This is a genomic window from Streptomyces sp. AM25, assembly GCF_058146165.1.
Genome location: NZ_JBKIWN010000133.1, coordinates 334549 through 390072, shown reverse-complemented (window position 1 = coordinate 390072; position 55524 = coordinate 334549). Strand labels below are relative to the sequence as shown.

The 55524-nt window shown below is 71.4% G+C and carries 54 protein-coding genes and 1 tRNA gene (2 of these 55 cut by a window edge); 30 read left to right on the top strand and 25 right to left on the bottom strand.

Going from position 1 to position 55524, the window contains the following annotated elements:
• Positions 1 to 485: the 3' end of a sensor histidine kinase gene (locus ACLHRZ_RS39135; protein WP_490423350.1), read on the top strand. Its footprint begins 910 nt before the window's first position; the window shows 485 of its 1395 coding nt (coding positions 911-1395); its start codon lies beyond the left edge, outside the window; its stop codon occupies positions 483 to 485.
• A 17-nt stretch (positions 486 to 502) separates the two neighbouring features.
• Here the strand turns inward: ACLHRZ_RS39135 and ACLHRZ_RS39130 are convergent, their stop codons facing one another.
• The 4 genes from ACLHRZ_RS39130 to ACLHRZ_RS39115 form a co-directional block, all read right to left on the bottom strand.
• The gene (locus ACLHRZ_RS39130) at positions 503 to 1711 is read right to left on the bottom strand and encodes an LmeA family phospholipid-binding protein (protein ID WP_490423349.1); all 1209 of its coding nucleotides are present in this window, start codon (positions 1709 to 1711) and stop codon (positions 503 to 505) included.
• A 327-nt stretch (positions 1712 to 2038) separates the two neighbouring features.
• A complete protein-coding gene (locus ACLHRZ_RS39125; RefSeq protein ID WP_490423348.1) occupies positions 2039 to 2521 on the bottom strand; it encodes a hypothetical protein in 483 nt (160 codons plus the stop codon).
• Between the two features lie 121 nt (positions 2522 to 2642).
• Positions 2643 to 2792, bottom strand: coding sequence for a hypothetical protein (locus ACLHRZ_RS39120; protein WP_490423347.1), 150 nt, complete (start codon positions 2790 to 2792; stop codon positions 2643 to 2645).
• Between the two features lie 112 nt (positions 2793 to 2904).
• On the bottom strand, positions 2905 to 4719 hold the full coding sequence (locus ACLHRZ_RS39115) for a bifunctional metallophosphatase/5'-nucleotidase (RefSeq protein ID WP_490423346.1): 1815 nt from the start codon (positions 4717 to 4719) through the stop codon (positions 2905 to 2907).
• An 82-nt stretch (positions 4720 to 4801) separates the two neighbouring features.
• Here ACLHRZ_RS39115 and mshD point away from each other — a divergent pair, with 82 nt between their 5' ends.
• The 7 genes from mshD (at position 4802) to ACLHRZ_RS39080 (ending at position 12286) form a co-directional block, all read left to right on the top strand.
• Positions 4802 to 5725, top strand: coding sequence for a mycothiol synthase (gene mshD / locus ACLHRZ_RS39110; protein WP_490423345.1), 924 nt, complete (start codon positions 4802 to 4804; stop codon positions 5723 to 5725).
• A gap of 87 nt (positions 5726 to 5812) precedes the next feature.
• A complete protein-coding gene (locus ACLHRZ_RS39105) occupies positions 5813 to 6232 on the top strand; it encodes a GntR family transcriptional regulator (protein WP_490423344.1) in 420 nt (139 codons plus the stop codon).
• Positions 6229 to 7179, top strand: coding sequence for an ABC transporter ATP-binding protein (locus ACLHRZ_RS39100; RefSeq protein WP_490423343.1), 951 nt, complete (start codon positions 6229 to 6231; stop codon positions 7177 to 7179). The genes ACLHRZ_RS39105 and ACLHRZ_RS39100 overlap by 4 nt, the downstream gene beginning before the upstream one ends.
• Entirely contained in the window at positions 7176 to 8180 is a 1005-nt protein-coding gene (locus ACLHRZ_RS39095) for an ABC-2 membrane transporter-related protein (protein WP_490423342.1), read from the top strand. Before ACLHRZ_RS39100 ends, ACLHRZ_RS39095 begins: the two co-directional genes overlap by 4 nt.
• Before the next feature lie 287 nt (positions 8181 to 8467).
• Positions 8468 to 10819, top strand: a complete 2352-nt coding sequence (locus ACLHRZ_RS39090; protein ID WP_490423341.1) for an RNA degradosome polyphosphate kinase — start codon at positions 8468 to 8470, stop codon at positions 10817 to 10819.
• Positions 10820 to 10838: 19 nt separating this feature from the next.
• Positions 10839 to 11873, top strand: a complete 1035-nt coding sequence (locus tag ACLHRZ_RS39085) for a CHAD domain-containing protein (protein WP_490423340.1) — start codon at positions 10839 to 10841, stop codon at positions 11871 to 11873.
• Positions 11870 to 12286 carry an NUDIX hydrolase gene (locus ACLHRZ_RS39080; RefSeq protein ID WP_490423339.1) on the top strand — a complete coding sequence of 139 codons (417 nt, stop codon included), beginning with the start codon at positions 11870 to 11872 and terminating at the stop codon, positions 12284 to 12286. Before ACLHRZ_RS39085 ends, ACLHRZ_RS39080 begins: the two co-directional genes overlap by 4 nt.
• Here ACLHRZ_RS39080 and ACLHRZ_RS39075 read toward each other — a convergent pair.
• Complete coding sequence (locus ACLHRZ_RS39075) at positions 12283 to 13092, bottom strand: class I SAM-dependent methyltransferase (protein WP_490423338.1); 810 nt, start codon at positions 13090 to 13092, stop codon at positions 12283 to 12285. The genes ACLHRZ_RS39080 and ACLHRZ_RS39075 overlap by 4 nt on opposite strands.
• An 11-nt stretch (positions 13093 to 13103) precedes the next feature.
• Positions 13104 to 13826: a FadR/GntR family transcriptional regulator gene (locus ACLHRZ_RS39070; protein ID WP_490423337.1), complete on the bottom strand. Its 723-nt coding sequence runs from the start codon at positions 13824 to 13826 to the stop codon at positions 13104 to 13106.
• Between the two features lie 60 nt (positions 13827 to 13886).
• Here ACLHRZ_RS39070 and ACLHRZ_RS39065 point away from each other — a divergent pair, with 60 nt between their 5' ends.
• The 3 genes from ACLHRZ_RS39065 (at position 13887) to ACLHRZ_RS39055 (ending at position 17111) form a co-directional block, all read left to right on the top strand.
• Complete coding sequence (locus ACLHRZ_RS39065) at positions 13887 to 15137, top strand: MFS transporter (RefSeq protein WP_490423336.1); 1251 nt, start codon at positions 13887 to 13889, stop codon at positions 15135 to 15137.
• Between the two features lie 122 nt (positions 15138 to 15259).
• Positions 15260 to 16630 carry a D-inositol-3-phosphate glycosyltransferase gene (gene mshA / locus ACLHRZ_RS39060; RefSeq protein ID WP_490423335.1) on the top strand — a complete coding sequence of 457 codons (1371 nt, stop codon included), beginning with the start codon at positions 15260 to 15262 and terminating at the stop codon, positions 16628 to 16630.
• Positions 16623 to 17111, top strand: a complete 489-nt coding sequence (locus ACLHRZ_RS39055) for a type III secretion system chaperone family protein (RefSeq protein ID WP_490423334.1) — start codon at positions 16623 to 16625, stop codon at positions 17109 to 17111. The genes mshA and ACLHRZ_RS39055 overlap by 8 nt, the downstream gene beginning before the upstream one ends.
• Here ACLHRZ_RS39055 and ACLHRZ_RS39050 read toward each other — a convergent pair whose 3' ends face one another.
• On the bottom strand, positions 17112 to 18362 hold the full coding sequence (locus ACLHRZ_RS39050) for an MDR family MFS transporter (RefSeq protein ID WP_490423333.1): 1251 nt from the start codon (positions 18360 to 18362) through the stop codon (positions 17112 to 17114).
• A gap of 154 nt (positions 18363 to 18516) precedes the next feature.
• Here ACLHRZ_RS39050 and ACLHRZ_RS39045 point away from each other — a divergent pair, with 154 nt between their 5' ends.
• On the top strand, positions 18517 to 19278 hold the full coding sequence (locus ACLHRZ_RS39045; RefSeq protein WP_490423332.1) for a phosphoglyceromutase: 762 nt from the start codon (positions 18517 to 18519) through the stop codon (positions 19276 to 19278).
• A gap of 315 nt (positions 19279 to 19593) precedes the next feature.
• Here the strand turns inward: ACLHRZ_RS39045 and phoU are convergent, their stop codons facing one another.
• Positions 19594 to 20274 (bottom strand): phosphate signaling complex protein PhoU, encoded by a 681-nt coding sequence (gene phoU, locus ACLHRZ_RS39040; RefSeq protein ID WP_490423331.1) that lies wholly within the window; start codon positions 20272 to 20274, stop codon positions 19594 to 19596.
• A gap of 197 nt (positions 20275 to 20471) precedes the next feature.
• Here phoU and phoR point away from each other — a divergent pair, with 197 nt between their 5' ends.
• Positions 20472 to 21761 (top strand): two-component system sensor histidine kinase PhoR, encoded by a 1290-nt coding sequence (gene phoR / locus ACLHRZ_RS39035; RefSeq protein ID WP_490423330.1) that lies wholly within the window; start codon positions 20472 to 20474, stop codon positions 21759 to 21761.
• 61 nt (positions 21762 to 21822) lie between these two features.
• Positions 21823 to 22503 (top strand): two-component system response regulator PhoP, encoded by a 681-nt coding sequence (gene phoP / locus ACLHRZ_RS39030; RefSeq protein ID WP_390781772.1) that lies wholly within the window; start codon positions 21823 to 21825, stop codon positions 22501 to 22503.
• An 88-nt stretch (positions 22504 to 22591) separates the two neighbouring features.
• On the opposite strand, the gene ACLHRZ_RS39025 is transcribed toward phoP, so the two are convergent.
• On the bottom strand, positions 22592 to 23260 hold the full coding sequence (locus tag ACLHRZ_RS39025; protein WP_490423329.1) for a copper chaperone PCu(A)C domain-containing protein: 669 nt from the start codon (positions 23258 to 23260) through the stop codon (positions 22592 to 22594).
• A 600-nt stretch (positions 23261 to 23860) separates the two neighbouring features.
• Here ACLHRZ_RS39025 and ACLHRZ_RS39020 point away from each other — a divergent pair.
• From ACLHRZ_RS39020 to ACLHRZ_RS39005, 4 genes are all read left to right on the top strand, one after another.
• The gene (locus tag ACLHRZ_RS39020; RefSeq protein WP_003953493.1) at positions 23861 to 24343 is read left to right on the top strand and encodes a CarD family transcriptional regulator; all 483 of its coding nucleotides are present in this window, start codon (positions 23861 to 23863) and stop codon (positions 24341 to 24343) included.
• A gap of 265 nt (positions 24344 to 24608) precedes the next feature.
• Entirely contained in the window at positions 24609 to 25361 is a 753-nt protein-coding gene (gene ispD, locus ACLHRZ_RS39015) for a 2-C-methyl-D-erythritol 4-phosphate cytidylyltransferase (protein WP_490423328.1), read from the top strand.
• A complete protein-coding gene (gene ispF, locus ACLHRZ_RS39010; protein ID WP_490423327.1) occupies positions 25351 to 25848 on the top strand; it encodes a 2-C-methyl-D-erythritol 2,4-cyclodiphosphate synthase in 498 nt (165 codons plus the stop codon). The genes ispD and ispF overlap by 11 nt, the downstream gene beginning before the upstream one ends.
• A gap of 76 nt (positions 25849 to 25924) precedes the next feature.
• Positions 25925 to 26323 (top strand): PPOX class F420-dependent oxidoreductase, encoded by a 399-nt coding sequence (locus ACLHRZ_RS39005; protein ID WP_490423326.1) that lies wholly within the window; start codon positions 25925 to 25927, stop codon positions 26321 to 26323.
• A gap of 38 nt (positions 26324 to 26361) precedes the next feature.
• Here ACLHRZ_RS39005 and ACLHRZ_RS39000 read toward each other — a convergent pair whose 3' ends face one another.
• Both ACLHRZ_RS39000 and ACLHRZ_RS38995 read right to left on the bottom strand, forming a co-directional pair.
• A complete protein-coding gene (locus ACLHRZ_RS39000) occupies positions 26362 to 27624 on the bottom strand; it encodes an acyltransferase family protein (protein WP_490423325.1) in 1263 nt (420 codons plus the stop codon).
• Between the two features lie 55 nt (positions 27625 to 27679).
• The gene (locus ACLHRZ_RS38995) at positions 27680 to 28828 is read right to left on the bottom strand and encodes an acyltransferase family protein (RefSeq protein WP_490423324.1); all 1149 of its coding nucleotides are present in this window, start codon (positions 28826 to 28828) and stop codon (positions 27680 to 27682) included.
• 152 nt (positions 28829 to 28980) lie between these two features.
• Between ACLHRZ_RS38995 and cysS the strand changes: the two genes are divergently transcribed.
• The 3 genes from cysS to ACLHRZ_RS38980 all read left to right on the top strand — a co-directional run bounded on the left by cysS (position 28981) and on the right by ACLHRZ_RS38980 (position 33154).
• The gene (gene cysS, locus ACLHRZ_RS38990) at positions 28981 to 30378 is read left to right on the top strand and encodes a cysteine--tRNA ligase (protein WP_490423323.1); all 1398 of its coding nucleotides are present in this window, start codon (positions 28981 to 28983) and stop codon (positions 30376 to 30378) included.
• A gap of 73 nt (positions 30379 to 30451) precedes the next feature.
• Positions 30452 to 31402 carry a 23S rRNA (guanosine(2251)-2'-O)-methyltransferase RlmB gene (gene rlmB / locus ACLHRZ_RS38985; RefSeq protein WP_490423322.1) on the top strand — a complete coding sequence of 317 codons (951 nt, stop codon included), beginning with the start codon at positions 30452 to 30454 and terminating at the stop codon, positions 31400 to 31402.
• A gap of 129 nt (positions 31403 to 31531) precedes the next feature.
• Positions 31532 to 33154, top strand: a complete 1623-nt coding sequence (locus tag ACLHRZ_RS38980; protein ID WP_490423321.1) for a DoxX family protein — start codon at positions 31532 to 31534, stop codon at positions 33152 to 33154.
• A 190-nt stretch (positions 33155 to 33344) separates the two neighbouring features.
• Here ACLHRZ_RS38980 and ACLHRZ_RS38975 read toward each other — a convergent pair whose 3' ends face one another.
• From ACLHRZ_RS38975 to ACLHRZ_RS38965, 3 genes are all read right to left on the bottom strand, one after another.
• The gene (locus tag ACLHRZ_RS38975) at positions 33345 to 34070 is read right to left on the bottom strand and encodes a nucleotidyltransferase family protein (RefSeq protein WP_490423320.1); all 726 of its coding nucleotides are present in this window, start codon (positions 34068 to 34070) and stop codon (positions 33345 to 33347) included.
• 70 nt (positions 34071 to 34140) lie between these two features.
• Entirely contained in the window at positions 34141 to 34557 is a 417-nt protein-coding gene (locus ACLHRZ_RS38970) for a hypothetical protein (protein ID WP_490423319.1), read from the bottom strand.
• A gap of 185 nt (positions 34558 to 34742) precedes the next feature.
• On the bottom strand, positions 34743 to 35879 hold the full coding sequence (locus ACLHRZ_RS38965; protein ID WP_490423318.1) for an ABC transporter ATP-binding protein: 1137 nt from the start codon (positions 35877 to 35879) through the stop codon (positions 34743 to 34745).
• Between the two features lie 161 nt (positions 35880 to 36040).
• Between ACLHRZ_RS38965 and ACLHRZ_RS38960 the strand changes: the two genes are divergently transcribed.
• Positions 36041 to 36113: transfer RNA gene (locus ACLHRZ_RS38960), tRNA-Thr, on the top strand.
• A 66-nt stretch (positions 36114 to 36179) separates the two neighbouring features.
• Here ACLHRZ_RS38960 and ACLHRZ_RS38955 read toward each other — a convergent pair.
• Positions 36180 to 38327 carry an MMPL family transporter gene (locus tag ACLHRZ_RS38955; protein WP_490423317.1) on the bottom strand — a complete coding sequence of 716 codons (2148 nt, stop codon included), beginning with the start codon at positions 38325 to 38327 and terminating at the stop codon, positions 36180 to 36182.
• Between the two features lie 250 nt (positions 38328 to 38577).
• On the opposite strand from ACLHRZ_RS38955, the gene ACLHRZ_RS38950 reads away from it, so the two are divergent.
• Positions 38578 to 39684 (top strand): aminopeptidase P family protein, encoded by a 1107-nt coding sequence (locus tag ACLHRZ_RS38950; RefSeq protein WP_490423316.1) that lies wholly within the window; start codon positions 38578 to 38580, stop codon positions 39682 to 39684.
• A 323-nt stretch (positions 39685 to 40007) separates the two neighbouring features.
• Here ACLHRZ_RS38950 and ACLHRZ_RS38945 read toward each other — a convergent pair whose 3' ends face one another.
• Entirely contained in the window at positions 40008 to 41501 is a 1494-nt protein-coding gene (locus ACLHRZ_RS38945; protein ID WP_490423315.1) for an MFS transporter, read from the bottom strand.
• A 162-nt stretch (positions 41502 to 41663) separates the two neighbouring features.
• On the opposite strand from ACLHRZ_RS38945, the gene ACLHRZ_RS38940 reads away from it, so the two are divergent.
• Positions 41664 to 42341, top strand: coding sequence for a pentapeptide repeat-containing protein (locus ACLHRZ_RS38940; protein ID WP_490423314.1), 678 nt, complete (start codon positions 41664 to 41666; stop codon positions 42339 to 42341).
• 9 nt (positions 42342 to 42350) lie between these two features.
• On the opposite strand, the gene ACLHRZ_RS38935 is transcribed toward ACLHRZ_RS38940, so the two are convergent.
• The 3 genes from ACLHRZ_RS38935 to ACLHRZ_RS38925 all read right to left on the bottom strand — a co-directional run bounded on the left by ACLHRZ_RS38935 (position 42351) and on the right by ACLHRZ_RS38925 (position 45243).
• Positions 42351 to 42845 (bottom strand): hypothetical protein, encoded by a 495-nt coding sequence (locus ACLHRZ_RS38935; RefSeq protein WP_490423313.1) that lies wholly within the window; start codon positions 42843 to 42845, stop codon positions 42351 to 42353.
• Positions 42846 to 42985: 140 nt separating this feature from the next.
• The gene (locus tag ACLHRZ_RS38930; protein WP_490423312.1) at positions 42986 to 44605 is read right to left on the bottom strand and encodes a M4 family metallopeptidase; all 1620 of its coding nucleotides are present in this window, start codon (positions 44603 to 44605) and stop codon (positions 42986 to 42988) included.
• Between the two features lie 296 nt (positions 44606 to 44901).
• Entirely contained in the window at positions 44902 to 45243 is a 342-nt protein-coding gene (locus ACLHRZ_RS38925; protein ID WP_490423311.1) for a hypothetical protein, read from the bottom strand.
• A gap of 184 nt (positions 45244 to 45427) precedes the next feature.
• Here ACLHRZ_RS38925 and ACLHRZ_RS38920 point away from each other — a divergent pair, with 184 nt between their 5' ends.
• Positions 45428 to 45994, top strand: a complete 567-nt coding sequence (locus tag ACLHRZ_RS38920) for a GNAT family N-acetyltransferase (RefSeq protein WP_490423310.1) — start codon at positions 45428 to 45430, stop codon at positions 45992 to 45994.
• A 26-nt stretch (positions 45995 to 46020) separates the two neighbouring features.
• On the opposite strand, the gene ACLHRZ_RS38915 is transcribed toward ACLHRZ_RS38920, so the two are convergent.
• The 3 genes from ACLHRZ_RS38915 to ACLHRZ_RS38905 all read right to left on the bottom strand — a co-directional run bounded on the left by ACLHRZ_RS38915 (position 46021) and on the right by ACLHRZ_RS38905 (position 47456).
• Positions 46021 to 46239, bottom strand: a complete 219-nt coding sequence (locus ACLHRZ_RS38915; protein ID WP_490423309.1) for a hypothetical protein — start codon at positions 46237 to 46239, stop codon at positions 46021 to 46023.
• A gap of 414 nt (positions 46240 to 46653) precedes the next feature.
• Complete coding sequence (locus ACLHRZ_RS38910) at positions 46654 to 47274, bottom strand: methyltransferase domain-containing protein (RefSeq protein ID WP_490423308.1); 621 nt, start codon at positions 47272 to 47274, stop codon at positions 46654 to 46656.
• Complete coding sequence (locus tag ACLHRZ_RS38905; protein ID WP_490423307.1) at positions 47271 to 47456, bottom strand: hypothetical protein; 186 nt, start codon at positions 47454 to 47456, stop codon at positions 47271 to 47273. Before ACLHRZ_RS38905 ends, ACLHRZ_RS38910 begins: the two co-directional genes overlap by 4 nt.
• Positions 47457 to 47571: 115 nt before the next feature.
• On the opposite strand from ACLHRZ_RS38905, the gene ACLHRZ_RS38900 reads away from it, so the two are divergent.
• Entirely contained in the window at positions 47572 to 48405 is an 834-nt protein-coding gene (locus ACLHRZ_RS38900) for a helix-turn-helix domain-containing protein (protein ID WP_490423306.1), read from the top strand.
• Positions 48395 to 48595: a DUF397 domain-containing protein gene (locus ACLHRZ_RS38895; RefSeq protein WP_490423305.1), complete on the top strand. Its 201-nt coding sequence runs from the start codon at positions 48395 to 48397 to the stop codon at positions 48593 to 48595. Before ACLHRZ_RS38900 ends, ACLHRZ_RS38895 begins: the two co-directional genes overlap by 11 nt.
• Before the next feature lie 78 nt (positions 48596 to 48673).
• Here ACLHRZ_RS38895 and ACLHRZ_RS38890 read toward each other — a convergent pair whose 3' ends face one another.
• Positions 48674 to 49453 carry an ArsR/SmtB family transcription factor gene (locus ACLHRZ_RS38890; RefSeq protein ID WP_490423304.1) on the bottom strand — a complete coding sequence of 260 codons (780 nt, stop codon included), beginning with the start codon at positions 49451 to 49453 and terminating at the stop codon, positions 48674 to 48676.
• A gap of 534 nt (positions 49454 to 49987) precedes the next feature.
• Here ACLHRZ_RS38890 and ACLHRZ_RS38885 point away from each other — a divergent pair.
• From ACLHRZ_RS38885 to ACLHRZ_RS38875, 3 genes are all read left to right on the top strand, one after another.
• On the top strand, positions 49988 to 51391 hold the full coding sequence (locus ACLHRZ_RS38885; RefSeq protein WP_490423303.1) for a radical SAM protein: 1404 nt from the start codon (positions 49988 to 49990) through the stop codon (positions 51389 to 51391).
• A complete protein-coding gene (locus tag ACLHRZ_RS38880) occupies positions 51385 to 52716 on the top strand; it encodes an MFS transporter (RefSeq protein ID WP_490423302.1) in 1332 nt (443 codons plus the stop codon). Before ACLHRZ_RS38885 ends, ACLHRZ_RS38880 begins: the two co-directional genes overlap by 7 nt.
• Positions 52717 to 52798: 82 nt before the next feature.
• On the top strand, positions 52799 to 54463 hold the full coding sequence (locus ACLHRZ_RS38875; protein ID WP_490423301.1) for a protein kinase domain-containing protein: 1665 nt from the start codon (positions 52799 to 52801) through the stop codon (positions 54461 to 54463).
• 28 nt (positions 54464 to 54491) lie between these two features.
• Here ACLHRZ_RS38875 and ACLHRZ_RS38870 read toward each other — a convergent pair whose 3' ends face one another.
• Both ACLHRZ_RS38870 and ACLHRZ_RS38865 read right to left on the bottom strand, forming a co-directional pair.
• Positions 54492 to 54728 (bottom strand): hypothetical protein, encoded by a 237-nt coding sequence (locus ACLHRZ_RS38870; protein ID WP_490423300.1) that lies wholly within the window; start codon positions 54726 to 54728, stop codon positions 54492 to 54494.
• Between the two features lie 188 nt (positions 54729 to 54916).
• Positions 54917 to 55524: the 3' portion of a family 2 encapsulin nanocompartment cargo protein terpene cyclase gene (locus ACLHRZ_RS38865; RefSeq protein ID WP_490423299.1), read on the bottom strand. 592 nt of this gene lie beyond the right edge of the window; 608 of the gene's 1200 nt are visible here — the last part of the coding sequence; the start codon falls outside the window, past its right edge; its stop codon occupies positions 54917 to 54919.

Sequence of the window (55524 nt, the reverse complement as noted above, 5' to 3'; positions counted from 1 at the left end):
TCTCCCGCCCCGACGCGGCCCCGGGCAGCGGCCCGTTGCAGGTGGTCGCCCTCCACGAGGCCGCGGAACGGGCCCTGGGCCGGGCGCGGCTGCGCGGCTCCGGCCTGACGATCGCGGCGGACCTGCAGCCCTGGTACGTCCGCGCCGAGCCGGCCGCCCTGGACCGGGCGCTGGTGAACCTGCTCGACAACGCGGTGAAGTTCAGCCCGCCGGGCGGCGTGGTCGAGGTGCGTCTGACGAACGGCGAACTGACCGTGCGCGACCACGGCCCCGGCATCCCCGAGGACGAACTCCCGCACGTCTTCGACCGCTTCTGGCGCTCGCCGTCGGCCCGCAGTCTGCCGGGCAGCGGCCTGGGCCTGTCGATCGTGGCCCGCACGGTGCAGCAGGCCGGGGGTACGGTGACCCTGCGTTCGGCGGAGGGCGGCGGCACGGTGGCGTCGCTCCGGCTGCCCGGCGCACCGACGGGGCCGCCGGCGCTGTAGCAGGTGCCTCACCGCCCTCACTTGCCCACGGGCAGCCCGCTCCCGGACACGTCGGCGCGAACCCCGTCACGCTGCACGGTCAACTTGTCCAGATGCAGATGGAGTTCCTCCGCCTCCTTGGGGAGCTGGAAGGAGAAGGACAGCCGGTCGCTCAGCTCGGGCGGCCGCAGCTTCGTGACGCCTTCGAGCACCTTCGGGTCGATGCCCACCTTCCCCAGCAGCCAGGGGTGGTCGGCCACGACGTCGATGAGGTTGACCTGCATCAGCCGGTCGACGAACCGGGGCGCCCCGGTGACCTCGTGCAGCCGGGACTCGTCGTCCAGCACCGCGGCCGCGTCGTCCGGCGACAGACCGAGCCGCTGGGCGATCGACGGCACCGAGAACAGCGCCTTGACGCGCGCCGCGTCGCGGCTGATGAGTTCGGCCGTCTCCCGGTGCAGCAGCAGGCTCTTGTCCCCGCCACCGGGGCGGTAGACGGCGATGCCCGGCAGGTCGAGGCTCATGCCGTCGATGTCCGTGGACACGCCCTGGTCGCCGACGCGGCGCAGGTGCGCCTGGGCCCGCAGCACCAGTTCCTGTCCGGCGACCTTCAGCGAGCCGCGGGCGGCGATGACGTTGCCGCCGCCGTCGCTGAACTTGACCTGTGACGCGGCAAGTTCGCGGTTCATGTCGTCGAACGACAGCAGGACGCTCCCCTCCATCTGCCCGATCACCGCTCCGCGCACGTTGTCCGGCAGGTCGCCGGTCAGCCGGACGTCCTCTGCGGCGGCGTGCACGCGGGCGATCGACACCCGGTCGGCGGCGAGGTGCGGCACGGTCACGTCGACCCGGGTCAGCCGCTTGTCCAGCACCTGGGTCAGGAAGGGGAACCCGTGGATGTCGACCTCGGGTGCGGCCTCCAGGTGCAGAGCCTGCTGGAGGGCCCGTTCCGCCTTCTTCTCCGCGTACATCGCGGCACACCGGTCGGCCAGCACGAGGATCACGGCCAGCGCACCGGCGGCGATCAGCAGCTTGAGCAGGCGGTGCTTGCGGCGCGGCCGCCGGCGCCGCCTGCGCGGCCGCCTGGCGCGGCGGTGGTCGGGGGGCGACCAGGGCTCGTCGTCGTCGCGTTCGCCGAGGTGTATCGGTACGGGTTCCGGTATCGCTACCGGTATCGGTTCCGTGATCGGCTCGGGGTCGGCGAGCGAGGCGAGTTCGTCATAGGGGTTGGAGGGATTGGGAGGCATGCGTGTGGGGGTTCGCATCATCACATCCCACCATGCGTGCGACCCTCGGACGCAAGGGCTACCGTCGGTACGTTAACAAACGCCTTACCGCTTCCGGCCGTTGGGGAAACGGTCCATATCCGGGCGATGCCTCGAACGCGAGTCTTGGTATCCGTTGTGGCAGGGTTTCCGCCTTCTCGCGGAATGTGGCCGTAACGTGTACCTCATGGCAGGAGCTCGGGGGTTTCGGGGGAATCGCGACGACCACGCGACGGCTGTGTACGTTCCGCCGACGCAAATCTTCACGACACGCGGTCGAGGCTGAGGATTCGCGTCGGCGGAAGCCCGCTACATGAGGGTGGTCGCCGAGGCGACGACCCTCGCCTTCCGCGGGTGCTCCGGGTCGCCGTAGCGGATCTCCACGCGCGGGTGGGAGTGCAGGAACTCGCTGTCGATCACCCGTACCTGCCCGGGCCGCCGGGCCGTGCGTTCCGCGATGTCCCCGTTCAGGAAGAACCCGAACTCGCCGATCGCGGGGGCGTACACGAAGAACTCCCCGCCCGCGTAAGGCTTCGCGGCCACCCGGTCCGTCAGGACCAGCGACCAGTAGCCCACGCAGAGCCCGGCCGGGCACATGAACCGGAACTCGGCCTTCAGGCCGTCCAGTTCCATCCCCCGGAAGGGGTTGTCGTCCGCGACCGTCGTCGCGTTCGCGTTCGCGTTCGCGGTCGGCTGCGGCGCGACGGCCGCGTACGCCGAGGCCGCGGGCACGCTCAGGGCCGCCACGGCCACGGTCGCGGCGAGGGCGCGTAACGCAAAGCGGGATGCCACGTCTCGTCTCCAGTCCTGTGAGTGATCGGATCGATACGGGACGTGATCATTCCGGGTCGTTGCGTGCTCGGCAATGGGCGGGCCGGGAATCCGGCCAGCTTTGCATACGGCTGGAAATCGGTCAGAGGAAGGGGAGGAACAGGGTACTGATGTGCGGGAGCTGGACGCCGAGGGCGTTCACGTCGATGTCCGCGGCCTGGGCCGGGGTTGCCCCCAGCACCAGCAGAGCTGTCACCGCGACCGTCACCAGTACCCGCTGCACCTGCTGCATCACGAACTCCTCCAATACCAAAGGGCGGTAGATCTGCATCCGGATCTACCGCCCCTCGGAACTCCTCACTCCAGCCGCGCGCTCACGCGCCGCAACGCGCGCCTGCGCGCCGTCACTTGATGACCGTGATGCGCTCCGCCTTCGGCGGCGCCAGCGGCGCGGTCTTCGACGAGTGAGCCGTCAGGTAGGCGACGAACGCGTCCAGATCCGACGGGCCGACCAGCTTGTTGGTGCCGTCCTTGAACACCGGGAAGCCGTCCCCGCCGCCCATCAGGAACTCGTTCGCGGCGACGCGGTACGTCTTCGCCGGGTCGATCGGCGCACCGTTCAGCTTCACGGAGGACGTGACGATGCGGTCGGCGCCCTTCTTCGTCAGGTCGAGCGTGTACGTCAGGCCGTTGCTCACCTGGAGGACCTTCGGTTCGGCCTCGTTGGGGCCGGTGACCTGCTGCTGCAGCACCTTGATGACCTGTGCGCCGGTCAGGTCCTTCACCTGCATCATGTTGGTGAACGGCTGGACGGTGAACGCCTCGCCGTAGGTGACGACCCCGTCGCCCTCGTTGCCGGAGGCCTTGTAGGCGAGGTCGGAGCGGATGCCGCCGGGGTTCATGAAGGCGATCTGGGCGCCGCCCTTGGCGGCGGGGGACAGAGCCTCCAGCTGTGCGTCGGTGATCACGTCACCGAGCGGCTCCTCACCGTCGCCCGCGGCCCCCCGGCCGTTGATGTCGGCGGAGATGTAGCCGACCGGCTTGTCGGCCACCGGAGCGGCCAGCTTGTTCCACCGGTCGATCAGCTTCGTCATGTCCTTGGCCTTCGGCTGCTGCCGGCTGACCACGTGGTTGACGGCGTGCGGGGCCTTGACGGCGGTCCGGACGATGTTGTTCGTGCGCAGGTCGTACGTCAGCGTGGTGTCCGTGTACAGGCGGCCGAAGGAGGCGGCCGACGTCACGGTGCGCGGTGCGCCCGACGGGTCGGGGATGGTGCAGCTGTAGGCCGCGTGCGTGTGGCCGGTCACGAGGGCGCCGACCTTCGGGGTGACGTGCTTGGCGATGTCGACGATCGGGCCGGAGATGCCGGCGCCCGCACCGGGGGTGTCGCAGTTGTAGTTGTACGAACCGGAGGCCGGGTAGCCGCCCTCGTGGACCAGGGCGACGATCGCCTTGACGCCCTGGCGGTTGAGTTCGTCCGCGTACTTGTTGATCGTCTGGACCTCGTCGCCGAACTTCAGGCCCTTGACGCCCTCGGCGGTGACGACGTCGGGGGTGCCCTTGAGCGTGACGCCGATGAAGCCGATCTTCACGCCCTTGTGCTTCCACACCGTGTACGGCTTGAGGATCGGCCTGCCGGTCTTCTCGTCGGTGACGTTCGCGGCGAGGTACGGGAAGTCGGCGCCGCGGAACGTGCGGCCCTTCTCGTAGCAGCCGTCCTTGGGGTGGCAGCCGCCCTTCTGCATCCGTGTCAGCTCGGCGCGGCCCTCGTCGAACTCGTGGTTGCCCACCGAGGTGACGTCGAGGCCGAGCTTGTTCATCGCCTCGATGGTCGGCTCGTCGTGGAAGAGGCCGGACATCAGCGGGCTGGCGCCTATGAGGTCGCCCGCGGCCGCGGTGACGGAGTACTCGTGGCCCTTGCGGGCCGAGCGCAGCGAGCTGGCGAGGTACTCCATGCCGCCCGCCGGGACGACCTTCTTCGTGCCGTCCTGCTCCGTCTCCGTCACGGTGCCGGAGGAGCCCTGCGGGGGCTCCAGGTTCCCGTGGAAGTCGTTGAACGACAGCATCTGGACGTCGACGGTCCGGTCGTGCCGGTGGCCGCGGTCGTGGGCGCTCGCGGGGGCGGCGGCCGTGGACAGGACACCGGCCGTCGCGGCGAGCACGGCTGCCGTGGCGGTCAGCCGTCGGGCGAGTCGCCGTATCGGCGGCTTCGCTGACATGAGTTCCCCTTTGTGGGTGGTGGGGTTTGGCAGGTCGGCCGCAGCATACGGTTGCCCGCCGCGGCCTCGTAGGCTCGGGCCCATGAGCAACGTGGTGAATGACGTGAGCGGGCAGCGCCGGATCGTGGTGCTGGACGAGCTGACGGGCGAGCAGATGCGCGACGTCCTGGACATGGTGGCCGCGGCTGCGGCCGAGGACGGCCAGCCGGCCGTCTCCGAACAGGGCCGTCTGCAGCTCAAGGGGCGGCGCGAGGGCGTGCGGCACGTTCTGGTGCGCGACGCGGCCGGGGAGTTCGTGGGGTACGGGCAGCTGGAGGACAGCGACCCGGTGGAGGCTCCGGCGGGCGAGTTCGTGGTGCACCCGGTGTTCCGGGGCCGGGGGCACGGGCGGGCGCTGGGCAATGCGTTGCTGCAGGAGTCGGGCAAGCGGCTGCGGGTGTGGGCGCACGGCGGGCACCCTGCGGCGCGGCACCTGGCGCAGGTGCTGGGCATGAGCCTGTTCCGCGAGCTGCGGCAGATGCGGCGGCCGTTGGAGGGCCTGGACCTTCCGGAGCCGGTGTTCCCGGAGGGGGTGACGGTGCGGACGTTCCGTCCGGGCGCGGACGACGCGGAGTGGCTGGCCGTGAACGCGGCCGCCTTCGCCCACCACCCCGAGCAGGGTTCGCTGACCCAGCGGGACCTGGACGACCGCAAGGCGGCGCAGTGGTTCGACCCGGAGGGCTTCTTCCTCGCGGAGCGCGCGGGGGAGATCGTCGGCTTCCACTGGACGAAGGTGCACGCGGACGAGCGCCTGGGCGAGGTGTACGTGCTCGGGGTGCGTCCGGGCGTCCAGGGCGGCGGTCTGGGCAAGGCGCTGACGACGGTGGGTCTGCGGCATCTGGCGGCGCAGGGGCTGCCGACGGCGATGCTGTACGTCGATGCGGACAACGCGGCGGCGGTGGCGGTGTACGAGCGGCTGGGGTTCGTGACGCACGAGACGGATCTGATGTACCGGACGGAGAGCTGAGCCAGGGGGCGAAACCTCCCGCCTTGACAGTGGGGGAACCCCTGCATCACCCTTTCACTAATCAAGTAGTGAAAGGGTGATGCTCCGGTGGTCGACTTCCGCATCGACCGGCGCACCGGCGTCGCCACGTATCTGCAGATCGTCCAGCAGGTCAAACAGGCCCTGCGGCTCGGCCTGCTCGCCCCCGGCGACAAGCTGCCCACCGCCAGAGAGGTCGTGGCCGCCACGGCCATCAACCCCAACACCGTGCTGAAGGCGTACCGCGAGCTCGACCGCGAGGGGCTCGTCGAGGCGCGGCCGGGGCTCGGGACCTTCGTGCGGCGGTCGTTGGCGCGACCGGGGGCCGGTGCCGACTCGCCGTTGCGCGGCGAGCTGGCCGACTGGACGCAACGCGCCCGCGCGGCCGGGCTCGACCGGGAGGACGTGGCCGCACTGGTCGCCTCCGTCCTGGACGAGCACTTCGGTGACCCCGCGCGGCGTCCGAGCGAGGGGACCGGAACCGGATGACCGACCTGACGTACCTCCCGGACCGGACCGCCCTGGAGGCGGCCGGCCTGGGGGTGGAGCACCGGCGCGGCTGGGCGCTGCGCGACTGCTCCTTCCGCATTCCCGCCGGGAGGATCTGCGCCCTGGTCGGGCCCAACGGCGCGGGCAAGTCCACGCTGCTGTCGCTGGCCGCGGGGCTGCGCAGGCCCACCGCCGGGGCCCTGCACGTGTTCGGCGGCGCGCGGCCGTCCGACCGCGCCGCCCGGCCCCGTATCGGCTACGTCGCCCAGGACAAGCCGCTCTACCCGCACCTCACGGTCGGCGAGACCCTGCGCGTGGGCGAGGAGCTCAACCCCGCCACCTGGGACTGGGCGACGGCCGAGCGGATCGTGGCCGCGGGGAAGCTGCCGCCCGCAGCCCGCATCGGCTCGCTCTCCGGCGGCCAGCGCACCCGCGTCGCCCTCGCCCTCGCGCTCGGCAAGCGGCCCGAACTCCTTCTGCTGGACGAGCCGATGAGCGACCTCGACCCGCTGGTGCGGCACGAGATGACGGCCGAGCTGATGACCGCGGCCGCCGAGCACGCCACCACCGTCGTGATGGCCTCGCACGTGCTGGCCGAGCTCGACGGCGTCTGCGACTACCTGCTGCTGCTCGCGGACGGCCGGATCCGGCTCGCGGGCGAGGTGGAGGACCTGCTCTCCGTGCACTCGCTCGTCATGGGACGGCACGAAGGCGAGGGCCTGCCACGGGAGTTCACCGGGCACACGGTCGTCGAGTCGCGCGTGACCGGACGCCAGATCACCGCTCTGCTGCGCACCGACGGACCGGTCGCGGGGGAGTGGGAGGTCGCCGAACCGTCCCTGGAGGAGCTCCTCCTCGCCCACCTGCGCTCCCCGGACGCCCCGGACCTGCTCACCCCGAGCGCCGAACCGCGCTCGATCGCCCCCGCACCGAAGAAGGCGGTATGACGGCCACCGCAACCCCGCTCGCTGCGTCCCCCGGCGCCCGCCCCCGTGCCGGGCTGCGCGGGCTGCCCTGGCTCGTCCTCCGGCAGCACCGCGCCACCGCCTGGTGCGCGGCGAGCGCACTCGCCGCGCTCGTCGTCGGCCTGGTGTGGCTGCGCAACGGGATGGACGACTTCATCGACAGCCGCGCCATCCGGGACGCCTGCATCACCTCCGCCGACTGCCCGACGGCCCAGGCCACCGTGGACCACTTCCGGAGCACGGCCGGTGACCTGCTGCACTACCTCGGCTATCCGCTCGCGCTGCTGCCGCCGGTCGCCGGCATGTTCGTCGCCGGGCCGGTGGTCGCGCGCGAGCTGGAGAGCGGGACGTACAAGCTCGCGTGGACGCAGTCCGTCTCGCCGCTGCGCTGGTTCGCGGTGAAGCTGTCGGTGCCCGCCGTGGCCGTGCTGGCGGGCGGGTCGATGCTGTCGGCGGCGTACATGTGGGCCTGGCAGGCCGTGCCGGAGGTGCTGCTGCCCGGCCAGGCCTGGTACCACTCGTTCGACAGGCTGGGCCCCGCGCCCGTCGCGCACGCGCTGCTCGGCATCGCCGTCGGGGCGCTGGCGGGCCTGCTGGTCAAGCGCACGATGCGCGCGATGGGCGCCGCGCTGGTCGGCTACCTGGTGCTGGCCCGTGGGCTGCTCGACACCCTGCGGCCGCACCTGGTGAGCCCGGTGACGCAGCTGTCCGCGGAGGCGCCGGGGCTCATCCGGGACCGCACCTGGATGCTGGAACGCGGCATCGTCACCCGTACGGGCGAGCGCCTGACGGAGCCCCGCTGCGGCGTCGGCGTCTCCCCGGAGCAGTGCCTCGCCCGGCACGACGGCGCCGGCTGGTACCTCGACTTCCATCCGTACAGCCACTTCTGGCCGCTCCAGTGGGCCGAGGCGGGCGTCTCCGTGGCCCTCGCGGCGATCGTCGCCGGTGTTGCGGTGTGGCTGCTGAGGCGTACGTACCGCTGAGCCGTCCGGCCGCCCTGCGCGGGCGCGTGCACATGATCCGTGCATGCGCCCGCGCAGTCCGTTCGGGCACCCTCCCGTGCACCCGTCCGTGCAGGCCACCGCCGTCGCCGCGTGGCAGGCCCCCGCTTTCCTGCGCGCCATGTTCGCGTTACCCGTGATTCACAAGCGGTTGCGAGCCTTGCCGAATGCAGCCCGCTGTGCCCCACGCACCCGCAAGACGGCTCCACGCCGCCAGGGCGCCCCTTTCCGGCGCGCCCGACCTGCCGTCGGCGCGGAACAATGAAGGTATGACCCAGTCCTCCAGCGCTCCGGCACAGGATCGTCCGCACGGCGAAGGGGAAGATCACGGAGGCCGCTCCGGGCGGCCGCAGCCCTCCGTCGGGTTCATCGCGGCCCGCCGCCCGCACACGGACGACTCCGCGGGCCTGCCCGGCCTGGAGCCGGATCTCGACGTCGACCTGGACGCGTACGAGGTGCGGTACGACGACACCTTCGAGGAGGGGCTCGACGGGCTCAAGGAGCGCGAGCAGCCCGAGGAGGAGGGTGTGCCCCGGCGCCCCGAGGAGGACCCGCTGCCCGAGGGGCGGTTCCTGGACCGGGAGCGCAGCTGGCTGGCGTTCAACGAGCGGGTGCTGGAACTGGCCGAGGATCCGGCCACCCCGCTGCTGGAACGCGCCAACTTCCTGGCGATCTTCGCGAGCAACCTCGACGAGTTCTTCATGGTCCGCGTCGCCGGCCTCAAGCGGCGCATCGCCACCGGAGTCGCCACCCGCTCCGCCTCCGGGCTGCAGCCGCGCGAGGTCCTGGAGCTCATCTGGACCCGCTCGCGCGAGCTCATGGCCCGGCACGCGGCCTGCTTCCAGCAGGACGTGGCGCCCGAACTGGCCGAGCAGGGCATCCACTTGATCCGCTGGCCCGACCTGACCGAGAAGGAGCAGGAGCGGCTCTTCACGCTCTTCCGGCAGCAGATCTTCCCGGTGCTGACCCCGCTGGCCGTCGACCCCGCGCACCCCTTCCCGTACATCTCCGGCCTCTCGCTCAACCTGGCCGTGGTCGTCCGCAACCCCGTGAGCGGCCACGAGCACTTCGCACGGGTGAAGGTGCCGCCGCTGCTCTCGCGCTTCCTGGAGGCCTCGCCGCAGCGCTACGTCCCGCTGGAGGACGTCATAGCGGCGCACCTGGAGGAGCTGTTCCCCGGCATGGAGGTGCTCGCGCACCACATGTTCCGGGTGACGCGCAACGAGGACCTGGAGGTCGAGGAGGACGACGCCGAGAACCTCCTGCAGGCGCTGGAGAAGGAGCTCATGCGCCGCCGCTTCGGCCCGCCCGTGCGGCTGGAGGTCGAGGAGACCATCGACCCGTACGTCCTGGACCTGCTGGTGCGCGAGCTGAAGATCTCCGACGCCGAGGTCTACCCGCTGCCCGGCCCGCTCGACCTCACCGCGCTCTTCGGCATCGGCGCGCTCGACCGGCCGGAGCTCAAGTACCCCAAGTTCGTGGGCGGCACGCACCGCGACCTCGCCCAGGTCGAGTCCGCCTCCCCGCCCGACATCTTCGCGGCCCTGCGCGAACGCGACGTGCTGCTGCACCACCCGTACGACTCCTTCTCCACCTCCGTCCAGGCCTTCCTGGAGCAGGCGGCCGCCGACCCCGACGTCCTGGCCATCAAGCAGACGCTCTACCGGACGTCCGGCGACTCACCCATCGTGGACGCCCTGATAGACGCGGCCGAGTCCGGCAAACAAGTACTTGTGCTCGTCGAGATCAAGGCGCGCTTCGACGAACAGGCCAACATCAAGTGGGCGCGCAAGCTGGAGGAGGCCGGCTGCCACGTCGTCTACGGGCTCGTCGGGCTCAAGACGCACTGCAAGCTCTCCCTGGTGGTCCGCCAGGAGGGCGAGACGCTGCGCCGCTACTCGCACGTCGGCACGGGCAACTACCACCCCAAGACGGCCCGCCTGTACGAGGACTTCGGCCTGCTCACCGCCGACACGCAGGTGGGCGCCGACCTCTCCGACCTCTTCAACCGGCTCTCCGGCTACTCGCGGCGCGCGACCTACCGGCGGCTGCTGGTCGCCCCCAGATCGCTGCGCGACGGGCTGGTCAAGCGCATCGCCAAGGAGGTCGCCCACCACCGCGCCGGGCTGCCCGCCTACATACGCATCAAGGTCAACTCGATGGTCGACGAGGCCGTCATCGACGCCCTCTACCGCGCGGCCCGCGCCGGGGTGCCCGTGGACATCTGGGTCCGCGGCATCTGCGCCCTGCGGCCCGGTGTGATGGGCCTGTCGGAGAACATCAGAGTGCGCAGCGTCCTCGGACGATTCCTGGAGCACTCCCGCGTGTTCGCCTTCGGAAACGGCGGGGAGCCGGAAGTATGGCTCGGGAGCGCGGACATGATGCACCGCAACCTCGACCGGCGCATCGAGACGCTCGTCCGGGTCACCGACCCCGGCCACCGTGCCTCGCTCAGCCGCCTCCTGGAGGTGGGCGTGTCCGACCGCACCGCCTCCTGGCACCTGGGCGCGGACGGCAACTGGACGCGGCACGCCACCGACGGGGACGGACAGCCGTTGAGGAATGTGCAGGAGATGCTCATCGACGCCCGGAGGCGCAGGCGTGGTTCGGCTACCCCATGACGTGCCCGGGGGGCAGGAAATGACAACGGTGAAAGGCGTACCGGAGACGGATGCGGCCGGTACCACGGCCGTCGACGTCCTGTCGGCCTATCTGCACGACCAGGCAACGGAGTTCCTGCGCAGCCTGCGGCTGCACCGGGAGAGCGGGGCGGACGCGGAGGACGTGGGCGAGGCGAGCCGCCTGCTGCGCCGCTCGGCGCGCCGCATCTCGGGCACGCTGCACGTGTACCGCCCGCTGACCGACACGGCGTGGACGGACCAACTGCACGGCGAACTGGCCTGGTTGTCCGACATCCTCGCCCGAGAGTACGCCTACGCGGCGCGGCTCGCACGGCTGCGGGGCGCCCTGCACCGGCTGTCCGGCGCAGAGGAGGACGACGGCGCGGGCGGCGGCCTGACGGTGGGCGCGGCACGGGCCGGGGCGCTGCTGGAGCGGCAGTTGACGCTCGCGCGGACGCGCGCCCACTCCGCTGCGCTGCAGGCACTGGGCTCCTCGCGCTTCCACGGTGTCGCCGACGCGGTGGCGGTGCTGGCCTCCGACGTGCCGCTCGACCCGGCGGCCCGGGGCCTGCCCGCCCGCGACGCGCTGTCGCGCCTGGCCGAGCAGGCGCATGTCCGGATGGCGGAGGCGGTGGCCGCGCTGCCGCTGTCGGTCGCGGGGCTCCCGTACAACTCCGAGGCGCTGGTCCACGGCCTGGCCGCGACGGCCGCCGCCGACGCGCCGCCGCCGGAGGGGCGGCAGGACGCGCCCTGGCACCAGGTGCGCCGGCTGGTGCGGCTGCGCCGCTACGCGCAGGAAGTGCTCGACGAGCAGCAGCAGACGGAGACCGAACCGTCCTTGTCCGTGCGCCTGTTGAGCGCCAGCCAGGCCCTCGACCGCCACCGCGACGCGGCGGAGGCCGCCGCTGCGGCCGCCTCCGCGGCCCGCACGCCGCGCATCGCCCCCGCCACGGCGTACGCCCTCGGGGTCCTGCACGCGGACCAGCGGCACGAGGTGGAGGCGGCGCGCTACTGCTTCGGCCGCGTGTGGCAGCGGCTGACGGGGACGACGTGAGCGCACAGGTCGTCCGCGCGGCCGGCTGCGTGCTCTGGCGGTACGTGGAAGGGGGCGGCGGCGTGGTGGAGGTCGCCGTCGTCCACCGACCGAAATATGACGACTGGTCGTGGCCGAAAGGCAAGCTCAAGCGCGGCGAGACCCCCCTGGCGGGCGCGGTCCGCGAGGTCCTGGAGGAGACGGGCATGCACTGCGAACCGGGCCCGCCCCTCCCCACGGCCCGCTACCTGGCCGCAGGCCGCCCGAAGGAGGTCCGCTACTGGGCGGCGCGCGCGACGGGCGGCACCTTCGAACCGAACCGGGAGGTGGACCAGTTGCTGTGGCTGCCGCTGGAGGCGGCGCGGGGCCGGCTGACGCAGCGGCGGGACCGGGAGCTGGTGGATGCGCTGGTGGGGGCGCTGCCGGGGCATTAGCCCCGTGGCGCCAACGCCCCCCAGGCAACCGTCACTTCGCCCTGGCGCCAGCGCTGCGGCCCGTCCAGCACGGGCCAGTCCCGCCGGAGTTCCGTCACCGTCCGGATCCACCGCTGCCGCGCGCTGAGCGCGGCGTACGGCGCAGCCGCCGCCCAGGCCCGGTCGAAGTCCCGCAGGAACGCGTGCACCGGTTCCCCCGCAACGTTCCGGTGTATGAGCGCCTTCGGCAGCCGCTCCGCCAGATCGGACGGCATCCCCAGCGACCCGAGCCGCGCGGCGAACGTCACCGTCCGCGGCCCCTCGGGCCCGAGCGCCACCCACACGTGGCGCCGCCCTATCTCGTCGCACGTGCCCTCGACCAGCAGTCCGCCCGGCGCGAGCCGCCCGCACAGCCGCGCCCAGACCTCGGCGACCTCGTCCTCGTCGTACTGCCGCAGCACGTTCGCGGCCCGTATCAGCGCGGGCCGCCGCGCGCCCGCGAGCGGCACCTCGAAGCCGCCGTGCGCGAAGGCCAGCCCGTCCCGGGCGTACGGCTGCGCCGCCGCGACCCGCCCGGGGTCTATCTCGACGCCGACGACCTGCGCGTCGGGCCGCACGGTGCGCAGCCGCCCCAGCAGCTCCACGGCCGTCCAGGGCGCGGCCCCGTAGCCGAGGTCCACGGCGACCGGGTCTGCGCTGCGCCGCAGCTCGGGGCCGTGCGCGGCGGCGATCCAGCGGTCCATGCGGCGCAGCCGGTTCGGGTTGGTCGTACCGCGCGTCGCCGAACCTATGGGCCGGCGGGGAGGGGCGGCGGTACGGGAGCTCATGGTGAACAAGCCTACGGGCGTGCTGCGTGGGGCTGGTGTGCCCGCGGTTCCTGGGCGCGGGTGTCCCACGCGCGCGTGTCGGCGACGTTGGCGCCGGCCTGCTCGGCGGCGCCGTCCGGATCCCGGTCCCGCAGTGCGGCCAGCAGCGACTCGTGGCCCACCGGGTCCGCGCCCTCGAAGCCGGGCGTGGACCACGTGTCGGCCATGGCGGCGTGCAGCGGCTCGGCGAGGTTGCAGTAGAGCTCGGACAGGAGCGGGTTGCCGGCGGCCTCGGCGACCCCGGCGTGGAAGGCCCAGTCGGCGGCGACCCACGCCGCGAAGTCCCCGGCGCGCCACGCGTCGCCGCGCCGCTGGAGCGCCACGGCGAGCTCGTCGAGCGTGGCGTCGTCGGCCCGCACGGCGGCCAGCCGGGCGGCCTGCGCGTCGAGGGCCTCGCGCACTTCGAGCAGCTGGCCGAGGCCGCTGTCGCCGTAGAGGCGGGACACCGCGCCGGACAGCTCGCTGGTCGCACGGACGTACGTGCCGTCGCCGCGCCGCACCTCCAGCAGGCCTGCGTGGGCGAGCGCGCGCACCGCCTCGCGGACGGTGCCGCGCGCGACCTCCAGCCGACGCATCAGCTCGGGCTCGGGCGGGATGCGGGAGCCGACGGGCCATTCGCCGGAGGCGATCCGGGCCCGGATCGCCTCGATGACCTCGGCCGTCAGGGCCGGCCGGCGGACCGGTTCCAGAGTCATGGATTCACGGTACCCGTTCGGGGCATGGACATAAAACGTCGGACGTCTTACGTTTGAGTCATGTCCTCCGCGCCGCCCCGGGTCTCCGCCCCGGCCCCGTCCGTCACCGCCGCCCCGTCCACTCCCCGCCGCGCCCGCGCCGCCTGGCTCACCGCCGCGGCCGTGGTGCTCATCGCCCTCAACCTGCGCCTCGGCATCAGCAGCGCCTCCGCCCTGCTCGAAGCCCTGCGGGCGGATCTCGGCCTGCCCTCCGCGGTGGCGGCCCTGCTGCCCACGCTGCCGACGCTGTGCTTCGCGGCCGCCGGCGCCGGCACGGGCGCCCTGGCCCGGCGCATGGGCGCCGAGCGCGCGGTGCTGCTGGCGCTCGCCGCGCTCACGGCGGGCCTCGCGATACGGGCGGTGCCGGCGGTGTGGGCGCTGCTGGCGGGCACGGCGCTGGGCATGTCGGGCCTGGCGCTGTGCAACGTCCTGCTGCCGACGCTGGTCCGCACCCACTTCCCCGGCCGCACGGGCCTGATGACCAGCGTCTACACGACCACGCTCGCCCTGGGTGCGGCCGTCGCCTCCGCCGTGTCCGTCCCGCTGGCCGGCGCCCTCGGCTCGCCGTCGCTGGGGCTCGCGGTGTGGGCCGTGCCGGCCCTGGCGGCCCTGGCGGTGTGGGCTGCGGTACGGGCCCGGGCGCCGCGCGCCGCCGCGGAAGCGTCCGCGGGCGGGGCCGCCGAGCGGACATCCCTGCGGGCCGTCGCCCGCACCCGGCTGGGTGCGCTGGTCACCGCCTACTTCGGCCTGCAGGCGCTCAACGCCTACGCGGTGGTCGGCTGGCTGCCGTCCCTGCTGTCGGGGCAGGGCATGTCCGAGGGCGCGGCGGGGGCGGTGCTGGCGGTCACGCAGGCGGTCGGCATCCCCGTGTCCTTCGCGGTGCTCGCCGTGGCCAAGGGGCCGGGGCGGCTGCGCGGGGCGTTCGTCGGTGTCTCGCTGGCGATGCTCGCCGGGTTCGCCGGCCTGCTGCTGGCGCCGGTGGCGCTGCCGATGGTGTGGGCGGTGCTGGTGGGGCTGGGGATGTGCTCGTTCCCGCTGGTCCTCGCCGTGATCGCGCAGAGCGGCGGCAGCCCCGCGGAGACGACGGCCCTGTCCACGCTCTCCCAGTCCCTCGGCTATCTGCTGGCCGCGCTCGGCCCGCTGGCGGTCGGCCTGCTGCACGGTGCCACCGGCGGCTGGACGGCACCCATGGCGGCCCTGCTGGTGACGGCCGCGGCCCAGCTGGTGGCCGGCGTGCTGCTGTCCGGCAGCCGGGTCGGGCCCCAGGGCTGAGGCGGCGAAGTGGATGGCTACATCACGCTTTGGCAAAGTGGGAAGGGGAGACCGCCTCCGCAGCGTTGGCCCCGGTGAACAAGAGAGTGGTGCACGTCCCAGGCACACGGAGGAATACGCAGGTGAGCCAGTACGCATCCCGGCTCGGCGCTCGCCGCGGCCGCACGCTCGGCCCCTTCCACAAGCCCCAGTTGCCCCAGATCCGGCGCCTCGGCACGCCCCGGCGGCCGCGCCGCATCGCCATGCTCAGCGTTCACACCTCCCCGCTGCACCAGCCCGGCACGGGCGACGCGGGCGGCATGAACGTCTACATCGTCGAGCTCGCCAAGAGGCTGGCGAGCATCGACATCGAAGTCGAGGTCTTCACCCGCGCCACGACCGGAGCGCTGCCGCCCGTCGTGGAGCTCGCCCCCGGCGTCCTCGTCCGGCACATCGACGCCGGTCCCTACGAGGGCCTGGCCAAGGAGGAGCTCCCGGCGCAGCTGTGCGCCTTCACCCACGGTGTGATGCAGGCCTGGGCCGGACACCGGCCCGGCCACTACGACCTGGTCCACTCCCACTACTGGCTCTCCGGCCACGTCGGCTGGCTGGCCGCCGAGCGCTGGGGCGTGCCGCTGGTCCACGCCATGCACACCATGGCCAAGGTCAAGAACGCCGCGCTGGCGGAGGGCGACACCCCCGAGCCCGACACCCGGGTCATCGGCGAGACCCAGATCGTCCGGGCGGCCGACCGGCTCATCGCCAACACCGACGGCGAGGCCGAGGAGCTCGTGCACCACTACGACGCCGACCCCGGCAAGGTCGCCGTCGTGCACCCGGGGGTCAACCTCGACCGCTTCCGCCCGTCCGACGGCCGCGCGGCCGCCCGGGCGCGGCTGGGTCTGCCGGCCGATGCGCTGATCCCGCTGTTCGCCGGGCGCATCCAGCCGCTCAAGGCCCCCGATGTGCTGCTGCGTGCGGTCGCCGTGCTGCTGGAGCGGCGGCCCGAGCTGCGCGCGCGGATGGTCGTGCCGGTCGTCGGCGGCCCCAGCGGCAGCGGCCTCGCCAAGCCCGAGGGGCTGCAGAAGCTCGCCGCCCGGCTGGGCGTCGCCGATGTGGTCCGCTTCCGCCCGCCGGTCGGCCAGCAGCAGCTCGCCGACTGGTACCGGGCGGCGTCCGTGCTCGTCATGCCGTCCCACAGCGAGTCGTTCGGCCTGGTCGCCGCCGAGGCGCAGGCCTGCGGCACGCCGGTGCTGGCCGCGGAGGTCGGCGGCCTCCCGGTGGCCGTCCGGGACGGGGTCAGCGGCTTCCTGATACCCGGGCACGACCCGGCCGACTACGCGGAGGCGCTCGCCCGCTTTGCGGACACACCGGAGCTGACGGACCGTATGGGCTCCGCGGCCGCCCGGCACGCGGAGTCCTTCGGCTGGGGCGCGGCGGCCGCCGCCACGGCCGACGTCTACACCGCAGCCATGCACGAGCGGCGCCGTCGCCTACGCTCGACCCATGTCTGACGCGAAGACCACCATCGAGCAGGCGCTGCGCGAGGCCGGGCTCGAATGGGAGAGCCCGGCCGACGGTTCGTACGTCGTCAAGCTCCCCGGCACGCGCAAGCTCTCGACGACGGTCTCCCTGCTCGTGGGCAGGCACTCGCTGTCCGTCAACGCCTTCGTCGTGCGCTGCCCCGACGAGAACCACGAGGCGGTGCACCGCTGGCTGCTGGAGCGCAACACCCGCCTGTACGGCGTCGCTTACGCGGTCGACCCCCTGGGCGACGTCTACCTGGTGGGCCGCCTGCCGCTGGCCGCGGTCACCCCGGACGAGATCGACCGCATCCTCGGCACGGTCCTGGAGGCGGCGGACGGCAGCTTCAACACCCTGCTGGAGATGGGCTTCGCGTCGGCGATCCGCAAGGAGTACGCGTGGCGCACGTCGCGGGGCGAGTCGACGCGGAACCTTGACGCGTTCGCGCGCCTGACGCGCAAGGAGGAGTAGTCACCCCGACACCCGCTCCTCCTCGGCCCGCGGTGCCGGCATCGCCCCGCCGGCCGGGGCCGCCGCAGGCAGCCCCCGCATGAGCAGCCAGTACCCCGCGGCGGCCACGCTGCCCACCACCGCGCAGCCCGCCCACAGCGTCGCGGCCCCGAAGCGGTCGATCACCGTGCCGCCGGCCAGCGGCGCCACCAGTGCCGCCACCGACCACGACAGCGTGTAGACGCCCTGGTAGCGCCCGCGCCCGTGCGTGGGCGACAGCCGCACCACCAGCCCCATCTGCGTGGGCGAGTTGACGATCTCCGCCAGCGTCCAGACGGACACCGTCAGGGCGTACACCGCGATCGACCCGGCGAACGCGGTCAGTCCGAAGCCGTACCCCGCGAGGAGTGCGGAGAGCACCAGCAGCCGCTGCGGGTCCCGGTGCTCGATGAAGCGGGTCACGGGGATCTGCAGGGCCACGATCAGCACGCCGTTCACCGCGATGACCGTCCCGTAGTCGCTGCTGGAGAAGCCGCTCTCGCCCATGGCCAGGGGCAGCGCGACCGAACTCTGCTGAAAGATCAGGGCGATGAGGAACGACAGCCCGACGACGCTCATGTAGCGCCGGTCGCGGAGCACCGTGCCCATCCCGACGGCCGGTTCGGGGCCGGCCGCACCGGAGGATGCCCGCTCGGGCCGCGACTCCGGCAGCTTGAGGAAGACGAGCACGGCGCACGCCAGCGTCATCGCCCCTTCCACCAGGAAGCCGATCAGATAGCTGTGTTCGGCGATCAGCCCCGCGGCCAGCGCCGAGAAGGCGAAACCGAGGTTGATGGCCCAGTAGTTGAGGGCGAACGCCCGGACCCGGTCCTGCGGGGCCACGATGTCGGCCATCATCGCCTGCACGGCCGGGCGCGAGGCGTTGCCGGCCATGCCCACCACGAACGCGACGGCCGCGATGGCGCCGGGGTGCTGCATGAAGCCCAGCAGCGCGACCGAGAATGCGGTCGAGGCCTGGGCGACGAGCAGGGTGGGCCGCCGCCCGAGGCGGTCGGTGAGCACCCCGGAACCGATGGAGGAGATCACTCCGCCGAGCCCGTGCAGCGCCGCGACCATCCCCGCGAACGAGGCCGAATACCCGCGCTCCACGACGAGATAGAGCGCCAGGAAAGAGGAGACGAAGGAGCCCAGCCGGTTGATCAGCGTGGAGGTCCACAGCCACCAGAACTCCCGCGGCAGCCCCGAGACGCTCCGCCGCACCGCCGTTCCCATGCCCACCCGTGCCCCCTGTGTAAGTGGTGATCAGTAGATCCGCAACTTACACACTTTCGACGTGTGCACGCCATCGAATTGACGATCGTGATCAAGTGACCGGCGCAGGGCCGGGGCGCGCGGGCCGCCCGCGCAGTCGATTACGCTCATGGGCATGGCCGACGCACCGTACAAGCTGATCCTCCTCCGCCACGGCGAGAGCGAGTGGAACGCCAAGAACCTGTTCACCGGCTGGGTGGACGTCAACCTGAACGAGAAGGGCGAGAAGGAGGCGGTCCGGGGCGGCGAGCTCCTCAAGGACGCCGGCCTGCTCCCGGACGTGGTCCACACGTCCCTCCAGAAGCGCGCGATCCGCACCGCGCAGCTCGCGCTGGAGTCCGCGGACCGCCACTGGATCCCGGTCCACCGCTCCTGGCGGCTGAACGAGCGCCACTACGGCGCGCTCCAGGGCAAGGACAAGGCCCAGACCCTGGCCGAGTTCGGCGAGGAGCAGTTCATGCTCTGGCGCCGCTCGTACGACACCCCGCCGCCGGCCCTCGAGGACGGCTCCGAGTTCTCGCAGAGCGACGACCCGCGCTACGCCTCCATCCCGCCGGAGCTGCGCCCGCGCACCGAGTGCCTCAAGGACGTCGTCGCCCGCATGCTGCCGTACTGGTACGACGGCATCGTGCCCGACCTGACGGCCGGCCGCACGGTCCTGGTCGCCGCGCACGGCAACAGCCTGCGCGCCCTGGTCAAGCACCTCGACGGCATCTCCGACGCCGACATCGCGGGCCTGAACATCCCCACCGGCATCCCGCTCGCCTACGAGCTCGACGCCGACTTCCGCCCGGTCGTCCCCGGCGGCACGTACCTCGACCCGGAGGCCGCCAAGGCCGCCATCGAGGCCGTGAAGAACCAGGGCAAGAAGAAGTAGCGCCGCCCGCTGCGCGACGGAGGGAGCCCCCGGCCGGAATCCCGGCCGGGGGCTCCCCCCGTGAGTGACATGTGCGAGGGGTCAGCCGCAGCCGCCGCCGCACTGGCAGGAGCCGCCGCTCTGGCAGCCGCAGCCGCATCCGGGTCCGCACTGACAGCCGCTCATTCGGTACCTCCTCGATGGAGTGGTCAGCCTGTCCACCAGTCAAGGGCGGCCCGCAGCGACCGTCAATGCCCGTCGCGTACGTATGAGCGGGCGCGCAGGCGCATTCACGGCGTGCGGTGGCACATGCAGGCGCACAGTTCAGCCGTGCGCCTATGCGTTCTCGCCCGCGCCGGGGGTCTGTCCGATCTCGTCCGCGTGCTCACCGGTGACCAGGTAGACCACGCGCTTGGCCACCGAGACCGCATGGTCGGCGAAGCGCTCGTAGTAGCGGCCCAGCAGCGTCACGTCCACGGCCGTCTCGATGCCGTGCTGCCAGCGGTCGTCCATCAGGTGCTGGAAGAGCGTGCGGTGCAGCATGTCCATCGCGTCGTCGTCCTGCTCCAGCTGGAGCGCCAGATCGACGTCCTTGGTGATGATCACCTCGGCCGCCTTGGCCATCAGCCGCTGGGCGAGCTGGCCCATCTCCAGCACCGTGGAGTGCAGGTCCGAGGGCACCGCCGTCTCCGGGAAGCGCAGCCGGGCCAGCTTGGCCACGTGCTGGGCCAGGTCGCCCGAGCGCTCCAGGTCCGCGCTCATCCGCAGCGAGGTGACCACGATCCGCAGATCGGTGGCGACCGGCTGCTGCCGCGCCAGCAGGGCGATGGCCCGCGCCTCCAGGTCCCGCTGGAGGTCGTCGACCTTGGCGTCCGCGGCGATGACGGACTCCGCCAGCTTGAGGTCCGCGTCCAGGATCGCCGTGGTGGCGCGCCCGATCGCGGAGCCGACCAGCCGGGCCATCTCGACCAGGCCCTCGCCGATCGAATCCAGCTCCTCGTGGTACGCGTCCCGCATGTCCTGTCCTTCTCTCGTCCGAGTGCTACGGATGGCCGGGTGGCCCCGTCACGGTCCCACGTTCCGGCCGGAATCCGACGGCTTCCGTCATCCGGAGTGAACCGGTCCTGACCTCAAGGTGAACTCTCGGCAACGTATGTTCGAGGTACCCCCCGTTCGGCTGTGGAGGTGTCGGTGGGCCCGCATAACCTGGATACATGAACGTGAACGCGGCGGTTGCCGCCGCAGCAGCGGTCGCCGGGCTGTGCACCGGTGTGATCGCCATGCTGGCGTTCCGCTGGAGCGAGCGGGACCAGGCCCGCCCCACGCGGAGTTCCCTGCACACCGATGCCGTCCTGCCGCCCGGGGTGGACACCGTCCTGTCGGTGCTCCGGTCCTCCGCGGTCGTGCTCGACGAGGGCGACGCCGTGGTCAAGGCCAGCTCCGCCGCGTACGCGCTCGGGCTCGTCCGCGGCGGCAGGCTCGCCGTCGAGCCCATGCTGCAGATGGCCCGCGACACCCGCCGCGACGGCGAGATACGCCAGGTCGAGCTCGACCTGCCGCGCCGCGGCACCGGCCGCGGCGACGCCCTCGCGGTCTCCGCCCGGGTCGCCCCGCTCGGCTCCCGGCTGGTGCTGCTGCTCGTCGAGGACCTCACCGAGGCCCGCCGCATCGAGGCGGTCCGCCGGGACTTCGTCGCCAACGTCAGCCACGAGCTCAAGACCCCGGTCGGCGCGCTCTCCCTGCTCTCCGAGGCCGTCATGGACGCCGCCGACGACCCCGAGGCCGTCACCCGCTTCGCGGGCCGGATGCAGATCGAGTCGACGCGGCTGACCAACCTGGTCCAGGAGCTCATCGACCTCTCCCGGGTGCAGAACGACGACCCGCTGGAGGACGCCGAGCCGGTCCGGGTGGACGAGCTCGTCGCCGAGGCCATCGACCGCTGCCGCCACCAGGCCGGCACCAAGCAGATCACCATGGCCGCGGGCGGCACCGCCGACCTGCACGTCTGGGGCAACCGCGGCCAGCTCGCCGCGGCCCTGGGCAACCTCGTGGAGAACGCCGTCAACTACAGCCCCGCGCGCACCCGGGTGGGCATCGCCGCCCGCCGGGTGGCCGCCCCCGGCGGCGACCTCATCGAGCTCGCCGTCACCGACCAGGGCATCGGCATCTCGGAGAAGGACCGCGAGCGCGTCTTCGAGCGCTTCTACCGCGTCGACCCCGCCCGCTCCCGGGCCACGGGCGGCACGGGCCTGGGCCTGTCGATCGTCAAGCACGTGGTCGCCTCGCACGGCGGCGAGGTCACCGTGTGGAGCGCCGAGGGCCAGGGGTCCACCTTCACCCTCCGCCTGCCGGAGGCCGGCTCCGTCCGCGACCGCGTGCGGGCCGAGCGGGTCCGCAGCCGCCTGCCGGACGACCCCGCCTTCGACGACCCGGCTGCCGACCCCGTCGACCCCGCCGACCCCTTCGTCCCCGAATCCCTTCCCGCCCCGGGGGTCCACCCATGACACTCGAGGTTCCCTTTTCCCCCACTGCGTACTACCCAGAGACCCGACCGGAGGTCTTTCCGTGACCCGAGTGCTCGTTGTAGAGGACGAGGAATCCTTCAGCGACGCGTTGTCCTACATGCTCCGCAAGGAGGGCTTCGAGGTCGCCATCGCGACGACCGGCCCCGACGGGCTGGACGAGTTCGAACGCAACGGCGCCGACCTGGTCCTGCTCGACCTCATGCTGCCGGGCCTGCCCGGCACCGAGGTCTGCCGGCAGCTGCGCAGCCGCTCCAATGTGCCCGTGATCATGGTCACGGCCAAGGACAGCGAGATCGACAAGGTCGTCGGCTTGGAGATAGGAGCCGACGACTACGTCACCAAGCCCTTCTCCTCCCGTGAGCTGGTGGCCCGCATCCGCGCCGTGCTGCGCCGCCGCGGCGAGCCCGAGGAGGTGACCCCGGCGGCCCTGGAGGCCGGCCCCGTCCGGATGGACGTCGACCGGCACGTCGTCACGGTCGCCGGCGGCAAGGTCGACCTGCCCCTCAAGGAGTTCGACCTCCTGGAGATGCTGCTGCGCAACGCGGGCCGTGTGCTGACGCGCATGCAGCTCATCGACCGTGTCTGGGGCGCGGACTACGTCGGCGACACCAAGACGCTGGACGTGCACGTCAAGCGCCTGCGCGCCAAGATCGAGCCGGATCCGGGCGCTCCGCGCTACCTGGTGACGGTGCGCGGCCTCGGCTACAAGTTCGAGCCGTAGGCCGCGGGCGGGCACGACGAAGGGGAGGGCCCGGAAGCGGAATGCTTCCGGGCCCTCCCCTTTCGGTGTCCCTGTTCCGGGCCCCGGCTCAGTGCCCGGCGTGCTGCTGGCCGGCCTGGGCCGACTCGCTCGAGCCCGGGCTCGGCTTGGCACCGGCCTGCTGGCCGGCCTGGCCCGGCTTGCCGGGCTGCTGCTGGGCGGGCTGGCCGGTGGCCTGGGAGGCGCCGGGCGCCGGGGCGGGGTTGCTCGGGCCCCAGTCCTTGAAGAAGCTCTTCGCGGGGTACACGAAGGCGCCGATCTTCACTTCGCCCGTGTTGCTGAAGTCGAAGGCCAGCTGCTGGGAGTCGCCGTCCTTGAAGCCCTCAGGGCCCTTCGGGAGCACGGCGGACGCGTTGTCCTTGCCGCCCAGGGTCAGCGAGCCGCCCGCGGGCACGACCAGCGCGCCGGTGCCCTTGGCGGGGCTGAGCTTCACCGTGACGTTCTTGCCCGGGAAGCTGATCGAGCGCAGCTGCTGATCCGTGCGGCCGTTGTTGAAGATCTTGCCGGTGACCACGGCGGGGCCGTTGGCGGCCTGCTGCTCCGGCTGGGTGATGACGTTGACGTTCTGCAGCTTGATGTCGCCGACCGTGGTCTCGGCGTTGTCCGGCTTGACCTGCAACGTCTGCGCGCTGTTGCCCGCCGCACAGGCGGAGAGCGAGGCGATCGAGAGCACGAGGGCGGTAGCGGCGAGAGCGCCGCGTCGAAGGCTGCTGCTCACGGCGGCGGCATCTCCTTGGACGAGGTGGGCGAGATAAAGGGTGTGTCAGCGCGCTTAGGTTACCGAGCCGCCATGGGGCCGCCGCACCCGACCCGCCCCATGGTCCACTCCGGTGCCCGGACACCCCCTCCCGGACGTCGCCCGCCGGGCGTCCGGCCGGCCGCGTCCGAATATCGCCGTCGCGGCGGCCGGGAAGTCGTTCATGGCGTGCGCGGGGGCGCTCGCGCGGATTATCGGCGCAGAATGCGAAGGCGCCAGGGAAGAACTTCCGGAATTGATCAAGTACGGCTTGATCAATTCCGGAATCGCCGTGCGGAAGGCCGGGCGCGCCCCGAACGGAGTACCGGAACTCGGCCGACCGGACCCCGGCAAAACGGGACGTTCGGCCGCCCGCGAGCCCTGCCCGGAGCAGGTGGCGCGCGTGTTTCGCCGCGCCCGAAGACCGGCTCCGACCTGCGAATACCCGCTTCCGGAAGCCCTCCGCAGCACGTCCCGGTTGCTGTTGTCAAGCCCCGAGATATGCCCTGACCTGCGGAAACGCCATTCAGAACGGGCAGTTCCCGTGTTAGACTGGATAGCCACGGAAGGGGTACCTGTCACATGACGTTCAAGGTTGGCGACACCGTGGTCTATCCCCATCACGGGGCCGCGCTGATCGAGGCCATCGAAACTCGCCAGATCAAAGGCGTGGACAAGACCTACTTGGTGCTGAAGGTCGCCCAGGGTGACCTGACGGTTCGGGTGCCGGCGGACAATGCCGAGTTCGTCGGCGTACGCGATGTGGTCGGCCAGGACGGGCTCGACCGGGTCTTCGAGGTGCTCCGCGCGCCCTACGCGGAAGAGCCGACGAACTGGTCCCGTCGCTACAAGGCGAATCTCGAGAAGCTCGCGTCCGGCGACGTGATCAAGGTCGCCGAGGTCGTGCGCGACCTGTGGCGCCGGGAGCGCGAGCGCGGTCTCTCCGCAGGTGAGAAGCGGATGCTCGCCAAGGCGCGGCAGATCCTGGTCAGCGAGCTCGCTCTTGCGGAGAACACCAACGAGGACAAGGCCGAGGCCCTGCTCGACGAGGTTCTCGCGTCCTGACGCACAGTTCGGCCTGACGCACAGCTTGACGCCAGACGGTTAGGCGACCCACCCGACGCAAGGCAATGCCGCGGTGCCCGCGCGATGACGGATGTCATCCGACGGGCGCTGCGGCATCTCCGGATCCGGCTGGGCCGCACTCGGTGTGCCGGGCCCGGGCAGCCTGCCCGACCAGTGTCACGGAAGGGGCTGGTCGGGGCATCGTGCCCGGCACGGTGAGGCCATACCCAATTCGGCTGAGGATACAAACCTGAACGCCAACCCCATGTCTGATCGAGCCACCGCAGCGGCCCCCGCGCGCACGGCCGCCGTCATCCCGGCGGCCGGCCGGGGCATCCGGCTCGGCCCCGGCGCGCCCAAGGCCCTGCGCGCCCTCAACGGCACTCCGATGCTGGTCCACGCGGTACGGGCCATGGCGGCCTCCCGCGCGGTCTCCCTCGTCGTGGTCGTCGCCCCGCCCGAGGGCGCGGCCGAGGTGCGCAGCCTGCTGGACGAGTTCCCGCTCGGCGAGCGCACCGAGGTCCTGGTCGTCCCCGGCGGTGCCACCCGCCAGGAGTCCGTGCGGCTGGGCCTCGCGGCCCTCCCCGGCGACGTCACCGCCGTCCTGGTCCACGACGCGGCCCGCCCGCTGGTGCCCGTCGACACCGTCGACGCCGTCGCCGCGGCCGTGCGCGAGGGCGCGCCCGCCGTGGTCCCCGCGCTGCCCCTCGCGGACACCGTCAAGCAGGTCGAGCCGCGCACGGACGGGCCCGAGCCCGTCGTGGCCACGCCCGACCGCGCGCTGCTGCGCGCCGTCCAGACCCCGCAGGGCTTCGACCGCGCGACGCTGCAGGAGGCCCACGACAAGGCCGTCTTCGGCGGCGAGGGCGCCACGGACGACGCCGGCATGGTCGAGCAGCTGGGCGTCGAGGTCGTGGTCGTCCCCGGCCACGAGGAGGCCTTCAAGGTGACCCGCCCGCTGGACCTCGTCCTGGCCGAGGCCGTACTCGCCCGCAGGAGGGCCAACGATGGCTTCTGAGTCCCCCCGGGTCGTCATGCCCCTGGTGGGCATCGGCACCGATGTGCACGCCTTCGAGGAGGGCCGCGAGCTGTGGTGCGCGGGCCTGCTGTGGGAGGGCGAGACGGGCCTCGCCGGCCACTCCGACGCCGACGTCGCCGCGCACGCCGCGTGCGACGCGCTGTTCTCCGCCGCCGGGGTCGGCGACCTCGGCGCGCACTTCGGCACGGACCGGCCGGAGTGGTCGGGCGCCTCCGGCGTGGCCCTGCTGACCGAGGCGGCGCGGATCGTGCGCGAGGCCGGGTTCGACATCGGGAACGTCGCCATCCAGGTGATCGGGGTGCGCCCGAAGATCGGCAAGCGGCGGGACGAGGCGCAGAAGGCGCTGTCGGCCGCCGTCGGGGCACCCGTCTCGGTGTCCGGCACGACGACGGACGGCCTCGGCCTGACGGGCCGCGCCGAGGGCCTGGCTGCGGTGGCGACGGCACTGGTCGTACCGGCGGGCTGAACCGGGCCCGGTTTCGGGAACGGGCGGGGCAGGGGAAGAAACGATCACTCGCCCCGCCCCTCCGGAAGGAGTCCCCGTGCTCTCCGACGACCTCAAGAAGTACGTCGACGACAACCCCGTCTTCGCCACCGTCGCCACCGTCCAGCCCGACGGCAGCCCTCAGCTCTCCGTGACCTGGCTCAGACGCGACGGCGACGACCTGCTCGTCTCCACGACCGTCGGCCGCCGCAAGGAGAAGAACCTCCGCCGCGACCCCCGTGTCACCGTCATGATCAACCCGCCGAACGCGCCCTACACCTACGCCGAGGTCCGCGGCTCGGCCACGCTCACCACCGAGGGCGGCCAGGAGCTGATCGACGAGCTGTCGCGGAAGTACACCGGCAAGGACTACGCGGACTTCAACCCGGCCGCCAAGGACGACGCCCAGCGGGTCGTCGTGCGGATCAGCCCGCGCAAGGTGGTCGGCTCGCTGTGAGCCGCAGGGCCCGCCCCGGAGAGGGCGGGCCCTGCGAGTCAGCGGTCCGCCGCGGCGCGCGGCACCTCCGCGTAGCCGTAGGCCTGCCGGGGCGCGGTCACCGGCTCCTGCGCAGGTTCCTGCGGGGCGGGGCGCGGACCCCGCTCCGGCGTGTTGCGCCGGACCTCCTCCATGCCCTTCAGCAGCGCCTTGCGCAGCCACTTGCCGAGCGGGCGCTCGACGTAGCGGTGCATCAGCCAGGCGGCGCCCAGCATCACCGCGATGAGCCCGGCCACCAGCAGCGGCGGCGACACCTTCTCGCGCAGCCCGTAGATGACCGTCATCCCGATGTACTGGTGCAGCAGGTACAGGGGGAAGGTGAGCGCACCCGCGGTGGCCAGCCAGGGCCACTGCACGCGGTCGAACTTGCGCAGCGCCACCAGGGACATGACGACGAACGCCGCCAGCACGCCCAGCTGGGCGGGGAACAGCGGCATCACATGGTTCGCGTTGTCGTGCACCCGCTTGGCAACGTGGTGGTTGGCGAGCAGGTACGAGACGACGACGATGCCCCACAGCAGGGCGGTCGGCTTGAACCGGTGCATCAGATAGAACGCGATGCCCGCGATGAAGTAGGGCGCGTACAGCGGCATCGCCCACAGATCGAGCAGCTTGTTGTTCACCGCGGGGGCCGTGGCGGCGGCCACCGTCCACACGCCGCAGAACAGCACGCATCTGCGGTAGGTGACGCCTCTGGCGACGACGAGTGCGAAGAGCACGTAGAACTTCAGCTCGACGAAGAGCGTCCAGTAGACGCCGTCCACGTCCCAGACGCCCAGTCCGTGCTGGAGCATGCTGAAGTTCGTGACGACCGTCTCCCAGCCGGCCAGGGAGCGCACCTGCGGCCAGGTCATGACCACGGTCCCGGTGAGGGCCACCGCGACCCAGTAGGCGGGGTAGATGCGGGAGGCGCGGGAGACGACGAAGTCGCCCAGGGAGCGTCCCCAGGCGCTCATGCAGATGACGAAGCCGCTGATGAGGAAGAAGACTTCCACGCCCAGCCAGCCGTAGCGGGTTATCGGTTCGATGGCGGAGAACATCCGTCTGGTGTCCCGGGTGCCCCAGCCGCCGGTCAGGTACGTGTAGTGGTACAGCACGACCATGAGGGCGGCGAGGAGGCGCAGTCCGTCCAGGGCGTAGAGCCTGGGTGTCTTCCCGGGGGCGGCCGGTCGGCCGCCATCGATTTCGCCGCGGTTGGCGAAACGCATGTCGTCCTCTCCGGTAGAGGTGTCGGCCCGCCGCGGCGGGCCCGTCCCGAGCATGCTGACACACCCGCCGTCCCGCGCGCCGCGACAGACCCGGGGCCCGGGGGCCGGTTCACGCCTGCGCGTGCCCGGCCCGGATCTCCGCCACAGCGCGCTTCAGCCCCTGCCGTACGAGGCGGGCCAGGGGCCGTTCCACCAGGCGGTGGACCAGCCAGGCGGCCGCCAGCATGACCGTGACCAGCGTCACGAGCAGCAGCGGCCGGGGCAGCAGTCCGTCGGCGTACTTGATGACGATCCAGCCCATCCGCTCGTGCAGCAGGTACAGCGGATAGGTCAGCACGCCCGCCGTGGACAGCCAGCCCCAGGTGATCCGCCGGGTCAGGCCGAGGGCCACGGCGGCGAGGGCGGCGAAGAAGAGCGCGACGAGCAGCACGCTGGGCCACTGCGGGACGCGGTGGCCCATGTAGTGCTCGGCGTTGCGGTGCGCCTCCAGCAGGAAGTGCTGGCCGGCCAGGAAGCAGCCGCCGACGATCAGCCAGAGCAGCAGGTTGGGGCGGAACCGGTGCATCAGGTAGAAGGCGATGCCGGCGATGAAGTACCAGGCGTCGCCGGGCAGCAGCAGGGTGGTGAGCAGCGGGCTGCCGGCCGTGGCGGCGACGGCCGCGGCGATGCCCCACAGCAGGCAGAAGGCCAGGGCCCGCCGGTAGGTCAGCCCGCGCCAGGCGACGACGAGTGCGAAGAGCAGGTAGAAGCGGACCTCCACCCACAGGGTCCAGTAGACGCCGTCGACCGGAGCCACCCCGAAGGGGTCCTGGAGCATCGTGAGGTTGACGGCGATGTTGCTCAGCCGGGGCGCGTCGTTGACGACCGGGAAGAGGGAGACGACGAGCGAGACGGCGAGAACGGCGAACCAGTACGCGGGATACAGCCGTGTCACGCGCGATACGGCGAAATCCCCGACGCTCTTTCCCCAGGCGCTCATGCAGATGACGAAGCCGCTGATGAGGAAGAACAGCTGAACGCCCAGCCAGCCGTAGGAGGCGGGCAGGTACGCGGCGGGGAAGAGTTTCTCCGAGGGGGCCGGCCAGGCTCCGCTGTTGAAGGCGACGTAGTGATAGGCGACGACCATCAGGGCGGCCAGCAGCCGCAGACCGTCCAGCGCGGCCAGCCGCCCCTGCGGTCTTCTGCGGGCCGGGGGCGGGACGGGAACGGGCGAGCGTTCCTGCTGGCTGATGACGGTGGAGTGCACGGTGGAGTGCAACGTCCCTCCTGAGTCCCCGGAAGCTGCCGTGCGGCTCCTTATGATGTGCAGATCGTAAATTGAGGTCAAAGACCGGCGGTCGAGTTGCCGGATTGCATCCCGCTTCCTCCCGGGGGAGCGAGGCACTGCCCAGGGCCCACTACCCTGGTTCCGTGACTATTCGCCTGTACGACACCAGCGCCCGGCAGATCCGTGACTTCGCCCCGATCGCAGCGGGCTGTGTCTCGATCTACCTCTGTGGTGCCACCGTGCAGGCTGCGCCGCATATCGGGCACATCCGTTCCGGCCTGAACTTCGACATCATGCGCCGCTGGTTCGCCTACCGCGGCTACGACGTGACGTTCGTGCGCAATGTGACGGACATCGACGACAAGATCATCGCGAAGGCCGCCGACCAGGGCCGCCCGTGGTGGTCGATCGGCTACGAGAACGAGTGCGCGTTCAACGCCGCGTACGACGCGCTGGGCTGCCTGCGCCCGACCGTCGAGCCGCGGGCGACCGGGCACGTGCCCGAGATGATCGAGATGATGCGCGGGCTGATCGAGCGCGGTCACGCCTACGCCGTCGACGGCAACGTGTACTTCGACGTGCGCTCCTTCCCTGGCTACCTGGAGCTGTCCAACCAGGAGCTGGACAACCTGCTGCAGCCGTCCGGCGAGGGCGAGACCGGCAAGCGCGACCCGCGCGACTTCGCGATGTGGAAGGCGGCCAAGGAGGGCGAGCCCAGCTGGGAGACCCCCTGGGGCCGTGGCCGTCCGGGCTGGCACCTGGAGTGCTCGGCGATGGCGCACAAGTACTTGGGCGAGGCCTTCGACATCCACGGCGGCGGCATCGACCTGATCTTCCCGCACCACGAGAACGAGATCGCCCAGGCCAAGGCCTTCGGCGACACCTTCGCCCGGTACTGGGTGCACAACGCCTGGGTGACCATGAGCGGCGAGAAGATGTCCAAGTCGCTGGGCAACTCGGTGCTCGTCTCCGAGATGGTCAAGCGCTGGCGCCCGATCGTGCTGCGCTACTACCTGGGCACCCCGCACTACCGCTCGATGATCGAGTACAGCGAGGACGCGCTGCGCGAGGCCGAGGCGGCGTTCGCCCGCATCGAGGGCTTCATGCAGCGGGTCTGCGAGAAGGCCGGGAAGACCGTCGAGCCCGCCGCCGAGGTGCCGCCGGCCTTCGCCGAGGCGATGGACGACGACCTGGGCGTCCCGCAGGCGCTCGCGATCGTCCACACCGCGGTGCGGCAGGGCAATTCGGCCCTGAGCGCCGACGACAAGGAGACCGCGGTCGCCCGCCTGGCCGAGGTCCGCGCGATGCTCGGGGTGCTGGGCCTGGACCCGCTGGACGAGCAGTGGGCCGCCGCCGGCGACGGCCGTGGCGAGGACCTGCACGGTGTGGTGGACTCGCTGGTCAGGCTGGTGCTGGAGCAGCGCGAGGCGGCCCGCGGCCGCAAGGACTGGGGGAGCGCCGACGCCATCCGCGACCAGCTGCAGCAGTCCGGCCTCGTCATCGAGGACACCCCGGCGGGTCCGCGCTGGACGCTCGGCTGAGCGACACTTTTCGTAAGCACGTTCACAGCAGTAATCGCAGTTAGCAATCGCAGTAGTAAGAAACAGGTGACCCATGGCCGGCAACAGCCAGCGCAGGAACCGCCGCACGTCCAACAAGAAGGGCGCGCAGGTCGGCAGCGGCGGCCAGCGGCGCCGAGGCCTGGAGGGCAAGGGCCCCACGCCGCCCGCGAGCATGCGCAAGGGGCATAAGAAGAACCGCGTGTCCAACGCCCAGGCCAAGCAGGCGGCCCGCCGCCCGGCCCCGCGCCGCGGCGGCCCCAAGGGCACCAACGAGCTCGTCGTCGGCCGCAACTCCGTGGTCGAGGCGCTGCGCGAGGGCGTGCCCGCGACCACGCTGTACGTCCAGCAGTTCGTGGACAACGACGAGCGTGTGCGCGAGGCGATCCAGCTCGCCACGGAGAAGGGCCTCAACCTCATGGAGGCCCCGCGTCCGGAGCTCGACCGGATGACCAACGGCCTCAACCACCAGGGCCTGGTCCTGTCGGTGCCGCCGTACGACTACGCGCACCCCGAGGACCTCACCGCCGGGGCCTACGACAACGGCGAGGACCCGCTGATCGTCGCGCTCGACGGCATCACCGACCCGCGCAACCTCGGCGCCGTCGTCCGCTCCGTCTCCGCCTTCGGCGGCCACGGCGTCGTCGTCCCCGAGCGCCGCGCGGCCGGCATGACCGCCAGCGCCTGGAAGACCTCCGCCGGCACCGCCGCCCGCACGCCGGTGGCCCGCGCCACCAACATGACGCGCGCCCTGGAGGCCTACCAGAAGGAAGGCCTCATGGTCGTCGGCCTCGCGGCGGACGGCGACACCGAGCTGCACGAGCTCGACGCGCTCGAGGGCCCCGTCGTGATCGTCGTCGGCAGCGAGGGCAAGGGCCTCTCCCGGCTGGTCGGCGAGACCTGCGACTTCCGCGTGCGGATCCCGATGCCGGGCGGCGCCGAGTCGCTCAACGCCGGTGTCGCCGCAGGTGTCGTGCTGTACGAGGCCGCGCGCCGGCGCGCCTGAGCGTGCCCCGGCGGGTCAGCCGCGCGAGCGCTGATCCGCCGGAAGGGGCGCGGGAGTTGATGATCTTGACGGGTCTCGGACACATCGGGGCGGTCAAGGCAGTGTCCTAATCTCAAGTCACTCGGTTAGATGAGTGTGGACACCAGAACACCCCGCACGCCTACGGGGGGAAGCTCTTCGGGGTACGACGACCAGCCCGCGCTGAGTACGGTGAAGGTCCCGTCGGACCCGGCGCAGGTCTCCGTCAACCACCTGAGTTTCCGCGTGCAGCTCGCGCGCCCCCCGCGCGCCGCCCGGCAGTTCGCGGGCGCAGCCCGGACGGACGGGCTGCCCACCCTCAAGAGCGCGGCCCGGCGCCGCGCCCCCGTGGTGTGGAGCGGGCGGACCGGGCCCGGCGATTCGGCATCCACCCAACTCCTCGACGCCGTACGGGAGTCCGGGCTCACCGGCCCCGCCCGGACGGCCGGAGGCGGGGACGCCGCCACCCAGGTGCTGCCGCGCATCGCCCTCGACGACCCCCCGACCACCGTCATCGGGCCCCGCGGTCCCGCCGAGCCCACCGGCCCGGCCGGCGCCGACGCCACCCGACTCCTGCCCCGCGTCCGCCCGAACGGCGATGCGCGCGACGAAGACCCGTACGGATACTCCCAGTTCGGCGAACCCGGTTCGGACTACGAGACCGAGGACGACGAGGACACCCCGCGCAGGCAGCGCACCGGCGACGCCGCCCGGCACGCCTACTATCCGGACCGCCGGATGAACCTCGGTGTCGTCCTGCTGCCCCTGCGCATCTTCCTCGGCCTGATCTCCGTCTACGCCGGCATGGGCAAGCTGTGCGACCCCGTCTACTTCGACGGCGGCAAGCGCGGCTCGATGGTCGCGTGGCTCACGTCCCTGCACCCCTGGGCCGTCGCCGCGCCGCTGCGCGCGCTCGCCCTGAGCCACCCCGTGGGCTCCGGGCTGACCGTCGCCTTCGTGCAGATCATCGTCGGCATCCTTACCATCTTCGGCCTCTGGCAGCGGCTCGCCGCGGGCATCGGGATGCTGCTGTCGGCCGTCCTGCTCGTCACCGTCAGCTGGCGCACCGCCCCCGTCTACCAGGCGCCGGACATCATCTGCCTGGCCGCGTGGAGCCCGCTGGTCATCGCCGGGGCGCCGTTCTACTCCGTCGACGGCAAGCTCGCCGGGGAGGCCTGGCGGCGGCTCGGCCCGCGCGCCGAGCTCTGGGCCCTGCGGCGGCGCGTCCTGCGGCGCGGCACGGTCATGGCCACCGTTCTCATCGGCCTGTCGCTGCTGACCGGTTCGATGCTCGGCGGAGCCGTGCGCTCCTCCCGGTCCGTCCAGACCCCCGGCGTCCCGGCGGCCCCGCCCAGCAACAGTCTTCCCGGTACGCACCTGCCGCAGCGGCCGGGTTCCTCGTCCACCACCCCCGGCGCGCACGGTGCCACCACGCCGGGTGCCGTCAAGCCCAGCCCCACCGGGCACAAGCAGTCCGGGCCGTCGGCGACGCCGAGCGCTCCGGGCACGTCGCACAGCCCCGCGGGCACCCCGGGCGGCGCCGGGGCCCCCGGCGGCCACGGCGGCGTCCACACGGCGCCCCAGACGCCGCACCAGCAGCCCGCTCCGGCGGCGCCGCGCAGCAGTTCCTCCGCGGGGGGCTCCGCCGGCAGCACCGGCGAGTCGTCCGGCAGTTCGTCGGGCAGTGGGTCCGGCGGCCACGGCGGGGGCGCGCTCGGGGGGCTCCTGGGCTAGGGCAGCGCCCCGTAAGGGGCGCGGGGAACTGCGCGATCAGCCACGATGCGCCCGCAGCCGACGTACCGTTCCGGGGCTTCGCCCCGGGCCCCTTGGGGGTGGTACGTCGGCTGCGGGCCGTCGATGGCCGGTCGCGCCCACGCGGCGGAGCCGCACAATGACCCGGCCCCGCGCCCCTTACGGGGCGCTCCTACGAGGCGCGCAACTCCCGCGCGGCCTCCGTCAGATCCTTCGCCGTGTCGATGGCCCGCCAGTACGCGCCGTGCGGCAACGGGAAGCCGGCCAGGCGGCGTTCGCGGGCCAGGCGCGGGAACGTCGTCCGCTCGTGGTCGCCGCGGTCCGGCAGCAGGTTGCGGAAGCCGGCCGAGAAGACGTAGACGCCAGCATTGATCAGATAAGGCGACGGGGGCGCCTCGATGAAGTCCAGGACGTGTCCGAACTCGTCGGTCTCCACGGCCCCCCAGGGGATCCGCGGCCGCGCCAGCGACAACGTGGCCGTGGCGTCGCGCTCTTGGTGGAAGGCGGCCATCTCGCGCAGCGAGAAGCGGGTCCAGATGTCCCCGTTGGTGGCGTACCAGGCCTGGTCGGGGTGGGGCAGCGAGGCGGCCGCGTACTTCAGCCCGCCGCCGCGGCCGAGGGGCTCCTTCTCCACCACCGTCGTGACGCGCAGCGGGAGTTCGGCCGACACGAGCCAGTCCTGCAGGACTTCGGCCAGATGGCCGCACGAGACGACGGCGTCGGTGACGCCTTCCGAGGCGAGCCAGGCCAGTTGGTGACCGATGATCGGGACGCCCGTGCCGGGGATCTCCACCATCGGCTTGGGGCGGTCGTCGGTGTACGGGCGAAGCCGTGACCCCTGGCCGCCGGCCAGGATCACGGCTTGCGTGGGATACGGGGAGGCGTGGGTGCCGGTCATGCCCCGCACGATATGCGCTGAGCCCCGGACCGGTGCGTTCCGGTCCGGGGGTGGTGCGTTCGGCCGCGGCTCAGTGGCCCTGGGCGACGACGCCGGAGGCGAAGGAGGTGTCGCAGACGGGGCGCGAGAAGCTCTGGGCCTTCCTCGCGCCGTACTTGGCGACGGCGGCGCGGCCGAGGGCGCGGGCGATCTGCCCGCAGTACTGGGCGAGCGAGGGACGGCTCTCCGTCTCCCGCTGGAGTTCGGTGAGTGCGGCCCCGGGGTTCTTCTGCTGCAGTTCGGTCAGCAGCCGGTCACGCAGCACCTCGTGCGGCGCGCGTGCCTTGGCCTGGGTGGAGGCGGTGCCCGATGAAGCAGTGAGCACCTGCGACTCGGCGTTAGGGGCCGCCCACGGGACACGGGTGACCGCGAGGGTCCCGGAGAGCACCAGAACGACGGGAAGGACGAGAGCGAGAGTTCTGCCGATGCGGCGGGCGGCCTGGTTCATGCCGCAGATGGTAGCGAGGGGTAATGATGCGGCGACATTTAGTCACCCGGTCGAGCGACATCACGGGCTGCCGTTTGTTCACCGTGTTGACGTACGGGGGTCGAAAAGCGAGGTGTGTCAGGGCATGTCTCGACACGGCGGGCGGTGCGGACGGTCGTCGTCGCGGACGTCCGCACCGCTCACGCTCAGTCGCCGATGCGCTCGCCCGAGGACGTCGAGAACACGTGCACCTCGCCCGGCCGCGGCACCACGTGCAGCACGGAGCCCTTCTCCGGCACGCGGCGCCCGTTCACGCGCACCACGAGGTCCTTCGGCTCGCTGCCGACCTCGGCGGTGCCGTACACGTAGCCGTCGGCGCCGAGTTCCTCGACCACGTTCACCGTGACCGCGAGGCCGGCCGGCACGTCCGCGGACTCCTTGCCCAGGGAGCGGGCCGCCTCGCCGTTCTGCTCGACCACGTCGAAGTGCTCGGGCCGCACGCCGACCGTCACCGTGCGGTCGCCCCGGTCGGCCGCGGCCGTCAGGGCCTCGCGCGGGACGGGCACGACGCTGTTGCCGAACTTCACGCCGCCGTCGGTGATCGGCACCTCGACCAGGTTCATGGCGGGGGAGCCGATGAACCCGGCGACGAAGAGGTTCGCCGGGCGGTCGTACATGTTGCGCGGCGAGTCCACCTGCTGCAGCAGGCCGTCCTTGAGCACGGCGACCCGGTCGCCCATGGTCATGGCCTCGACCTGGTCGTGCGTGACGTAGACGGTCGTGATGCCCAGCCGCCGCTGCAGCCCGGCGATCTGGGTGCGGGTCTGCACGCGCAGCTTGGCGTCGAGGTTCGACAGCGGCTCGTCCATGAGGAACACCTGGGGCTCGCGCACGATCGCGCGCCCCATCGCGACGCGCTGGCGCTGTCCGCCGGAGAGCGCCTTGGGCTTGCGCCCCAGGTACTCGGTGAGGTCCAGGATCCGGGCCGCGTCCTCGACCTTCTGCCGGATCTCGGCCTTCGGCACGCCCGCGATCTTCAGGGCGAAGCCCATGTTGTCGGCGACCGTCATGTGCGGGTAGAGCGCGTAGTTCTGGAACACCATGGCGATGTCCCGGTCCTTGGGCGGGAGATGGGTGACGTCCCGGTCGCCGATCCGGATCGAGCCGCCGTTGACGTCCTCCAGCCCCGCGAGCATCCGCAGCGAGGTGGACTTGCCGCAGCCGGAGGGTCCGACGAGCACCAGGAATTCGCCATCCTCGATGGTGATGTCCAGCTGATCGACGGCGGGTTTGTCGGAGCCCGGATAGATGCGGGTCGCCTTGTCGTACGTGACCGTGGCCATGGTGATGCAGTCCCTTCACCGGCAGGAACGTGCCGGACGATCCGAGTAGAGGGAGTGGTCCAGTCCAATCGGACCGGCTGTCGAGGACGCTACCGGGGCGTTGGCCGGTTGTCAGCAGGTCGCGGTGCACCAAATCGTTGTGGGTAGACTGCCTCCCACATGCCGCCTTAGCTCAGCTGGTAGAGCACCGCTCTTGTAAAGCGAAGGTCGTCGGTTCGAATCCGACAGGCGGCTTGCATCAACACGCGACAGAGCCGCAGGCCCCTCGGGGACCTGCGGCTCTGTGCGTCCACGGCGCGTCTACGGGCGTACTTCCTCCAGTTCGCCCGTGCGGTCGGCCGGAGCGGGCGCGACGGGCTCGTCCTGGTGGCCCGGCCACCAGGCCTTGTGACCGAGCAGCGAGGTGACCGTCGGGACCAGCAGCATCGCCATGATGAAGGCGGTCAGCAGGATGCCGAACGCCACGGCGAAGCCCATCTGCTGGAGCATCGAGTTGTCGGCGAGCATCAGGACGCCGAAGGTGCCGGCGAGGATGATCGCCGCCGAGGCGACGGTGGGTGCCGAGCGGGTGACCGCGGTGCGGATGGCCTCGCGCGGGGCCGTGCCGCGGCGGGCCTCCTCGCGGAGGCGGGCGACCATGAGGATGTTGTAGTCGGTGCCGATGGCGACCACGAAGAGGTACATGATCACCGGCAGCATGAACAGCAGGCCGTGCTTGCCCTGGAGGCCCTGGAAGAGCCAGACCGTCGAACCGAGCGTGGCGCCGAAGCCGAGGGCGACGGCGGCCATCAGGTACCAGGGGGCCACCAGGCTGCGCAGCAGCAGCCCCAGGATGACCATGATCGCGATGCCTGCCACCGGGAAGACGACCGTGTAGTCGTGGTCCACGGCGTTCTTGACGTCCGCGAGGACGGCCGAGGTGCCGCCGACGAGGGCCGTGGTGCCCGCGGGCGCGGCCGCGTGGGCCTGGTCGCGCAGGGTGCCGCCGGCGAGCTCGATGGCCTTGTCGCTGGTGGGCGCGTACTTCAGGACGACGCTGTACTGGGCGACCGTGCCGTCCGGGTTCGGGACGCCCGGGGCGGCCTGGCCGACGCCGTCGATGCCGGCGAGGCGGGTGCGGAAGGACTCCATGGCCGTCTTGCCGAGGCGGGAGCCGTCGGCGGACTTCAGGTAGACCATCGCGGGGTCGGACTGGCCGGCCGAGAAGCCGCGCTGCAGGTCCTTCATGGCCTGGACGGACTCCAGCTTCTGGGACATCTGGCTGGAGGTGTCGAACTCGGGCCGGAAGGACAGCGCCCCCACGGCGAGGGCGGCCAGCACCCCGGCGGAGACCAGGGCGACGAGGCCGGGCCGGCGGGAGACGAGGCCGCCGACGCCGTTCGCGAAGCGGTTCCGCGGCTGCTTGCGCCACGCCTTGGACGGCCAGAAGGCCTTGGAGCCCAGGAGCGAGAAGACCGCGGGGACGAACGTGAGGGCGGCGACCAGGGTCACGGCGACGGCGATGGCCAGCGAGGGGCCCATCGCCCGCATCATGCCCATCGTGGACAGCAGCAGGGCGAGGAAGGCCACGATGACGGCGCCCGCCGCGGAGGCGATGGTCTCGCCGACCCGGGCCACGGCGCCGACGAGGGCCTCCTTGGGCTCCTGCCCGGCCCGCAGGTGCTCGCGGTAGCGGAAGAGCAGGAAGAGCAGGTAGTCGGTGCCGACGCCGAAGAGGACGACGATGAGGATCGGGGAGATCGAGCTGTCGGCCTTCAGGTCGCCGAGCGAGGCCGCGGTGCCGATGAGGCCGATGGCGACCATGAAGACGACGCCGATGATGATCACCGGCAGCAGGGCGATCAGCGGGCTGCGGAAGATCACCAGCAGCAGGACGATGATCAGGAGCAGGGTCGCGCTCATCACCATGGCGTCGGTGTTGCCCGAGGACTCCTGGGAGTCCACGTTGGTGGCCACCTGGCCGGTGATGCCCATCTTCAAGTGGGTGCCGCCCAGCAGGGGTTTGGCATCCTCGCGGAGCTGCTTGACGGAGTCGGTGAGCTTCTTGTCGTAGGTGTCCTTGGTGGTCGCGACGATGTTCGCGAGGGCGATCTCGCCGTTGGGGGAGACGGCCTGCGGGCCCGTCTCCACCTTGGCTATCTCCGCGCGGTGCTTCGCCTGGAGGTCCCCCGCGACCGTGATCACGTCACGCCGGTCGTCCGCGGTGAGCCGGCCGCCGTCGGAGCGCTGGAACACCGCGATGGAGGCGGGCTGTTCGGTCTGCGGGAACGCGCTCTTCTGCAGGTTCGCCACCTGTACGGACTCGTAGTGCTTCGGCAGGAACTCCGCCTCGTCCGTCGTGGACTTGAGCCCCGGGGCCAGCACGGCGAGGGCCACGGCTGCGACGACCCAGCCCAGGATCGTGAGCCACGGTCGGTGGACGGCGAACCGCCCGACTCGTTGGAACATGGTGCTCCTTCACGGGTGTGGTGCACGCGGCCGGGGGAGTCGTGCGAACGTCGCACGGACGTGCGGCCTGGGCGTGTTCACGCTAGGGAGCCGGGTTCCCCGGAAACAACGGATTCCGGGTGAATCAGGGTGAGGCGCGGGGAAATCGGTCCTGAGGTGGGGCGCCCTCTCCTCCGGGGGGAGGAGGGCGGCTCACCCGTGGGGTAGAGACCGCCCTGCCGACCGCCTGCGGGCGGATTACGCTGCCCCCATGACGGATGTCGAGGTGTACCGCGCACGCATGGAACGGGCGGTCGTGGCCGCCGCCCAGGAAGGGCTGGCGGGCCTGCTCGTCGCCCCGGGTCCCGACCTGGTCTGGCTCAGCGGCTACCGGGTCCCGGCGGACACGGAGCGGCTGACGGCCCTGCTGCTCCTCCCCGGGCACAAGCCCCGCCTGTTCGTACCGGAATTGGAGCGTCCGGACGCCGAACACGCTCCGGGTGCCGGAGCGTTGGACATCAGCGGCTGGACGGACGGCGAGGACCCGCACGCGGCCGCCGCCAAGCTGCTGGAGCCGCAGGGCCGTTACGGGGTCTCCGACAACACCTGGGCGCTGCACCTGCTGGCCTTCCAGCGGGCCTGCCCCGGGACGCACTATGCGGCGCTCACCGAGGCGCTGCCCATGCTGCGGGCGGTCAAGGACGCCTTCGAGATCGAGCGGCTCGCCGCGGCGGGCGCCGCCGCGGACGCCACGTTCGAACGGATCGCGGAGCTGCCGTTCGCCGGGCGGCGCGAACGCGAGGTGGCCGCCGACCTCGACCGGCTGCTCCGCGAACACGGCCACAGCCAGGTCGACTTCACGATCGTGGGCTCCGGCCCGAACGGTGCCAACCCGCACCACGAGGCGGGTGACCGGATGATCCAGAACGGCGACATGGTCGTCCTGGACTTCGGCGGCCTGCTGGACGGATACGGCTCCGACACCACCCGCACGGTGCACGTGGGCGAGCCGACCTCGGAGGAACGCAAGGTCCACGACCTGGTCCGGGAGGCCCAGCAGGCGGCCTTCGAGGCGGTGCGCCCCGGCGTGGCCTGCCAGGACGTCGACCGCGTGGCCCGCCAGGTGATCCGCCGGGCGGGCTACGGCGAATACTTCATCCACCGGACGGGGCACGGCATCGGCGTCACGACGCATGAGCCGCCGTACCTGGTGGAGGGGGAGCACTTGCCGCTGGCTGCGGGGATGGCCTTCTCGATCGAACCCGGGGTCTATCTGCCGGGGCGGTTCGGGGTGCGGATCGAGGACATCGTGGTGTGCACCGAGTCCGGGGCGCGGAGGCTGAACAACACGGGGCGGGGGTTGCGGGTGGTGGGGTGAGGGTGGCTTGTGGCCCGGTCCCGCCCTTTCGCCGTTTCTTGGGGGCATGCCCCCAAGCCCCCCGTTTCGGGGGCTGTGCCCCGGGCCTGGACCGCGCTGCGCGCGCCGCGCGGCGGAGCCGCAAATCGACTGCAGGTTCAAACGCCGGGCGGGCTGATTTCAGCCCGTCCGGCGTTTGAGGACGAGCGGCGGTAGCCGCGAAAGGGGGTCTGGGGCGCAGCCCCAGGAACGGCGAAGGGGCGGGACCGGGGCCCCAAACCCCTTACAGCACCCGGCGCATGATGTCCGAGTGCGTGGCCCATTCCGATCCGGATCTGACGGCGTCAGGATGGTGGCGGGCAGTCGCACATGCCACTGGATTTCGTCGTGCTGCGCGCCGCGACCTGGTGCTTCGGGGCCGGTGCCGTGACCAGCAGCCCCGAGATGAGGGCGGCCAGCAGCATGATGCCGGAGCCCCAGCCGATGGCGACGTCGAAGCCGTGCACGATGCCCTGCTTCAGGGAGCCGTTGTACGTGGCGCTGGCGGACGTGGCGATGGTGTTGAGGAGTGCGGTGCCGATCGAACCGCCCACCTGCTGCGAGGTGTTGACGGTGGCCGAGGTGATGCCCGAGTCGCGTGGCGGCACGCCGGCGGTGGCGGTGGCGATGACGGGCATGTAGACCAGGCCCATGCCGAGGCCGACGAGGATCTCGGCGGGCAGGACGTGGGAGGCGTACGCGGGCTCGACCGGCAGGAAGGTGAGCAGGAAGAGCCCGGCGGCGACGAGCAGGGTGCCGGGGACCATCAGCGTGCGGGGCGGCAGGTGGTGCAGCAGCCGGGCCGAGAGCTGGGTGGAGGACACGACGAGGGCACCGGTCAGCGGCAGGAAGCCCAGGCCGGTGCGGACCGGGGAGTAGCCGAGGACGACCTGCAGGTAGTAGGTCATGAACAGGAACATGCCGAACATGCCGATGACGGTGAGCGCCATGGTGATGAGCGCGCCGATCCGGTTCAGGTTGCGGACGATGCGCAGTGGCAGCAGGGGGCTGGGCGCGCGGGTCTGCCACCAGGCGAACGCCGTCAGGAGCAGTGCGCCGCCGCCCAGCAGTCCGAGGACGAACGGGCTGCTCCAGCCGTGGGGTTCGGCTTCGCTGCAGGCGTAGACGAGGGTGACGAGGCCGCCGCAGCCGAGCAGGACGCCGGGGATGTCGAGGGACGGCCGGCCGTCCCGGGAGGGCCGGTGGTCGTGCAGCAGCCAGGCGGCTCCGGCGAAGGCGACGAGGGCGATGGGGACGTTGACGTAGAGGCACCAGCGCCAGTCGAGGTACTCGGTGAGCAGGCCGCCGGTGACCAGCCCGATGGCACCGCCGCCGGCGGCGATGGCACCGTAGATGCCGAAGGCCTTGCCGCGTTCCCTGAGGTCGGTGAACGTGGTCGTCAGCAGGGACAGCGCGGACGGCGCGAGGAGCGCCGCGAAGGAGCCCTGGAGGGCGCGCGCGGTGAAGAGCATGCCGGGGACGTGCGCGGCCCCGCCGAGCGCGGAGGCGCCGGCGAAGCCGACGAGTCCGGTCATGAACGTGCGCTTGCGCCCGACGAGGTCGGCGACGCGCCCGCCGAGGAGGAGCAGCCCGCCGAAGGCGAGGGTGTAGGCGGTGATCACCCATTGCCGGCTGCCGTCGGAGATGCCGAGGGCGCGCTGTGCGGAGGGGAGGGCGATGTTGACGATGGTGGCGTCGAGGACGACCATCAGCTGGGCCATGGCGATGATCACCAGGACCCACCAGCGGCCGGGGGTGGACGGGGGCTCGGGTATGAAGGGCTGGTCCGTGTCGCGCATGCGACCCCCTGGGTGGCCGAAAACGTACGGTCTCCCAGATTAGGACCGGATCATGGTGCCTCGCTTGTCGGATTGACGTATTTTTCCTCCTCGCTTCCCTCCGCGTCCTCCCCTCCGCGCTCGGCCGGGGCGTTGTCAGTGCCCCGTGTCACCGTGGGAGGCATGAGCGCGAAGAAGACCGGCCCCCGGCTTCCCGACGTGCGGCTGCCTGCGCTGCAGCCCTACGAGGGGGCGGGGCTGGAGCCCGAGGGGGATTACGAAGGCGTCGAGTTCGCGGAGGCGGGGCTCGGTGGGGAGGACGGGCGGGGTGCCCGGTTCATGGACTGTGCGCTGGTCCGCTGTGCGCTGGACGAGACGCGCCTCCGCCGGGCGCGGTTCACGGACTGCGTGCTGGACGCGGTGCGCGGCGTCGGCACGGATCTCGCCGGGGCGTCGCTGCGCGACGTGGAGGTGCGCGACGCCCGCCTCGGTGGTACGCAGTTGCACGGCGCGGTCCTGGAGCGGGTGGTGATACGCGGCGGCAAGATCGATTACGTGAACCTGCGCCAGGCGGAGCTGAGGGACGTCCTCTTCGAGGGATGTGTGCTCTCCGAGGCGGATTTCGGCGGGGCCCGGCTGGAGCGGGTCGTCTTCCGGGACTGCGTGCTGCGCCGCGTGGACTTCACGGGGGCGCGGATGACGGACGTGGATCTGCGCGAGGTGGCCGAGCTGGACATCGCGCGGGGGATCGAGGGGCTGTCCGGGGCCGTGGTCAGCCCGGTCCAACTCCTCGGTCTGGCCCCGGCGTTCGCGGCGCACCTCGGGGTCCGGGTGGAGGGGGAGGAGGAGCGGGAGGGGTAGCCGGCGGCGTCACACCCGGGGGAAGCGGGCGAGCAGGTCCCAGACGGCGGGGTTGTCGGCTAGGCCCTCGTGCATGTCCGTGAGGTCGGCGGTCAGGTCGTGCAGGAAGTCGCGGGCCTCACGGCGCAGGGTGCGGTGGTTGAAGGTCAGCGGGGGCTCGTCCGGGGCCCAGTCGGCGGTGACGTCGACCCAGCCGAAGCGGCGCTCGAAGACCAGGCAGTCGGCGGACTCGGTGAAGTCCAGCTCGGCGAACTGGGTATTGGCCGAGCGGTTGCCGCGGGGGTCCTGGTCGAGCTGCTCGATGACGTCGCACAGGGCCCAGGCGAAGTCGAGCACGGGCACCCATCCCCAGGCTGTGGACAGCTCCCGGTCGGCCTTGACGTCGGCCAGGTAGACGTCGCCGCAGAAGAGGTCGTGCCGCAGGGTGTGCACGTCAGCGGTGCGGTAGTCCGTCTGCGGGGGGTCCGGGAAGCGGCGGGAGAGGGAGTAGCCGAGGTCGATCACGCTTCCGATGGTACGTACGAAACGCGCCGCCCGTGTTCCCGCCGTCTGGGTGGCGGCGGGAACACGGGCGCCGGGGTGGGGGGTGCTGCGGGACGTTCGTGAGGTGCGTGGCCGGCTGTGTGCGGCTACCGGGCGTCGATCTACTTGACGTTGATCGCGGTCCAGGTGGCGGCGACCGCCTTGTACTCGGCGCTGTTCGCGCCGTAGAGGTCGGTGGCGGCCTTCAGGGTGCCGGTGCGGGCCGCCTTGTAGTTGGTCGTGGAGGTGAAGTACGTGGTGAGCGCCTTGTACCAGATCTTGATGGCCTTGTCCCGGCCGATACCCGTGATCTTGGACTTGTCGGCGGTGGGGCTGTTGTACTTGAAGCCGTTGACCGTCTTCGCGCCGCTGCCCTCGGACAGCAGGTAGAAGAAGTGGTTGGCGGGGCCGGAGGAGAAGTGCGGGTCCAGGCCGCCGAGGCTGGAGGACCAGTAGTCCTTGGAACGGCCGTCCTTGCTGGGCTGGTCCATGTAGCGCAGCGGCTTGCCGTCGCCGTTGATGTTGATCTGCTGCCCGACGAAGTAGTTGCCCGGGACGGACTTGTTGTTCGCGTAGAACTCGACGGCCTTGCCGAAGATGTCGCTGGTCGCCTCGTTGAGGCCGCCGGACTCGCCGCTGTACTCGAGACCCGCGGTGGCGGAGGTGACGCCGTGGGTCATCTCGTGGGCGGCCACGTCGAGCGCGGTCAGCGGGTGGGAGTTGCCCTCACCGTCGCCGTAGGTCATGCAGAAGCACTCGTCGTCCCAGAAGGCGTTGACGTAGTTGTCGCCGTAGTGGACGCGGGAGTACGCGCCCTTGCCGTCGCCCTTGATGCCGGAGCGGCCGAGCACGTTCTTGTAGAAGTCCCAGGTGACCGCGGCACCGTAGTGCGCGTCCACGGCCGCGGTCTGGGCGCCGCCGCCCCACACGTCGCTGGAGTTGGTGAAGAGCGTGCCCTGGCCGTTGGTGCCCTGCGCCAGGTTGTAGGTCTTGTGGCCGCCGCGGGAGCCGTCGGTGAGCTCGTAGCCCGAGCCGGACTTGGTGGTGGTCAGCGGGACCTTGCCGCTGTAGGTGCTGGTGCCCTCGCCGGTCTCGATGGCCTCGTGCTGGTAGAGCTTCTTGCCGGTGGCCGCGTCGGTGACGACGTGCAGCTTGCTCGGGGTGCCGTCCTTCTGGACGCCCTTCACGACGGTCTCGTACGCCAGGACCGGCTTGCCCTCGGCGGCCCAGACGATCTTGCGCGGAGCCTGCGAGTCGGTCTTGCTGTTCTGCGCGCCGGCGGCGACGCTCAGTGCGCTCTTCTTCGCTGCGGACGGCGCCACCTGGGGGTTCGTGGTGGGCACGGATATCTCGGCGTCGGTCGCCTTGGTCACGCTGCGCGCGCCGCTCCTGGTCTCGTGCACGACCAGGTCGCCGCCGAGCACGGGCAGGCCGTCGTAGGTGCGCTCGTAGCGCGTGTGCACCGTGCCGTCCGCGTCCTTGACGACGTCGCGGACGACCAGCTTCTCCTTGCTGCCGAGGCCGATCTTCGCCGCGGTCGTGGAGGCCGAGCCCTGTGCGTCCTCGATGGCCGAGGCCTTCTGTCCCGCGGACAGCGCGAGCGGCAGCCCGCCGCTGTCACGGCTCCCGGTGGCGGCGCCGGCCGAGCCGGCCTGGACGCCCACGACGACCATGGCGGCGGAGGCGACGAGCGCTGCGGCGCGCAGGGAGTTCTTGCGGGGGGTGGCGGTGACGCTTCTCAACTCTGTCTCCTATGAGGGGGGTTGGGGCAGCCCACGTCGACTGCCCTGATGCAGGAGTGGTGCAGGAGCGAATTGATTCGAGCGTGCCACCGATTGCCCGTCATTGGCAGGGGCGCAACAAGGATGTGATCTGCCGTTATCCGAAGGGCGGGGCGAGGAATCCGCTATGCGGTGAACTGTGCGGTAATGGCGATGACTTGAAATGTCATCGGCCGTTCAAGTGCCGGACCGCCCGTTTGGCCTCGATGTTCGGAAATCTACCCGCACGGTATGGACCGGATATGACGGGGGGTGAGTCAGAGGTTACGGTCGCGCGCGGCCGCGGGAAGTGAACCGTACGGTTCCGGTTGGAAACGCGGTCTCGGCAGGCTTGCATCCCATTCTGCGAGACGGTGCTGCAGCCGTGCGTGGCGGAATTGGTGGACCGGGCCCACTTGGCGCAGGATGCCGAGCCGGTGGGTGTCGGCGAGGAATGTCTGCAATCGCCACGGGAGCCGGCCGCGGGCCGCCGGCACGATGCGGGCGAAGGCGTAGTGCGGCCAGGCGCGGGCGGCCAGGGCGAGGACGGGGGCCACCAGGCCCCCGTCCAGCAGACCGGCCGCCGCGCCGGAGACGGTCTCGCCGATGCCGGTCGGCACCGAGTCCGTGGCAGGAACAGCGGCAGCGGCACGCGCGCGTGCCCGCCGGGGGCCGGCAGGCCGGCCGCCTGCGACGGCACAGATGGCCGGTCAACGAGTGACCACTACGTACGGTCACAACTCGTGGGCGGAGCCGGTGATTTCGGTTACTCTCCGATCAGCGATCAACGAGAGGAGATCGAAGGTGACCGACGTACGCATCCACGTCTACGAGGACGGCGGGATACCGGCGGAGCTCTTCGCCCGCGCCGAGGCCCTGCGCGAGCAGGCCTGGCCCGGCGGCGGGCCGCACGACCCGGCCCTGCGGCCCGTCGCGATGCTGCTCGTCGCGCCGGACGGGAGCGTGCCGGCCACGCTCGACATCCTCAGCAAGGACATCGTCCACGGCGGCCGCACCTACCGGGCCTCCGGCCTCAGCGCGGTCGTCACCGACACGGCACAACGGGGCAAGGGGCACGGGCGGCAGCTCGTGGCCGCAGCACGCACGGAGATGGCCGCGCGCGGCGCGGACGTGGGGCTGTTCACCTGCGAGCGCTCACTGCGGGGCTTCTACGGGAGCGCAGGCTGGGACGTACTGGAGGGAACCGTGCTCATCGGCGGGACGCCGGAGGACCCTCTGCCCAGCGACGCCCCGGAGTTCGACATGATCACCCTGGGCGCCTTCTTCACGGAGGGAGCGCAGCGGAACGCGGACACCTTCCACAACAGCCGCATCGCGCTCTACCCGGGTGGGATCGACAGGCTGTGGTGAGTGCCGCGCCGTATCCCGGCCACGCCTTACTCAGGGTGGTCCAGCGTGGGGTCCAGCGCGGAGTCGTACACCCCGGTGCCCCGGCAGTGCAGGCACTGCCCCGCACGCCGTACGGTCTCGGCCGGGCCGCCGAAGGGGTCGATGCCGGAGACGTACGCGGCCGCCCGCGCCGCGAAGCCGGTGCCCTGACACCACTGGCAGGCGAACGCACCGCGTGGCGGGGGAGAGGACTTGCGGTCTGTCATGAGGGCCGTTCGTTCGGTGCGGTCCGGAACCGGGGCCCGGCCCCGGTTCCGGTGGTGCGGTCCTGCAATCGACAAGGAAATCAGACGGATCAGACGGATCAGAGCTGGTAACCGCACTTGGGGCAGACGTACACGTCACCGTGTCTGGTCATCGTTCCGCCGCACTCCCCGTTCGGGCACGTGATTCCCAGCGGCCGGGCTATGGCAGGCTCGCGCACTTCCGATCACACTCCGCTCTCACATTGACAGCCGGCGGGCTGCTGCTTCCCGTCGTTACTTCCTCCGTGGCAACGACCCGCGTCTGCGCACCACACGTCGGGCAGCGGCGGGTGCTGTCGTCGCGCTCCCGCTCGACTGCCTCCGCGATCCTCCGGAGCGCCTCGGCCGCGTCTTTGCCCATAGCTCCATCTTCGCTCAACGCGCGCGCGGACCGACCATGTTTCCGGGGGAGTCGAGCCAGACGGAGTGACCGGTACGGGTCACGGTCAGACCGAAGCGGTCGTGCCGCGGTTCGCCCTGGCGGACCCACCAGGCGTACACCTCCTCGGCCTCGTCCCACAGGCGACGCGGGCCGCCCTGCCACACGAGCGCCTCGGCGGTGTCGTCACGGAACATCACACAGGCCCACGAATGGCCCCGCTCCTCGGTACCGTCCAGCCCGTGCAGCCAGATCGGCCGCGTGCCGCGCCGCTTGTACGCCACCTCCTGGCGGCAGTGCGGCAACCGGACGCCGAGGGCGAACGAGAGCGGACTGCGGTCACAGAACTCCGCTTCGGTGACCGCAGTCATGGACACATCGCCCTCCGCGACTACGTTGCGCGGCTGCGCCGGGCACGGCGCCGGGGCGAGCACGACCGGCCCGGTGAACCGGCCCTCCGCGCGCCGGTGCGCACCGTAACCACTCACGGTGAGCCGCGCGAGCGCGCCGTGCTCCCCGAACGGCGTCCCCCACGGCACCACGATCACCGCCCCCGGTACGGCCTGCGCGACCAGTCGCGCGGTGTCGCCGAGTACTTCGGTGGCCTGCTGCGTCACGGGCGCACCCCCGCGGCGTCGCACTCGTCCCGGGTCGCGAGCCGCAGGGCGTGCGGTGGCGCCTCCCATTCACGTCCGCCGTCGGGCCGTCTGATCTGCACGCGCGGCCCGACGTGTCCCATCACTTGCGCGAGCGCGCCGGTGCGCTGGTCGACGACGTAAGCCCCCACGCGGTAGGTCACGGAACGCCTCCTTCGAGTTGTGATTGCGGGGTGTGCTCACAGGGTGGCGGGGCGGGGCTATGGTCGGGAGAGGGGCGCGCCGTGCAACACCCCTGTAATGGAGGGGAGTTACCCTGTGGCCAAAGGTGGGTGGCTCGGGCAGTCCCGCATCGGCTGGGGCTTCTTCGGCAGGGAGCTGAAGCGTCGCCGCGAGGCCGCCGGGCTGACGCAGCAGGAACTGGGGATGCGGGTGTTCTGCTCCGGCTCGTACATCGGCCAGTTCGAAACGGCGATTCGCAAGCCGCAGTTGGATGTGGCGCAGCGGATCGATGCCGTGCTGGGGACCGATGGGTTCTTCGAGCGGGTGTGGGAGGAGGTGATCGACAGTTCGCCGTATGCGGACTGCTTCGCCGAGACCGCGTACCTGCAGAGTCTGGCCACCGGCATCTACGAGTACGCATTGTTGTTCGTGCCCGGCCTGCTGCAGACGGCGGCGTACGCTCGGGCAATCTTCCTGGGCAGTTTCCCCTTCGCGCCGGACGGTGACATCGAGTCGAGGGTGGCTGCACGGCTTGATCGGCAGCGGATCCTTGATGATCCAACAAATCCGTTGCTGTGGACCGTCCTTGACGAGAGTGTCCTGCGGCGTCGAGTGGGAGGTGCCGCCGTGATGCGCGAGCAGCTGATGCACGTTGCATCCTTGGTGCGTGAACGGCGCATCGGGCTGCAGGTTCTGCCGTTCGATGCCGGAGTTCCTCCGGTGGATGGGTCACTTACCCTGATGACATTTGATGACGCGCCTCCTGCGGCCTACTGCGAGGGCCACAGGACAGGCAACCTGTTGGACGATCCGGCGCTGGTGGCCCAGTGTCAGCGATCCTACGATCTCGCGCGGGCCGCGGCGCTCTCGCCGGAAGCGTCCCTGTCCCTGATCGAATCGGTGGCGGAGGAGTACGCCGATGAACATTGAATCTTGGCGGAAGAGCAGTTACAGCGGGGCCGGAGACGAAAAGGGGGGCAACAACTGCCTCGAAGTCGCGGACAACATACCCGGTGTGGTCCCGGTGCGGGACTCCAAGAACCTTCATGGCCCGGCCCTGGCGTTCCCCGCCGCGGCGTGGGCCGCATTCATCGCGCCCCAAAGGGGCGCGGGGCTGTAACTATTTGCGGCTCCGCCGCGTGGGCGCGACAAGCCGCAACGCACCCGCAGCCAACACACTGCCCTCCCCGTGGAGCGCCTAGCCAGGGTTGCTGTGCAACAAGTCACGCCCAAGTGCCGTGAGCGCATGGCGAACTTGCCGCCCCTCACGCTCGGTGGTGATCGCGCCTGCTACGCGCAGCGCGGTCGCGTGGGAGGAGGCGGACGGCGAGGTGATACGGAGGCGTTCGGCCAACTGGCCGGTCGTGCAGGAGCCCTGCCCGATCGCCCGCAGGGCCCTGGCCCGGGCCGAGCCGATCAATGAGGCGAGCCCGTCCGTCAGCCGGGCCGAGGCGTATGCGGGCGGCCGCGCAGCCATCGGGTAACCCAGTGCGGTCGGACGATGCTCGGCCGGAATGGCCATGACTCCGCTCTGGAGGAAGTAGTTGGGCCGCAGGTCGAGCCCGCGTCCGCCCAAGCAGACGGTGGCGTCCCACGTGGGCCCGGCGTACCGGAGGACGCCTTCTTCGTGCCAGGTGAGCTGCGGATGCAGCTGGCTCAGCACGGTGCCGACGCCGGCTTCGGACGCGGTCCGTGCGCGATGCGCGATGTCGGTCTGCAGGTGACGCTGGATGTCGGGCCAGTGCGGGGCGATGCAGGCCCGGAACAGCGCCCAGACACCGTCGGCGAACCGCCGCAGCTCGCGAGTGCCTGCGCCGCACAACTCCGCCACGATGGAGGGCAGTTCCTGATCCGGTCCGTAGAACGCGGCATCCGGAACAGCGAGGAGGATGTCGAGTTCATCGGTGAGCCGCTGGCCGGAGGCCTCCCGGAGGAAGTCCGGAACACCTTTGAAACTGGCGTTGACCAGCTCGAACACAGGGGCGGCCCGGAGAGGCACATGCCGTCTCTCCTGGCGCCACCAGAGATCACGGTTGGCCGAGGCGCCGAAAGTAGCGGTGCTCCGCCCGTGCGGCACCGCTGAGCACATGGTCCATGGGCGAGATGCCGAACCGGACTCTCGCCATGTCGGCAACGCCGAAGTGAAGTTCGAGCACCGTTCCCCCCGTGGTCCAGCCGACCTCAGACGCACGATAGTGCGACGAACACGACAGTCAAGGGCGACGGTTTCGCGACTATTAGGCGCAGCATCGAACAGCTGGCGCGCACGACACCGTCTCGCCACCATGGGGCGACCCGACGGCTCGAGCGAGTCGACGAGAGAGGGGAATCCCGTGATCAAGCTGTCGACGGCCACTCCCACAGCCGGTGTGCCGGTTCTGCCGCCGGAGAAGAACGGCGTCTGCGGAAACGGTTGTTGATTCGTCCATCAGCTCAGCACGCCGTGTGACGGCCCCGCACCGCGCGGGGCCGTCACACGGCACTCACGTCGGCGGGGAGATCCATGTCAGCGATGCCTGCAAGGGACACCGAGCTCACCGGTCCCGTCTTACCCATCCCGCCCATCCCGCAGGAGCGGGTGAGCGACTACGTCCGGGTCAGCGACCGGGCCTATCTCCATGCCGGCCGGCAGCGCGTACGCATGGTCTACGCGACGCGCACCGGCTCGATGGTCGCCGTACCCGAGGAGGCCGGCCTGCGGCTGGCCCAGGGGTCGCTCGAAGGAATCGACCCCGAACTGCTCGACGGGCTCCGGGAGATCGAGGCCGTCGTCACGGGCGGACAGGAGGAACTGGACACGGTTCTGGACCGCCAGCGTACGGCCAGCGCCGATCTCAGCAGCCCGCGCTACGTGCTGTTGCCCACGACCTACTGCAACATGGGCTGCTCCTACTGCGGCCAGCAGCACACGCGTGGCCGGCTCTCCGGACGGCACCGGGACGCCGTCGCCCGCCGCGTGCTGGCGGGGATCGGGAGGAAGACCACGCGCACGGTGACGGTGAGCTGGTTCGGCGCGGAACCGATGATCGGCTACCCGATGATCCGGGACCTGAGCGCCCGTTTCACCGCGGCAGCGCACGACAGGGGCGTCGGATACGTCTCGCGCATGGTCACCAACGGCACGCTCCTCACGCCCGAGAAGCTGCGCGTTCTGCGCCAGGAATGTCAGGTGACCAGATACGACGTCACCTTGGACGGTCCGGCTCGCATCCACGACGCCCACCGGCCGCTGCGCAACGGGCGCAGGTCGTTCGACCGCATCACCCGCGTTCTGCTGGAGGCCCTGCAGGACGACGTCCTCGCCGATGTGGGTTTCGTCCTCCGCACCAACATCGATGTGGCCAACGCGGACTGGGTGGCCGAGTACCTGGACACCATGGCGGAACTCGGGTTCGGCGACGGCCGGGTCTTCTTCAACCTCGCCCCGGTCTACTCCTGGGGCAACGACGTATCGCGCATAGAGCTCGACCGGCGTCACTACGCACGGCAGGAAGTCGAGTGGATGCGCCGCATGCACGGACTCGGACTGCATTTCGTGGCACTGCCGACAGAACCGGAGCACGTGCTGTGCGCTGCCGTCTCGCAGTCCGTGGAGATCCACAGCAGCAGCGGGGCGATGTTCTCCTGCTCGGAATACCCGCTGGTACCGCAAGAAGAGGCGACCGGCGGGCTCGGCCCGATCGAGACGCTTCCCGTCCATGCGATCCGCCCGCTCGGCCCCTTCGACGACTGGCACGACGCCGTCGCCGCGGGCGAGACACCGTGTCACACCTGCTACTTCTTCCCGGTCTGCGGCGGCGCCTGCCCCAAACAGTGGCGTGAGGGCAATACGCCCTGCCCGCCGTACAAGTTCACGCTCCAGGAGCGCTTCGATCTCGTGGCCGAGATGAACGGGCTCACGCCCGCGCCATGTTGATCAACAGGAACTTCACGCTCCTGTGGTTCGGGCAAGCCCTCTCGCTGGTCGGCGACTACGCCTGCGGTACCGCCGTGCTGCTGTGGGCGAGCACCGACCTCCTGCGCGGCAAGCCGTATGCGCCGAGCGTCACGGCTGCGCTGGCGGTGGCCGTGTCCGTCGTCCCCATCCTCGTCGCACCGGTCGCCGGCGCCCTGGTCGACCGGTGGGACAAGCGGCGGACCATGCTGCGCTCCGAACTCTTCCGGGCCGCTGTCATCGGCCTGGTGACCGTACTGGCCTTCCTGCCCTCCGGATACGTTCCGCCTCTGGCGCTGCTGCTGTGCATCGGCGCCGCCGAGGCGCTGATCTATGCGGCGGCCCCTTTCTTCCGCCTGTCGCGGTTCGTCGCGATCAGCGATGTGGTGCCGCCCGAGCAGCATGGCCGTGCGTTCAGTTACACGCAGACGGCCGCGGCACTGGCCACGATCGTCGGGCCGATGGCGGCCGCGCCGCTCGTGTTCACTCTCGGGGTGCGCTGGATGCTCGCCTTCGACACGCTCTCGTTCCTGGTGTCGTACTTGGCGATCCGACGGGTGCGGTACGTCGTGCCGTCCCGCCACACGGAGAGCGGCGGGACGGCACAACAACAGGGAAGGCGTCCGACGCGATACGAATTCCTGGGCGCCGTGCGTCTGTTGGCGGGCAGCCGCACGCTCCGGGCCATTCTGACCGCAGCCGTGCTCACCACGGTGGGAACGGGCGCACTGAACACGTTGGAGGTGTACTTCGTCCCGGAAAACCTGCACGCCTCGCCGAGCTGGTACGGGACGCTCGAAGCCGTCTTCGGCGCCGGGACGATCGGCGGGGCCCTGCTCAGTGGACGGCTGGGCGACCGGGCCGGGCACACCCGGGTGTTCAGGATCAGCCTGCTGCTCTTCGGCCTCCTGCTGATCGGCTATTCACGTACGACCGACATCCCGGCCGCCCTGATCGTCTCCGTCCTCTTCGGTCTGGCGCTCGGCGCGCTGAACACGGTCAGCTCCCCGCTGATCCTCCAGGAGACACCACGCGACCATCTGGGCCGGGTCATGGCGGTCTTCGACCCGATCTCCCAACTCGCCTCGCTGATCTCCGTTGCCCTGTCGGGCGTGATTGCGGGCACGCTGCTGGACGGATTCCACGGGCACTGGGCGGGCATGGACTTCGGCCGGATCGACATCGTCTTCCTGGCCGGCGGAGTCTTCACGGTGGCTGCCGGGCTCTATTCCTTCGCGGCCTTTCGCCGGCCTTCCCCACCGGCCGCGGCACCGGCCGCGCCGGCGGAGAGTTCGACGGTGCCCTGACAGTCGTCAACGCCCCGCCTCTTTATGCTCTCTCCGCAGACGCGACAGGGATCAGGAGAGGAAATCGGGCTCGATGGGCGGAATGTCGCCAGGGGAACCGCAGTGGGTCGGCCGGTACCGGGTACTGCGGAAGCTGGGAGAGGGCGGCATGGGCCAGGTCTTCCTCGCTCGGTCGGAGGGCGGGCGAACGGTGGCCGTGAAGGTGATCCGGCCGGAGGTCGCGCACGAGCCCGAGTTCCGCCGCCGGTTCCGCCTGGAGGTCGAGGCGGCGCGGAAGGTCGGCGGGGCCTGTACGGCGCCCGTGCTGGACGCCGACACCGAGGCCGCGGTGCCATGGGTCGCCACCGGCTACGTCGCCGGGCCGTCCCTGCACATGGTGGTGGGCGAGGACTACGGGCCGCTGCCGCAGCACTCCGTGCGCACCCTCGCGCACGGTCTGGCGCTGGCGCTGCAGGAGATCCACGCCGCGGGGCTGGTCCACCGCGACCTGAAGCCCTCCAACGTCCTGGTCACCGTCGACGGCCCGCGCGTCATCGACTTCGGCATCGCCCGTGCCCTGCACCCGGTGCCGGACGGCCGCGTCCTCACACAGACGGGCGCGGTGCTCGGCTCACCCGGCTTCATGTCGCCCGAGCAGGTGCGCGGCGAGCGCGTCACCGCGGCGTCGGACGTCTTCTGCTACGGCGCGGTTCTCGCGTTCGCGGCCACGGGGCGGCTGCCCTTCGGGACGCCGGACAGCGGGCTGCACGCGCTGATGTTCCGGGTCGCCGAGGAGGAGCCGGATCTGACGGGCCTCGCCGAGGGCCCCCTCCGGGACGTGATCGTGTGCTGCCTGGCCAAGGACCCCGCAGGCCGGCCGGACGTCACCGAACTGGTCGCCTTCACGCGGCAGCACGCACCGGCCGCCGGCCCCTGGCTGCCCGGCGAGGTCCTCGCGGGTCTCGGACGGCACGCGGCGCAACTGCTGGACGCGGAGTCGCCGGTCCCCGCCGCGGTGCCGTCCGCCACGGTGCCGGACGCGGCAGCGGCCCCCGCCGGCGCCTTCGGACCGCCGCCGCTGCCGGAGCCGGCCGTCGCTCCGCGCGAGGACGTCGTCGTGACCGAGTCCCCCCGAGGCATGGCCCTCGCGCTCCAGGCGCTGCTGGTGGTCCTGGGACTGCTGATGATCGTGCACCTGGGTTTCCAGGTCGACATGTTCCGCACGCTGACCAGGGCCGTCGACGCAGGATCCGAACTGTCCGACGCCCAAGTCGACCGGAACAAGGACCTGTTCGCATGGCTGCAGGACCTCAAGGCGCTGGTCATGGTGCCCACGGCCGTGATGTGGCTGCTCTGGTTCTGGCGGATCCGCATCAACGCCGAGGCCTTCGCATCCGGCCGCCATCGCTACCGTCGCGGCTGGGCGCTCTGGGGCTGGTTCACGCCCGTCGCAAGCCTCTGGATACCGAAGCTCATCACGGACGACATATGGGCCGCCAGCGACCCGAACGGTGGCAGCGCGCGGCGCGTACCCCGCGGATTCCTGAACGCCTGGTGGGTCTTCTGGGTGATCGAGCTGCTCTTCGGGCTGTTCAGCTTCTCCGGCCTGTACAACTGGTACGACTCCGACGACCCGGCCGAGTCGAGGCTGCTGCTCCTCCCCGACCTCATCGACAACCTGCTGATGATCGCGGCCGCCGGCTTCGCCACCGCGGTGGTGGGGCGCCTCACGGCCATGCAGGTGCGGCGGCGGGGCGCGTCGGGGTGAGGGCGGATCGGCGGCTCTTGCCGCGTGGTCACCGCACATTCCACGGCGGCACCGCCGGCGGTATCCGGCGCGGCACGTCCTGGGGCCCGGCCGGCGCGTCGAGCCGCTCGACCAGCCTGCGCAGCTCGGCCGCGCTGCGGGCCGGGAGGGCATTCACCATGTCCTCCAGGAGGTCCCTGGCGTGGAAGGGATTGCCGCAGCAGTCCCAGTGCAGTTCGTCGCCCCATTCCCAGTCCAGCCACAACCGGCGCTTGGGAAGCTGCACATGTTCCTTCCACAGCCGCACCGCCGCGACCGTCTGCCCCGGTTCCAGGTAGGTGCGGGTGCGCTCGATCCGGCGGATCCCGGACGCGGTCCGTGCGGACAGGCCGCCAACGGCGGCGACAACCAGAAGTGGTGCCTCACGCCGGTGAAGTGAGAGCCGGGGCGCCCCTGAGTCGCAGGGGCGCCCCCTCAGGGCGACGTCGCGTACCGCGTCCCGACGTTTCCGGCGTGCCACTCGTGGTTGCCGGTCATCCAGTTGTGGAGGCCGGTCACGAAGCGGGCGATCAGGGGGTTGGTGGCGGAGAGGGCGGCGGCCTGTTCCTCGAAGAGGTGGACGATCTCGTTGTGCACCTCGATCGCCTTCTGGAAGGCGTCGTGGATGGAGCAGTCCTCCTCCGCGGCGATCACGGTGGGCAGGCTGTAGTGGAACCGCCCGCTCGCCTGCTCCTTGCGCAGCGAGTAGAGGTCGTTGCAGATCGTCGAGGCGTTGGAGGACAGCGCGACGGCACGCTGTACGGCCGGTTCCGCGAAGAGGTGGGCGGGGAGCTCGTAGCCGCCGACCGAGTCGGTGAGGGTGAGGCACGGGCGGAACCCGTTGAACTGCCGCTGCACCAGGTACTCCCACACCGGCGGGGTGCGGTGCTGGCTGATGCAGTCGCCCTCGGCGCCGTACCCGAGGTAGAGGTTGGCGATGTCGTGCCGGAAGCGGTGTGCCTGGGCCGGGGTGGCCAGGGCGTAGAAGTGGTCCATGGCCGACCGCATGGAGCGCAGGGCCGGGTGGGATTCGACGCCGGCAC

Bases quoted from the DNA above. Each gene is read 5' to 3' on its own strand.
- ACLHRZ_RS39130 (WP_490423349.1), bottom strand. From the start codon at position 1,711: ATGCCTCCCAATCCCTCCAACCCCTATGACGAACTCGCCTCGCTCGCC.
- ACLHRZ_RS39120 (WP_490423347.1), bottom strand. From the start codon at position 2,792: ATGCAGCAGGTGCAGCGGGTACTGGTGACGGTCGCGGTGACAGCTCTG.
- ACLHRZ_RS39115 (WP_490423346.1), bottom strand. From the start codon at position 4,719: ATGTCAGCGAAGCCGCCGATACGGCGACTCGCCCGACGGCTGACCGCC.
- mshD (WP_490423345.1), top strand. From the start codon at position 4,802: ATGAGCAACGTGGTGAATGACGTGAGCGGGCAGCGCCGGATCGTGGTG.
- ACLHRZ_RS39100 (WP_490423343.1), top strand. From the start codon at position 6,229: ATGACCGACCTGACGTACCTCCCGGACCGGACCGCCCTGGAGGCGGCC.
- ACLHRZ_RS39095 (WP_490423342.1), top strand. From the start codon at position 7,176: ATGACGGCCACCGCAACCCCGCTCGCTGCGTCCCCCGGCGCCCGCCCC.
- ACLHRZ_RS39090 (WP_490423341.1), top strand. From the start codon at position 8,468: ATGACCCAGTCCTCCAGCGCTCCGGCACAGGATCGTCCGCACGGCGAA.
- ACLHRZ_RS39085 (WP_490423340.1), top strand. From the start codon at position 10,839: ATGACAACGGTGAAAGGCGTACCGGAGACGGATGCGGCCGGTACCACG.
- ACLHRZ_RS39075 (WP_490423338.1), bottom strand. From the start codon at position 13,092: ATGAGCTCCCGTACCGCCGCCCCTCCCCGCCGGCCCATAGGTTCGGCG.
- ACLHRZ_RS39070 (WP_490423337.1), bottom strand. From the start codon at position 13,826: ATGACTCTGGAACCGGTCCGCCGGCCGGCCCTGACGGCCGAGGTCATC.
- ACLHRZ_RS39065 (WP_490423336.1), top strand. From the start codon at position 13,887: ATGTCCTCCGCGCCGCCCCGGGTCTCCGCCCCGGCCCCGTCCGTCACC.
- ACLHRZ_RS39055 (WP_490423334.1), top strand. From the start codon at position 16,623: ATGTCTGACGCGAAGACCACCATCGAGCAGGCGCTGCGCGAGGCCGGG.
- ACLHRZ_RS39050 (WP_490423333.1), bottom strand. From the start codon at position 18,362: ATGGGAACGGCGGTGCGGCGGAGCGTCTCGGGGCTGCCGCGGGAGTTC.
- ACLHRZ_RS39045 (WP_490423332.1), top strand. From the start codon at position 18,517: ATGGCCGACGCACCGTACAAGCTGATCCTCCTCCGCCACGGCGAGAGC.
- phoU (WP_490423331.1), bottom strand. From the start codon at position 20,274: ATGCGGGACGCGTACCACGAGGAGCTGGATTCGATCGGCGAGGGCCTG.
- phoR (WP_490423330.1), top strand. From the start codon at position 20,472: ATGAACGTGAACGCGGCGGTTGCCGCCGCAGCAGCGGTCGCCGGGCTG.
- ACLHRZ_RS39020 (WP_003953493.1), top strand. From the start codon at position 23,861: ATGACGTTCAAGGTTGGCGACACCGTGGTCTATCCCCATCACGGGGCC.
- ispD (WP_490423328.1), top strand. From the start codon at position 24,609: ATGTCTGATCGAGCCACCGCAGCGGCCCCCGCGCGCACGGCCGCCGTC.
- ispF (WP_490423327.1), top strand. From the start codon at position 25,351: ATGGCTTCTGAGTCCCCCCGGGTCGTCATGCCCCTGGTGGGCATCGGC.
- ACLHRZ_RS39000 (WP_490423325.1), bottom strand. From the start codon at position 27,624: ATGCTCGGGACGGGCCCGCCGCGGCGGGCCGACACCTCTACCGGAGAG.
- rlmB (WP_490423322.1), top strand. From the start codon at position 30,452: ATGGCCGGCAACAGCCAGCGCAGGAACCGCCGCACGTCCAACAAGAAG.
- ACLHRZ_RS38980 (WP_490423321.1), top strand. From the start codon at position 31,532: ATGAGTGTGGACACCAGAACACCCCGCACGCCTACGGGGGGAAGCTCT.
- ACLHRZ_RS38975 (WP_490423320.1), bottom strand. From the start codon at position 34,070: ATGACCGGCACCCACGCCTCCCCGTATCCCACGCAAGCCGTGATCCTG.
- ACLHRZ_RS38970 (WP_490423319.1), bottom strand. From the start codon at position 34,557: ATGAACCAGGCCGCCCGCCGCATCGGCAGAACTCTCGCTCTCGTCCTT.
- ACLHRZ_RS38965 (WP_490423318.1), bottom strand. From the start codon at position 35,879: ATGGCCACGGTCACGTACGACAAGGCGACCCGCATCTATCCGGGCTCC.
- ACLHRZ_RS38955 (WP_490423317.1), bottom strand. From the start codon at position 38,327: ATGTTCCAACGAGTCGGGCGGTTCGCCGTCCACCGACCGTGGCTCACG.
- ACLHRZ_RS38950 (WP_490423316.1), top strand. From the start codon at position 38,578: ATGACGGATGTCGAGGTGTACCGCGCACGCATGGAACGGGCGGTCGTG.
- ACLHRZ_RS38945 (WP_490423315.1), bottom strand. From the start codon at position 41,501: ATGCGCGACACGGACCAGCCCTTCATACCCGAGCCCCCGTCCACCCCC.
- ACLHRZ_RS38940 (WP_490423314.1), top strand. From the start codon at position 41,664: ATGAGCGCGAAGAAGACCGGCCCCCGGCTTCCCGACGTGCGGCTGCCT.
- ACLHRZ_RS38915 (WP_490423309.1), bottom strand. From the start codon at position 46,239: ATGACAGACCGCAAGTCCTCTCCCCCGCCACGCGGTGCGTTCGCCTGC.
- ACLHRZ_RS38895 (WP_490423305.1), top strand. From the start codon at position 48,395: ATGAACATTGAATCTTGGCGGAAGAGCAGTTACAGCGGGGCCGGAGAC.
- ACLHRZ_RS38885 (WP_490423303.1), top strand. From the start codon at position 49,988: ATGCCTGCAAGGGACACCGAGCTCACCGGTCCCGTCTTACCCATCCCG.
- ACLHRZ_RS38880 (WP_490423302.1), top strand. From the start codon at position 51,385: ATGTTGATCAACAGGAACTTCACGCTCCTGTGGTTCGGGCAAGCCCTC.
- ACLHRZ_RS38875 (WP_490423301.1), top strand. From the start codon at position 52,799: ATGTCGCCAGGGGAACCGCAGTGGGTCGGCCGGTACCGGGTACTGCGG.